We start from the raw sequence: 57,671 nt of genomic DNA, 5'->3' as shown, positions 1-57,671 counted from the left end.
AATTTACTCATATACAGGCTTCTGGACTACTTACAGGAACAATTGCAGGTTACGTACCTGCCTGATACCGCTATTGTTAACTGCACAGAAGCCAACGGAAAGGTAAACGTTGTTACCAGTGGCAACGTTACCTACACAGCCGAGAAAGCAATTATTTGTAGTGGCTATGTATTTAATTTGCTTTTCCCTGAAATTTATGCCCAAAGTGGTATGATTGTAAGCAAGTTGCAAATGCTGCAAACAGTACCATTGACCAATGTTGCTATAAAAGGCAATATCCTGACAGGGCTTTCGATTCGTCGGTACGAATCTTTTGAGGAATGCCCATCTTTTCAGCACATTACTACCCCTGAACATTACCGAGAACTAAAAAAATGGGGCATTCATATTTTGTTTAAACAAGCCATTGATGGTTCTGTTATTATTGGAGACTCGCACGAGTACGCACCAGTAGGCAAAACCGATGAGCTAGGGTTCGATACCAGAACACATATTAATGACTTAATGCTGAAAGAAGCCGAGCGTATTATGCATTTTCCGGTAAGGAAAATTGCCCGCGCATGGGCAGGCTTTTATGCGCAACACCCTAACGACATTTTTGAGTACGATGTCAGCCCGAATATTCATATCCGAACAGGTATAGGCGGTAAAGGGATGACTACCAGCGCAGGTTATGCCGAAAAAAATATCCAGAAGCTCTATCTATAATAACCCCAACAACGGGGTGCGGCTTAAAGCCAAACCCCGTTACTATTGCTACTAAAACTTGTATCTGGTGCCAATAGTGGGGTATGCCTGAATGGTGTTCTTCTCAGTTAATAAATGATAATAAAGGCTAAGCCTTGAGCCAATAGCAAAACCTTTCCTGACAGAGAACCAAATCTGAGGGTCGCCGAAGAATGCAAACTTTTTTCCGTGCTTATCTTGGGTATACTCAACTCCCTGATTACGGTTTTCTGTCCATGCAACAATACTTCCTTCTACAAAAATTTTATAGTTCAACAATCCTCTACCAAAATAAAACGTAAGTTGGGGGTCATGGCTTGCTTTCTGAAAAGCACTGTACCGATACAAAACACTTAGGTTTAACCACGCGCCTTTCCATTGAAACGGGTATGCCACACCTGCTCCGAACGAATTAATGAGGTAATAGCCAAACGAGGCATTTGCTACCCCTAACCCACCACTATAATTCAATGAAAGATAAACTTTCGGCTTCCAGAAACGTAACGATTGCGAGAGTTGTAAAAAAACCTGACTATTATTGTTTTTTTCGCCGTCCAGAAAAGTCTGTATTTTCAGAAGAAATGAGCCTGTGGCGTTGGTGTCAATCTGTTTAAAATACTGGAAGCTAATCATCGGGAAATTACGGGCATTTAATTGGGGGTCAACCGTATGCCGGAAATCATAATGCAGTTGTAAATCCTGACTCCATGCCAATACCCTGCAACATACAGATAATACAAAAATCAGGCTTGCTTTCATGTAATAGTTCATTTGAATCTTTAATTTTGTTTTTTGATGATTCAAATCTCACCGGAAAAAAAAGTAAGTGGCGTAATTCAATCAGAAACCTCGCGTAAACGTTAATTACGCATATCAGGTGTTATTTTATGAGTTCAACAGAAGAAAGAGCATTTTTCAGATTATTTCATGAAGCCTACGAAAAGTGTTTCTGGCACAGTTTGGAAAAAGCCATGTCTGAGACCGAAAGTAAGCGTTTGTCAAACGAAATTCAGGAACGAACAGGGCTGGTTGTAGGCTGGAAAAGTATTAAAAACTACTCGTTGTATGTGCTGGCACCTACTACTACCAAACCAGAAAACCCTAGCACAGCCACACTGGATACCCTTGCAAGGTATATAGCCAATGCTCCGAAAACTGACGAATCGGCCAGAAAGAAAAATGATAGCCATTACCCCTACTGGCATAACTACCGCGACAATTACACCAAAGCAACCAAAGTGCGGCGGCAACCACGTAAACTCAATATGCTCAGGTTCAAGTTCTGGGATTTACTCGTAGTATTGCTTCTGGTGCTTAGCCTGTCTTTTTATTTTATCCGACATAAATCTGTTTCAAACGATTTTTCTGACGATTTTAATAACACTCAACAGGATTCGCTGACGAAAAAAGGTTGGTTTCTCAAAACCCCTGACCAGACTTACTGGAGTAGAAGAAGCGAAAAAGCAGGGCATCTGACCCTGTTTACATTGGCAGGAGACAATTACCCCGACACTAGCCAGCAAATAGGTATCAAGAATTTATTGCTAAGAGAAATAAAAGACCCTTGTTTTTCGACCGAGATACATCTGAGCGACTTTATTCCAGAAAAAAACTGGCAACAGGTAGGGCTGCTGCTAATGGAAGACACCACTTTTTCGAGCAAGAGCATCCGGCTATCGCTTTCCTTTAACAACTTTTTTGGCGGTTATAAAAAACCCAGCGAAATTCTGATACAAGCTATTAGTGCTACAAATGGCAATTATACCAAACCTGAAGAAATAGCCCATAAAGTTATTTTCAGTAATGAACCATCGCAGGAGAGCATAGTCAGGCAAAATCTTCAGAAATCGGCTTTACGGATTGAGAAAATTAACCATACATACCGGTTTCTATATGCCACAGGCAGTAATGACCTATTTGCTTTCAAGGAAATAATCAGCCGTGATTTGCACATTGAACCTAAATACATTGGCATATTTGCCTTAAAAGGCTTTGTAACAGATACCCCTGCCCTAGCTGCTCATATTGATTTTTTCAGTTTAAAAGCGCAAGTATGCGAATAAAAATTAAACTGAAAGCAGGCATAATTTTATTCTGATGTTGATGGCAGTCATTTAAATTACCCTCCTTACTTTTGTACTATAATTATTTCCATTCATTAATAATCCATTATAATATGTCAGCGTGGTATCAAGGGAAAATTCGTTATCAAATAGTAGACGAAAAAGACAAAACCGTTAAAGTTACAGAAGTGTATTTGGTAGATGCGGTATCTTACACCGATGCCGAGGCCAGAATTTATTCGGCAGTGGCATCAAATACACCCGATTTTCATTTATTCGGGCTTTCACGCATGAAAGTACATGAGGTTTTCTTTGTAGAAGACGGCTCAGAAACATGGTTTAAAGTAAAAGTAAACTTCATGAGCTTTGATGAGAAATCACAAAAAGAAAAACGCACCCCATTTAATATGCTCATTAATGCCGCTAACCCGCTTGAGGCTTATAACCTTATCAGCGAAAGGCTTGGCACAGTAGAAGATTATCAGATTACTGATATTAATATCACGAATATTCTGGAGGTAATTCCGTATGATGAGGTAGCCGAAAAGCTAAAAAATGGCAACTTTAAGCCCTTAGCAGAGCTAACTGAAAATTAATTCCAACCTATAAAGCCCTTTTATCTAATAAAAATAAAAGGGCTTTATTATATGCTCCTACACCATTTCTGACTCAGGTGTTAGTTTCCACCATATTCGTCCGTTCAGGTGTTTATTGGTAAAATAAAATAACTGTATGATAAGCAAAACAAAACACACGCCCGAAATAATATAGCTGAAAGTCATAAGTACCTCCAGGAAAGAAATCTGTTTGAGAAAAAACTCACGATAAACCAGCAAAACAACACTACCCAAATACCCCACGGCATCGCAGATATATACCAAAAAGCCCACATTACCCCGCGCTTTAAATAAAGCAATGAGGCGTTCAAATACAACGGTTTGTATCAGTAAATAGGGCAGAAAAAGCCCAATTCCTAAACTCAACATCCAGAATTTTGCCGTAATCAGGTGCTGCTGAAAAGCCCATGTGCTACCTCCGCAGGCAACAACAGCTATGAGCATCATTCCGGTGAAAGTCAGGTATGAATAAAAATTATTACGGATAAATGCTATCAAGGCTATCAGGCTTACTACTACCAAACCTATGGTGGTTTCTATTTCTGAAAAAATAATTTTATTAAACTTGGGGTCAATTTCGCGCCAGACTTCTACGGCAAAGTTATCGCGGAAGTCGCGCATGGTAGCCATAAGCAGATACATACCGATAAAACAGACCAAGCCTATGCCAAATTCACGCACTATCTGGTCTTTATCTGCCTTCGACATCGCAACGCGCTTGTTTCTTAGTTTTAAATCTTCTTCATTAGGCGGGGGTATTTGCGCCAGCATCCAGACAAAAAACAGAAAGAAAGGCAGAAAAATAAGCCCAATTACAAAAGGCAAATGAAATTCGCTGATATGGAAGTTTTCTTGTAAAGATAAATAAATGGTTTTCAGTACTCCTGAAGTCATTACCAGATTCAGGCTTAAGCCTAAAGCCAGAAACTCTGTAAGTTTGCGCCCCTCCAGAAAACTGAATATGACACCCCATACCATACCTAAAGGCAAGCCATTCAGAAACAGGAAAACAAAATTGTACGGAAAAGGTACAAATCCGAAAGCTAGCAGGGCAATTTCAGCAAAGCCTATCAGCCCGATAATTAACCAGATACGGCTTGTAGCTTTTAGCTCGGCTATAACCTTAATTCCGATAACCTTTGAAAGCATATACCCAAAAACCTGTGCAATAATCAGGATACTTTTATAGCCCATGCCCCATAGCTCGTAGTTTTCGTACAAACCTGTGGTAAAAGGCTTACGAAAAGCATACATACAGAAATAAGTACCAAAAGCTGCAACAATACACCAGATAATTAAAAGTAACTCTGATTTTTCGAGGATTTTCTTCACGGGGTCCATTTTTTAAATGAATCCCTAATTTCGGCAGGCAATATAAACTCAATGTTATGGCAATATTAAATATAAAGTCAGGGTACGTGTAGAATAAATTCTACAACAGCTATACGTAGCATTCCACATAAAACAATTGCATTACGTATATCTACCCATGTACCATGCAGAAGAATAACTGGTAAGGTTTTTTAAAAGATAAGGTAAGTATCTGTAAAGTCAAATACCTGTTAATAAATAAAGCCATGAATACCGAATCATCTAAGTTACCTATTTATCTTAAACTTTCACAAATCACGATGGGCCTGCTGGCCTTCTTTTACATATTGTACATTGGGCAAAATATTCTTATTCCGTTTATATTAGCCACTATTGTTGCCATACTGCTTAACCCTATTGTTAATTTTCTGTGTAGCAAAAAATTTAACAGGATACTGGCCATTTTACTGGCGATTCTGGCCGGATTCATTGTAATTGGCGGAGTATTATTCTTTATTGGCTCGCAACTGGTTATGTTCAGCGATTCGGCCCCACTCTTCAAACAGAAATTTGATGGCTTTGCACAAGAAGCCATTAACTGGATTTCACAGACTTTTAACATGAGTAAGCCTAAAATTCAGGAACTGATTGATAAACTTAAAAGTGAAGGCATGAAGAATGGAACTGCCATTATTACCAAAACGATTGGTGCCATGGGCAATGTATTTACTTTGTTTGTACTTATGCCCGTTTATATTTTTCTTATTCTTTTTTACAAACCTTTACTTCTTGAGTTTATCGCCATGCTTTTTCATGATGTGAAGACATCATTAGTAGAAGAAATATTGTTTGAAACCAAAGGGTTAATTCAAAGCTATCTGATAGGTTTACTTATTGAAGCGGTTATTGTAGCTACCATGATTTCGGTAGGTTTATTGGTTATGGGTATTCAGTATGCCGTACTGATGGGAATTATTGCCGCGCTCCTGAATTTAATCCCTTATATTGGTAACCTCATAGCCATGGTTTTCCCTATTACAATGGCCCTCACCACCAAAGAGCCAAGCTACGCGCTTTGGGTAATAGTGTTATTTTCGGTAGTGCAGTTTATTGACAATAACCTGATTGTACCTAACATTGTGGCTAGTAAAGTAAAAATAAATGCCCTTATTTCTATCATAGTTGTACTTATCGGTGGAGCTCTATGGGGTATTGCAGGTATGTTTCTTTCGATTCCGCTTACGGCTATTCTGAAAGTAATTTTCGACAGAATTGATGGGCTGAAACCATTTGGATTCCTGATTGGTGACAACCAGCCCAGCGTAGGTAAAGTAGCCTTCAATTTTAAAGGGTTAGAAAAGAAAACACGGAAAAAAGACAAATAAAATACCTATAAACAAAAGGACGTTCCAGCTAAAATTCTGAGTTACAGTATCCAAGAAAACCAATAGACTATTTTCTTGGATACTGTAATTTGTTTTTAATACCCTTGCCTATCAAACTTAAATGCTGGATGAACCTACCCTCAATAAAAAACTTATTCTTACCTAATGCTAATGATGTTTTTCTGATGCTTTTTGAACAGGTGCCGTTTTGTCTATCAAAAAAATAGAGCTTACGCTATAAGCAACTTTCTTTCTATTATTTTATTTATAAACAGAGGCGGGTTTTCAGCGTTTAAGATACAGTGCGGGGCTAATGTTTTAGTTATAAACCTATTATAAAGAAAAAGTCAGAAGCAAAGCTCCTGACTTTTCTGATTTAACACCAATATGAATCTGCTGATTCAATTCTCAACCAAAGGGCTGATAATCTTTGTAGCTGTTACACTAAATATCTTTTATTGTATCGATTTAGGAGCTACCCACTCATTCAGTTGTTTGTCATAAACCAGATTTGCATCGGGCCATTCAACATAATCTTTCATGGGCAGGTATTTATTAAGGTTACCGTTTTTAATAAGTTGAGTTAACAAGAATTTCCCTCTTTCTTTTACCAGTTTTTCGTCCAGATGAGGGGTGTTAACTACCTCTTCAAAATCAACTGGCATTAAATTCTTGCCTAGTTTGTATCGACCTATTACGCCTCTTTTATAAGGCATATTTCCTACGGGGCGTATCACAAAAAAGTAATGGGTACTGTCAGGGGCAATGTAATAATTTTCTATACTAAATTTTGGCAGGGCAGCAACATAGAAACTTCTGTACTGTGGCTGGAATCGTGTTTTATTATCCGACTGAGGGGCCTTATTATAAATATAGGTTACAATGTTGGTCAGTAAAGTATCTTGTTGGGCTTTATCAAAATAGTTATTCACATCGTATTTGTCTGTCTGGCATGATAACATCGACACACAAATCAACATTAAACAAATCTTCTGCATTTTCTATTGGTGTTGAGGTAAAAGTAAAAGAACAAGGAGGAGGAATGCCTACTCCCTGTTCTTTATCGGGTAATATTATTTAATATAAACTATTGAGCTTGGGTTAAATTCAGCCCATGTAGCTGTCCAGTCTGAATCTTTAAATGCACCTACGTAGTCGGTTGCAGTAAAGAATGCAGGCAAAGTAACTGCCGAAGCACCTTTGCTTAGGGCGTCAGTAGCAGAAGTAGTCAGCGTAAATGTCGGACGGCCCGCGCCAAATACTGTGTTGCTGATGCCAGAGGTTGTCCAAGATGCCAAAGCCTTGTTACCTGGTTGCGCAGCAAACCAAGCCGAAGGTTTTTGTGAACCAATAGACAGGTCACCAGCAGGTGAGCTAGTGTTGATGTCACGTACAGGGAAACCTTGTGGCTGTGTAGCAGCACCTTGTCCCCAGCCGTTAGTACCCCAACCAGTTACACCAGCTATAACTACATTGTTTAATACAAGCTGACCAGCATTAGCGTTAGCAGCCGTAGTAGAACCATCGATATAAACACCGTTCGGATAACCCGTTACAAAAGTGTTGTAAACTTTAATTTTGTTATTACGACGTAAGTGCATACCGTTCTGGAACAATGTGCTAATGAAAGTTTCTTGTGTTTGTTTAGCACCAATTAAAGAAACGTTTGCAAGTGTTGGCGAAGTGAAAGGCTCAGAAGCTGTTCCTTGTCCGTCGTTATCAACCTCAAAACCATTTGAACCTGATTGGTCAGCAATGGTTGACCCACGAAGACCTACCGCAAACTGAATATAACCTCTGAAACCGTTATCCATATCGAAATCATCGTCAAGACCTCTGTATGCTACAAGGTATTTTGCATTTACGGCTCCACCAAACCACTCGTAAGAGTCGTCGCCACCGTAAGATGCCTGTAAGTACTCAAGAGTTGTACCGCTACCAACTGACCCGAAAGTGAATGAGTTAATTTCCTGATTTGGGTTAATAGGTACACCAGCGTACTCAACACGTACGTATTTCAAGCTACCAGAGTTATCGGTATCATCGCTGCCACCGTGCCATGCTTTATAGCTACCTTCTAATTGAGCCGAACCACCAGGCAAGTTATTTTTTGCTTTACCGCAAATTACTAAACCACCCCAGTCACCAGCTTCACGCTCGCCCACACCGCGCTCAGATGTAAACACGATTGGCTCAGAAGCAGTACCATTAGCAATAATTTTGCTACCACGTTGAATAATCAAGGTTCCTTTAGTAGCACGCTCACCAATAATTACAGTACCTGCTTCAATTGTTAGTGTACCCGTAGCTACATTTGCAGCGGCAGTTTCGGTGGTGTCACCACCTACACGCACAAAGCCAGACAGTTTGTAGATTTTATTTTTTGTCCAAGTAATGTTACCTGTCAATAAACCTTTTACAACTACGATTTCTTTAGGCGGAACAGCCGTTACTTTTACTGTAACTGTTACAGGTGCCGAAGCCTGATTTTTGCTGTCGGTAGCAATAACAGTAAAGTTTACTACTGTGTTAGCTGCAAGGTTTTCGATAGTATATTCTTTTGAGTAGCTATCTGCTGTTTCGTTACCAGTATAAGTTTTTGTATCGAACGGAGAACCGTTTTTCAGGATAGTCAATGTTTTCAAACCTGCTGGCGCACTTACCGAAGCTGTTACATTTACTTTAGCTCCTGGTACACCTGATGTTTCTGCACCCGGTGATACAGTTGGTGCCGGAAAAACCTCTTCATCTTCTTTACATGAGTTCAGCACAAATACGCTCGCTACCGCTATCGTACATGCTGCAAACAATCGAGAGAATTTTGAAAATTGCATAATTTTTGGAGTTTTAGAGTTTTAAATCAATGATTTGTTTAATTGATTATATTTTTATTATCGATTGATACAAACTGAATTACTATTTGCGGCTTAGGGTGTAGCTTACACCTATCGAGAATAATCTGCCGGGTTTGTACTGTTGCATAATTTCATCTTTCTTACGGTCGAACTTGCCATCCTGATTACCATCTTGCAGAATTAAAGCCGCCTGATTGAAAATGTCATTAATACCACCTTTGATTACAAACTGGCTGCCTATACCCTTCGAGAAGGTAAGGTCAAGTACATTTCTTGGCATCTCGTAAAGGTCAGGATACCCTTGAAAACCTACGGCAAAGATTCTTTTGCCAATAACATTGTAGAGAATGTTTACCTGAAAATCTCTTTCTTGGTCGTTGTAGTTAATACCCGTGTTTACAATGTAAGGCGATTGACCTTGTAAAGGGCGGTTGTCTGACTGCCCAACCGAGCCATCTCTTAATTTTACTTTACTTACTAATAGTGTGGTATTAAATAATACACTTACTCTTTCCAGAAACTTTGATGAAGTAATACTTGCCAACCCTTTTTTCACCTCTAACTCAATACCTGTGCTTCTGGCACTTTTGGCATTATTATAGATGAAAGTCTTGGCACCCAACGAACCACTACCGGGTTCTACTTCAATCTCAATAGGATTTCTGAAATCTTTATGGAAAGCTGCTATGCTGATAACTTCGGCCGGAGTTGGGTAAAACTCCCAACGGGCATCAAAGTTGTTTACTGTCGAGATTTTAAGACCTGTATAACCTTCATATACTACATTGAAGTCGAAATCATAAAACGAGAATGGCGCAAGCTCTCTGAACTCAGGGCGGTTTACGGTTTGTCCGTAAGCGGCTCTTACTAACATTTTTTCAGAGAAATTGTACGATAAATTAGCCGAAGGTAATACGCTTAATACCGGATTCTTTACTGATACTTTAGCACCACCTATAAAAGCACTCTGCAGACTTTGTGTGTTATCTTCAACCCGAACACCACCAATGATATTTAATTTTTTTGTAAGCGGAATATTAGCATTTGCGTAGTAAGCCAATAATTTATTACCTGCTGTATAAGAGTCGTTAGGGTTAGTTTGCTCGTCGATTCTGATACCATTTGTGTTATTAACATTATTAAAGATAACGTTAATCGGAGCGGTGAAGAGTTCGCCGTTGAAATTCGAGCCACGTACATAACCCAAGTTTCTACCATCAAAGCTACGGTCTTTTTTCTCATAGAATAAACCGGCTTTCAACTCCATTTCTGTTTCGTTCTCTTTTGAAAGCGTAATCTTCTGGCTAACATTTACGGCTCCTGTATAACCATTTTCCTGCATTTTCGAGAACCATCTTCCAAGGAAGAACGCCTGTGCGGTTCCGATAGGAATATAAACTGATTTCGTGCCACTGTTAGGGTCAACGTCTGAACGGTAACGGCGGTAGTCTGGCTGGTCACGGTAAGAATTATTATAACCAATTACCCAATCAATAGTTGTTTTGCCTTTAGCCAAAGTATGCTTACCAGTAAGCTGGCCTGTGTAAATACCGCGGTATATCTGATTGAACGAGTGGTTGTCAGGAATATAGTTTGCTTCAATGGCCAAACCTGTACGTTGTGTATAGGTTGCATTGCTTAACTGGTTGAACAGGTTCTTGAACTCAATTGAGTTATTGTCATTAAAACGGAACGCCCAGTTATGAATTAAACCTACACGGATATTACGGCTGTATTGCTGGTCGTTAAAATTATAAATCGGCGATTGAGTGTTGTTAATATTGGCATTAAAGTCGTTACGGCCCACCATAAAGTTGGTGCGGGTATCGGAGTAGTTAACAGCTGTAACATTACCCACTTTTACATTACCAATCGAGAATTTGTAGTTACCTGTTATACCAATGCGTTGGTCAGGCGTAGCAACCGACTGGTTGGCAATCCATTCGTTTTTAAGTGAACGCCCTGCTGTTTCGAGTAATGCCGGGTTGTTTGCTACTTGGCTTATGTTATTAGGAAAATATTTAGGTAAGTCGTAGTAACCATTGTTAAAGCCTGTCCAGTAGTTTTTACCTTGAGGAGCCTGATAAAAATCTCCGAAAGTAGTATTGCTACGGTAAGAAGTACTGTAATCAATTACCAGAGAGTTTTTGTCAGGTATATTTTTTGTAAAGATTTTTACTAACCCACCTGCAAATTCGCCTGGCAATTCAGCCGAAGGGCTTTTAAAAATCAACATTCTATCGATTTGCGAACTCGGAATAATATCAAATGAAAATGACTTTACGTCTGTTTCCATACTAGGCGTAAACGCATTGTGCAACATTACGTTGTTATAACGTTGGTTCAGGCCTCTGATGTTAATGAACCTGTCGCCTACGATTGTAATACCCGGCACACGTTTTACTACCTGAGCGGCGTCGCGGTCGAGGGTTTTAGCAATTTGTTGAGCCGAAATACCATTAACAACCATTTGCGCCGCTTTTATTTCTGAAATCACAGAAACCTCTGTGTTTGTTAAGCGGCTTGCGGTTACTTTTACCTCTTGTAGTATTGTTTTTTCTTCTTCAAGAGCGGTGTTAATTTCAGTAATATTGTTGGCTACAACGGCTACATCCGAAATTACTTTGTCCTGATACGATACATAAGTGATAAGCACTTTTACTTTACCTGCCGGAACTTTCCCAATCGAAAAGAAACCGTTAATATCAGTAACTGCACCTAATGCAGTGCCATCTATCTTGATTGTTGCTCCAATTAAATCTTCGTTGGTTTTTGCGTCTTTTACTGTTCCACGAATTGTACCCGTCTGGGCAAAAGTGATAATAGTAGCAAATAGTAAAAAGAGAGTAGTAGAAATTTTTTGCTTGTTCATATTGGTTTAGCGTGTATTTTTTTCACGCTGCAAAACTAGTATCCCAATATTAAGCTAATGTTAAGTCAATATTATGTGTTAATTATGTTTGGTTAATAATGATAAAACCTGTTTTTCCTGAAAAAAAATCAGTTTATGTTGCCTGAAGCGTTTTTATTAGTGCTATGTAACATTAATTACATTCAGAATGAAAAGTATAGTTTATATTTGTTTTCTGATATACTTTAAATATGAAGATGAAAAAATATTTTTTTACCAGCCTGATAGCCCTCGTATTAATGGCTTCGGCTTGTTCGGAAGGCCAGAGCCAGTCGGCTAATCTTAATGCCAATGCTTTTTCTGACAAAATCAAACAAACACCCGATGCAAACGTGGTTGATGTAAGAACCCCAGAGGAATATGCCAAAGGCCATTTGGCAGATGCCAGAAACATTGATTGGAGAAATGCCAATTTTAGCAACCAGATAACCCTTCTTGATAAATCAAAGCCTGTTTTTGTGTATTGCCTAAGCGGCGGACGAAGTGCTTCGGCTGCTGCTAAAATGCGTGAAATGGGCTTCAAACAAGTATACGAACTTGATGGCGGCATTATGAAATGGCGCGCAGCTAGCTTGCCTGAAGTTTCGGCTACCAATAGTGGTTCGGCTGGTATGAGCAAACAACAGTTTGAACAACTGATAACGTCTGACAAACTGGTATTGGTTGATTTCTATGCCGAGTGGTGTGCTCCTTGCAAAAAAATGGAGCCTTACCTGAAAGAAATTGCTACCGATATGAAAGATAAAGTAAAAGTAGTGCGTATCAATGCCGATGATAACCCTGAATTATGTCAGGTGCTTGGTGTTAGGTCCTTGCCCATTTTACATATATATAAAGACAAAAAACTTTCGTGGTCGTACGAAGGGTTTATCGAAAAAGAAGAGGTTGTAAAACAACTCAAATAAATGAAAAGCAAGGCTTAAGCCTTGCTTTTCATTTCAACAATAAAATTGTTTCTTAATGTCTTGGCGGTCAGGTCTTCTCCGTCAGGACTCCAACCCGGAGGCATAAATATATACAGGAGCTTATTTTTAAACCCTGAGGCACTTTTAATGTCATGCCATAGTTCTCCGAACTCCCCAAAGTATACATCTATTATTTTATTAGCATTTACCTCTCTTGTAATACCATATTCTACCGGAACAGCCTCTTCTTCTTCCTGATAGGTATGAAAAAGTTTATCCCAGATATTAATGATAGAACAGAAGTTTGTATCCATGTATAAAAAGTTACGGCCATGATGCACCCGATGATGCGAAGGCGTAAGAATTATTTTTTCGAGGAAACCCAATCTAGCATTTTTCAGAGAGTTTTCACTGATATGCGCAAATGCTCCCCAGATACTATCAATAATCATGATAGTAAAAAGCATAATGGGAGGTACACCTAATAAAGTACAAAAAGTAGCTGTAAAGAATTCGGTATAGATATTTTCTACATAAGAGGTATTAAGCGTAATTGAAGCATTAAGACTTTCGGGCGCATGATGCACCGAATGAAAACACCATAACAACCTGACCTTATGTGACAAATAGTGGCGTATAAATGTGTTTAATTCATATACCAGATACCCGTAAATGAACCAGTACCATTTTAATGATACATGAAAAAGAGCATACTTGCTGAAAACATTTATGCAGATCAGAATAACAGAAACCCCTACCACCCGTGACAATACCCTGTTGATAAGGATAATCATGAATGGAACGCGATAAGTTTCTTCATTAAAACGGCGTAAAACAAGTAACCAGATTACCTCTAAGAGTATTAATAAAGGTGCTAAAGGAGCAAGAAAACTAAGGAATCCTTCAAGAGTTAACAAAATTCTGTAATTACCCGAATGAATAATATCTAACAATCCACCAATTCTAAAGAAATCAATGATTTCTTTTAGAGCTTTACTTAAAAAATCAATCAAACTCATCATTATTTCGTAGTGCTTAGGAGGTATTTTTCTATCTGCACTATATCCTTAGAAAAAGATACTAAAATTATCTCTTTATAAGGATGTTTATAAGAAAAATACAAAAAACATGGTACGAAGGTATGAGTTTTTGGAGGCTCATAGAAACGCTATTGAATTAAAATGTGATTAAAGTTATTCTACGGAAAGAAATATTTTGTATTTAATCTTTTATTTCGAGTTTTTCCTTGAGTATCTTACCTGATACCTCTAATTCTATCCAGTAAAGACCTTTCTGGAGCTTATTTGTGGGCAAAAGTTTTATTTGCGTACCCAAACTTTCGTAATAGCTATCAATAAGCGTTACCAGCACATTTTCGGATTTATCTTTTAATTTTAATTTTACATAGCCGGGCTTATTAAGCCTGAATATGATTTTTTTAAGCCTGTTTGTTTCGGTACTGTCTGTTTTGAAGTCTGTTACGCCTTTGTCGTCGGTAGCCGCTGTGGCTTTTTCGTTAGCCATAAAAGCCTGCTGAACACAATTGGCAATACTTGCTTTAAATACACCATTTGTACTCACTTCAAAACCCGGTAATAATACAATACTATTACCTGCCGTAAACGAAATGTCGGTTGTTGAAGGCACGCTACTTTGGGCAGCAATACCTTTTATGGCTTTGAATTCTCCGTTTGAGAGCGGCGAACGGCTCAGTGTAATAGTATCACTGGCGCAATTAATATTTTCGCCTCTGCAATTACAACTATTATCGAACTTGTCATCTCTGGTAAGAGGGTCGCCATCGTCGCAGGCGGTTCCTTCCACATCACATAACGACCCATTAAAGGTTATTTTACTGAAACCCGAGCAGGTGGCATCGCCCCAGTTATTGGCTGCCGATATAAGTACATACCGCGCTTTAACATCATTAAAATTAGGGCCAGAAAAACCCGAATAATCGGCACTTCCGGGGGCTTCGGGCCACGTATAAGACCCACCCAAAGGCTGCCAGTTTACACCATCAGTAGAGTAGTCGACGTACACGCTCTTGAAACCCTTGTTGGTTTCGCCTGTTACATTGTAATTCCAGATTCTTGTATCCTGAAACTTGTAGGTATTCGAGAAATCGTAGAGAATCCAGTTTTTATAGCTCGCTCGGGCAGTATTCGGATTTGGTTTGGTAGTTGCCCCGCAAGAAATCCATGACGACTCCGAAGTAGTGGTGAGGTTATCGGTAGGGCTACACGAATCATAAACTTTATAACTTACAGCTTCATCGTTACAGTCAGGGCCAGAACAGGGTGTTCCGACACAATCGCAGGACGCATTGATTTTGTCGTTATTAGTATAGGGGTTATCATCGTTACAGGGTGTTCCCTGCGCAATACAAGCTACTTCACATTTATAATCGTACAGATAAAATGCCGGTACCCTTTTCCAGACTTTTTGCTCATAAAATGGCGTTTTCCAGTATAAATTAAAGTGGTCGCGCCAGTTGTTTTCCTTATGCCTGAACTCGAAATAATAATACTTACCTTTTTCTAGATAGATAGGTGGTATATTCTGCAAAACAGATACATCATGTTCTACTTCGCCTACCCCTGTTACTACAATGGCCTGATGGTACTGTTTAAACTCTATGGAATCGTTTTTACTGAGGAAGAAGAAGGTCTGGTTATCGCCGGTAATATTAAATTCATAAGTACCCGACACCGGAACAGTCAGGTATCCCTGCACGAGTGTTCCGTAACTATCATTCGCATAAAGCGGAACTGTCGGAATAGGGCCGTAAGCTCCTTTCAGTTTTTCGCGTCTATCGGGCGAAAGTGGGAATTTCGGGGCATTAATCAGGTCGTTTTCAATATATGTACCCGGAATATTATCATAATAATAGGCTTCGATGAGTCCACGCTCGCCTACACAGGTATTAGCCGTAGGGGCAACTCCCACGCAGTTACAAAAGCCATCCTGCTGGTCGTTGGTTGTAGCGGCATTGCCATCGTTACAAGGCGTACCTCTTGGGGGGCATACCTGCCCGCAAGTATATTCATAAATATAGTTGAAGTCAACGAGGGCCCAGACTGCCGAAGGGTTTGATGCCTTTTTCCACCAGAGGCTCATGTGGTCGCCGCCGGTTCCTTCAAAATTATACATTTCAAAATAATAGTACTGGCCACCTATTAACTGTATTTCTTGCGATGTTTGCCCTGCTTCCTTCTGACGTTCTTCAATACCAGTATAAGTGGTAACTTCGGCTCTTTTAACTTTATTGGTAGCGGTTTGGTCGGTACTTAGAAAGAACAAGGCTTTGTCGTCACCAGTGATATTAAAAATGTAGGTATCCGTCTGAGGTACTTTAATGAAACCTCTTATCATGCCGGCATAATAATCTGTATAATTTATCGGAGACTGTAAAGTACCTAATATTTGAGAGCCATCGGGTCTGTTTGGAAAGTTTTCCAGAACCGACAGGCTTTTAAGGTCGAGCAAACCACTTTGAACCGGATTTAGCCAGTAACTCCACTTTACCTGTCCGGCTGGCCCAATACAGTTCTGAGCTTTTGCCGGATTAATTAACACAGGATAAATAAAAGTAAATAATATGATTATTCTGAAAATATTTTTCATCTGATGCTTTTGCTTAGTAAGTCAAACAAGATTGCGGTCTGTCTATGTTTGAGATGCTCGTACCATTAAAATTCATTAGTCCTAGCGGGTAATTATTAGCCGAATAGCTATAAAAGTTACCCAGATTAGGCAACACATAACATAAATCGGCTGGGCTTACGCCATACCACAGGGCCAGTTCGGCATACATTTCGTCGGTTGATACCGACGGAATGAAGTTTCCACGGAATGAGATATTTTGTGTATTGTTAGTAAGCACCATACGTGGAAACGTTCCGTAGATTTTTCCACCATTAACGCTACCGCCCATTACCATCATATTACCACCCCAAGCGTGGTCAGACCCCAAACCATTGGAGGTAATTGTACGGGCAAAGTCCGAGATAGTAAATGTAGTTACTTTGTCGGCAATACCCAGTTCGACAGTTGCATCGTAAAAGGCTTTTAGCGCATTACTTACCACAGGTAGCCTCAGGTTAAGGCCAGCAGCAAGGCCATCGTGCATATCCCAGCCGCCATAAGTCACAAAAAATATTTGTCTTTTGGCTCCCAGATTATTCCTTACGCTCATTACTTTGGCAACAGCGGCAAGGTCATTGCCGAGGCTTGAAGTCGGAAACTGGGTTGCCATAGAAGGAATTCTTTTGGCGGCTTCCTTGAAAATAGCATACGAGTCAATAGCACCTTTGGCTGTATTTGAATAAGTTTGTTGAAGCAGATTGGCATACGTTTGTGAAACCATACTATCGATAGATGCCGTACGGAGTTCATTAATAATACCTGCATTGTTCCACCATGTTGGTACGCCTTCAAGCCCAATATTATTCGCACTTACATTATTACTAATCGAATATTCTGATACGTTTTCGCCCGTCTGGAAAGTATTCTTCCCCCCTAGCGATATATTCATTGAGATTTGTGGATTTGCGTTCATCGCATTCAGTAAATCGCCTAATCGTCCTGCCACACCCAGCGCATTTCTGCTTTGAGGAACTGAAGTTTGCCATTGCATAATCTGGTCGGAATGCGAATAAATGCCTAACGGAATTTTTTTCAACCCGCTTTCATATTCGCTTACATTGGCTAATGGCTCAACGAGCGTACCGATGTTTGAGATAAAAGCCAATTTACCGTTATTAAATAAGTCTCTTACGCCTGTCATGGTAGGATGCACCCCAAAGGCATTATAACTACAAGGCTTATTTCTGAAACCAGTACATTGAGGGTTATTTAGAGCCAGAATAGTAGCGGGGTCAGGAATAGCAAGGTCGGAGCGGGTTGCAGCATATTCATTATAGCCAACATCTCCGCCGCCTGTTCCGGTCGGAATCAGCATATTGTACGAGTCAACACCTCCAGCCAACAATACACACACCAATGCTTTGTAGTCGTCTGCTTCGGTTTCTTTACTTCCATATTTTTTATGGCTCATTGCTCCGTTTACAGCCCCCAGACTTGTGAGCGTACTGAGCAATGTTGTAGTTCCCATAGCGGCACAGCCTGATTGCTTCAAAAAATCACGTCTATTCATTACTTTCAATTATTTATCAGGTAATCAGGTGAGGACATTATTAAATAAATAGCGATACGGGTTCTTCTAAAAGCACTATCAACATTAGGCACTCCGTTTGTTTCAATATAAGCTATATTTAAAAGCACATTTTTGATACTATCCAGTGTTTTCTGCGACAAACGCCCGTGAGCTAAAATAAGGTTATATTTATCTAGTAGTTTAGAAAGGCGGTCGTTCCTTGTCAGCGAGTAGTCACTTTCAAGATTGAATCTTGGGTCTTGGGCTGCTTTGTACACTTCACCAGAGAAAACGCTATAAAAATCGACAGGGTCATCATTAATAAGCCAGCTGTTTAGCGCATTTATGTAGCCTGTTACGGTCTGGGCATTTAAGGTCTGAAACTCAGGCCCAAATTTACCTGTACCTTTCAAAGCTCCATCAGGCGTATAGTCAGGTGAAAAGAAGTTGAATACACTTGGCGAAAAAAGCGGAAGCTGCCCCATTTTATCGTAAGCTCTGCGCATAACGTTCCTGAAAACGCCTCCACTGGCCGTAAGGTTTAGGCCCCTAACCAGATTCATGTATCGCAGAAATGGCTCTTTCAACATACCCTTAAACTGCCCGTTATTACAACAGTCTCTGGCTTCGGGGTCAACCAGAATAGCCCTTATGACGGCCTTTAAATCGCCTCTTACGCCACTGCCATTATTATTAAAAACAGTAGCAACTCTCTGAATATAAGCCGGACTTGGATTTGATGTGATTAAACGCTGAATGAGCCTCCTTGAAATGAATGGGCCAACATTGGGGTGGTTAAATATAATATCAAGGGCATCTTTAATATCGAGTTCGCCATCCTGAACCGAGCGGGTAGGAATGGTACTTCCCAGAAAAGTTTTAGGCCCTACCTCATGGCCATTTACAATTCTTGGGTTGGTTATCCACCATCTTTTATAGGCATCGCTCGAATCGATGGCATAAAACTTAAGTTTCTTGGTATAACTCCAGTAGTTCTTATAAGAATCACCGAGATATTTGCTATCGCCCCACGATAAGCCTGTAAATACTTTGGCCAGATTAGCGATGTCGGTATTATTGTAAGTAGGAATGAGTTTCCCGTTTGAGTCTTTTTTTTCTGTACCATCCAGATTAAGCTGGTATAAGCCTATCGAGAACAACTGCATGATTTCTCTGGCATAGTTCTCATCAGGATATATCTGTTTTCCGTTAGCTACATCGGTGGCATGGTTATTCATGTAGGTAAGATACACTGCCATTGACGGATGGTACGTAATTTTCTCAATCAAGGTTCGGTAATTGGTAAAAGCGTTGTCCATCAATACATCATAATAACTGGCAAGCGCATAGGGGTTACCCTCAAAAGGAGAAATACGCGAAGTAACAAAGACTTCGCTTAGCCCTAAAGCTACACGCCATCGGAGCAGGTCGTTGCTGGTCATACTACCCTGAAACCAAGCGATGTCGAAAAACCAATCACTGATGAATGTGTTTTCGAGTGTTTTGGAGCCATCGGTACGTCTGAGCGAATCTACCACATACTGATGCAGACCCTGTACATAGCTTTCTAATCTGAAATTGTTAGGCTTAGCCAGTTGTTCATCGACCCACTGCTCGATACCCATATTACTGACCCTTTCGATTTCATCATAGGTAGCACCTACCGTAGCCTGAGAAAGCAAGCGAGACGCCGCGTTTTTATTAGGTAAATAACCCGAACTCATTAAGGTTTTAATGCCTGTCTGGTCAGTGGCATTTGAAGAAGACGATACCGAAACATTCTTTACATTGCCTTTGCCAAAAGTTACTTTTGCCTGAGCATGGGCAGCAATGCCCGTAAAAAGGGTAAGTGTAATAATTATTATTCCCCGACAAACTTTAACAAGCCTTTGAATAAAAAGGAAAGATACTCCCATTTTGAAAAAAATAGATAAAACCTTATATATGAAATTTATGATAATACAACAAATTTTACGCTTCTGCGGCAAAGCTACAAGCAGCCACCAATAATGCCTTAAAGCACTGGTGCTTGTTTGTTATTTTGCTGCACAGCTTATAAAATATCTCGGTTGGGTTTTAAAAATTAGTAGTTCTATCTCCTTTTAAAAAAACTTAAAAGTAATCTGTTTTATGGCTAAAAAACAGACCGTTAGATGATTATAAATGTAGGACTAGGTAGTATTATGTTTTACTAACACAAATATATACACATTATTGTATACCCCTGTTAAAAAATAAAAAAATTTTCAGGCTTTAAGTTATTTTTAATACATGTGTGTGGGGGTGTTTTGGTATTAGTTTTCTGGCTCCGATACTTCATCTTCGGCAGAGCCTTGTATTTGTTGCCAAAGGGTGTCCAAATCTTTATTTTTTTCTCCGGTTTTCCCTTTACTTTGTTGTTTTATGTAACTGATTCTATCTTTTGTCATAGGATGAGAACTTAAATACCCGGGCATTTGGTCGGCTTTATATTTTTTTTCTTCATCCTGAAGGCGTTCCATCAGATGCACCATTCCTTGCGGATTCAGGTGGTTATGGTTCATAATTTCAAGCCCTTCCAAATCAGCTTCTTTCTCCATATCACGCGAGAAACTCAACTGATAAATATTATTGGCCTGACTAACCATAATGTTTCCGATGGTAGTCATATCTCCCACTATGATTGAGATTAGCATTGACCCCGCCAGACTACGTGCCAGCCCTTTTAATGAGTGCCGTTCCTTAACATGGGTTACTTCGTGTGAGAGTAAAGCTGCGAGTTCTTCAGGTGATTTTATTTTTTCAAGAATGCCGCTATATACCACTATGTTTCCACCAGGGAGTGCAAAGGCATTTACCTGATTGTCTCGCACGACTGTAAACTTTAAAGGATATGCTGTTTCAAAGTCAATTTTACTTGCAAACTTATTCAATAATCTGGTTTTGCGGCTATCAATGTCTGCGTTACCAACAAAAGCTTTATAAAATTGCTTGCCCAACTCTATTTCGGTATCCATCGGAATTTTGCCTGCTACATAAGCGGCAAGGCTTGGCAAGGCAATAAAATATATACCGGCTACTGTTGACAGAAAAATAGCTACACTAATAAAGACCCCTTTGAACCCAGAACTTGCCATTTCGTTGGCAAATGCCCAAAAGCCTGCGGCGCGTTTGGGCAGATACTTTTCTAATACTTTTGACAAGTCAGAATCTATCGGAAACTCAAGGTATTGATGGGGGAAATCGCCGTATTTCAGCATCGTTTTACCTTTTCCGGTAAATGAGCTATAATCAATTGCTGTAATAGCCCATACCACCTGCATACTATTATAATAAATAGTAAGCGAGTTGCCGAAAACATCTACCTGAGCCTCATAAGGGAGGCTTGTTTTTCCGTCGTAATAAGTAGCCGAGTATTTCATAAATAGAGTATTATCAAGCCAAGTCGATGTCTAGCCAATCGCCAATATCCTCTCCGGTTGCATCACGGTAGTCACTTTCTGTTTGTACCAGTAAATTGGGGTCAAAGGTTCCTTCAATGGCTAATCTTGGCATAATGAAATTCAGGGTTCTGATTTCTACAAATGGTGTAGCAATACCCAATGTAAAAATAGTTATTAAAACATTGGTTACACTCAGTATAAACAAATCGACAATAGTGAGGTCAAGGGTTACTTCGTGCCATTGGCCATTTTGCCATATTTTAGTGTTATCTACATAAAACTGAAATACTTCTCTCTGACGCATCACAGTCACCAATACAAACAAGAAAATTAACAGGAAGTATCTGCTAGTAAAATAAACTATTTTCGCATAATCAGGCAGAAAAATCCACTCTTCAGCTTCACCTGTGCCTATTACTGCTCCGATTGCCAGAGAACCTAAAAACAAAAAAGCAAAATATTTAAGTTTAATAAGAAACAAGTCGGTACCTCGCCCTGTAAAGGCAAATTCGACGTTACCGAAACGGAGATTTTCCGTTACATATCTTCGTAAGTCAACTTGTAACCATGAAAAATATATACCGAGCGTAAAAATTGAGAATAATACGCCTAAAAAGAATCTTCCGATTAGTTCGCTGAGTTGCCCATGATACCCAAAGAATATGCCTCTCCAGGAAGTTCTGGAAAAACGGTATTTTACGGTACCATGCAAAGCCAGCGGATAGATAATTACAAGTAATCCATAGAATAAAAATATGCCAAGCGTAAATCTTAAACCTAGCGGCATAAAAACGAAAATCAGCCCGCCTAATAACAAAAAACCAATTAGCTTGATATATCCTATAAATATCTCTTTACCTGTTCCATGAAAAGTAAAGCGACTATTGGCAAACTCGGTTTGCTCATATAGGTAACGTAGCTTGGCAGCTTTTGCCCACGGATAATAGAAGTTAAACGTTAATAAGCGCAGAATAAAGTTAACTAACTGAATCACAAAAAACTTTGTTCCTTCACCGTGGAAAGATAACTTCCAGTATTCTCTGGGTTGTTCGGCGGCCGTTACCGCTGGCTTGGTAGGTTCACTGGGTGGCGCTACGGTTTCCGTAGAGATGCTTTCGGTAGTTTGGCTGGGTTTACTGAGATTAATTACGTTTTCAGGAGTTTCAGCAGCAGTACTTTCGTTAGGCACAGGTGTAGACTCTCCAGTGGTTGATTCCAGCGGAGTCTCTTCTGGTAAATTGGTTGTCATTTTTAGTCGGTTTTATTATTTTTAAGGTAAGTGTTAGATTCTCTGCTTAAATATATAATATATTTTTATATCTATAACAATCCCTCTTTCAATAAGTCGTGCAAATGTACAAACCCTAATAGTTTGGAGTCTTCTACCACTACCAGTTGAGTAATGTTTTTTTCCTGCATCAGAGCCAGGGCTGTTGCGGCGTAGTCGTCAGGGCTTATTGTTTTAGGCGAGCTTGTCATGATGTGCTGAGCCTTCAGGGTAGCAAAATCAGGTTGTTTGTTTAACATCCGGCGTAAGTCACCATCGGTTATAATACCCAAAAGCGTATCGGTTTCGTCAGTTACGGCAGTAGCTCCGAGCCGTTTCGAGGTCATTTCCAGAATAACCTCATTCAAACTTGCCTGTGCGCCCACTCTAGGCAATTCGTTGTTGGGGTATAGGTCGCTTACTTTCAGGTACATTTTTTTACCGAGGCTTCCTCCGGGGTGGTATTTAGCAAAGTCTCTACTGGTAAAACCCCGCATTTCAAGCAAGCATATAGCCAGCGCATCGCCCAGAGCCAATGCGGCAGTAGTTGAGGTAGTAGGAGCCAGATTAAGCGGGCAGGCTTCTCTATCAACGTGTGCATTCAAAATAAAATCGGCGTGTGTAGCCAGATACGACCGCTCGTTGCTAACCATCGCTATCATTACGTTGCCGTGCATTTTAAGCAAAGGCACCAGCACTTTAATTTCGGGGGTATCGCCACTTTTGGAAATACACAAAACGATGTCTTCCTTCTGAATCATGCCCAAATCGCCATGAATAGCGTCTGCGGCGTGCATAAATAAGGCAGGTGTACCCGTAGAGTTCATGGTGGCTACAATTTTTTGCCCTATAATTGCACTTTTGCCTATTCCGGTTATGACCAATCGGCCCTTACAAGCCAGAATTGCTTCTGCACATAATTCAAATTGTTCATTAATATAATTTTTCAAAGAAAGTATTGCTTCCGCCTCATCTTGCAGAACTTTTTTCGCTACGCTTTGTAAATTTTTTTCTAACTTCGTCTTCACTTTTCTTTATCAGATATTTTAGAGGCAAAAGTAATGCTTGTTAAGCACGCTGCCAAAGATTAGTACCAATTGGGGCATAAAAACCCTGCTTATATCCAGAAACTTAGTCACAACAAAACAATTTATTAAACCACTATATGTATCTATTTAAAAAAAACCGAAGCAAAAATTTGCAAAAAGCAAGTAAAAAAATAGTATCTTAGCAACAGGCTTAAGCCGTTAATCGAACTTTTGTAGTATCTATCGCTAAGGCGAGACATCGCTACGGCAAGTATAAGTATCAGGATTTTCTAACTGTTGTTTACAAGATTACCACAGAGACCTATTGTTTTACTTATTATTTATAGCCGCGGCAAAATATCTCTACAGCGAAAAAATATTTGATAAACTGTTTCATGTTGAAACAGCTAACATAAAATTGCCAGATACTTATATTCCAGTTAATATATAATTAGTAAATTTTCCGTACAGCAATTTTGCGTTTATGGTAGAACCAATTATTAAACAATCATTAAAGGAAAAACTCAAAGAAATTTTTGGTTTTGATGCTTTTCGTGGTGAGCAGGAAGGGATAATCAATAACATAGTGTCTGGTCAGAACACTTTTGTGATTATGCCCACAGGAGCCGGGAAATCGCTTTGTTATCAGCTACCAGCTATGGTACTTGAAGGCACTGCTATTGTGATTTCGCCGCTTATTGCCTTAATGAAAAACCAAGTTGACCAGATGACTGCCTTCGGCATTAATGCCCAGTTTCTGAACTCGACCCTCAATAAGGCCGAAATGACCAAAGTAAAAAACGATGTATTGAACGGGGAGTGTCGCCTGCTTTATATTGCGCCGGAATCGCTTACCAAAGAAGATAACCTTACTTTTTTGCAGAAAGCGAAACTTTCTTTTGTTGCCGTTGATGAAGCTCACTGTATTTCAGAATGGGGGCATGATTTCCGGCCTGAATACCGCCGAATCAGAGGTATTATTGATGACATCAACCCGAATTTACCTGTTATTGCGCTTACAGCTACTGCCACCCCAAAGGTGCAGCAAGACATAAAGAAAAACCTTAACATGGACGAGGCGATGGTGTTTAAATCATCGTTCAACAGAAAGAATCTTTATTACGAAATTCGTCCGAAAATTGATTCTAAAAAACAACTCATTCGCTATATTCTTAATAATAAAGGCAAATCTGGTATTGTATACTGCCTGAGCCGTAAAAAAGTAGAAGAAATTGCTAATTTGTTGAGCGTTAACGGTATTAAAGCATTGCATTACCATGCAGGGCTTGACGCCGACACACGTATGAAGAATCAGGATGCCTTCCTGAACGAAGAAGCCGATGTAATTGTAGCAACCATTGCTTTCGGAATGGGTATTGATAAACCCGATGTTCGCTTTGTGATTCACTACGACGCGCCAAAATCGTTAGAAGGGTATTATCAGGAAACAGGAAGAGCCGGCCGCGATGGGCTGGAAGGAAACTGCCTGATGTTTTATAGCTTCGATGATATTCTGAAACTAGAGAAGTTCAACAAAGATAAAACCGTTACCGAGCGCGACAACGCCAAAGCTCTGCTGATGGAAATGGTGGCTTATTCAAATCTGGGTATTTGCCGCCGCCGCCAGTTACTGAGCTATTTTGGCGAGTACATGGAAAAGGACTGCGGTTTTTGTGATAACTGTCTTAAACCAACCAAGAAGTTTAAAATAGAAGATGAAGCCGTACTGGCTCTGAAGGCTATTCAACAGATAGGTGAAAGGTTTGATATTCAGCATATTGCCGACGTATTAACAGCCAATACTTCAAACCCTTATATCCGTAGCTATGAACACGACAAACTTGAAGTGTATGGCAAAGGAAAAGGAATGTTTGTAGATGCCGACGAAGAGGATGACGACGACGAAGAAGAGGAAGAATTAGATATCATTAGCGATGATGAAGGAGATGAGGATGACGACGCACCAGTAGCAACCAAAAGCCCTTTGCAGTCGCCTAAAAAAGTCGAAAAACCAGCTAAGAAGTCGGATGCCAAGAAAACACCAAACGATTACTGGGTATCGATTCTACGCCAGATGATGGTGTTGGGTTATCTGGAAAAAGATATTGAAAATGCTTACGGTGTAGTTAAACTTACCGAAAAAGGAAAGAATTTCATACCTGATTCTTACCCGATTACTATTTCGGAAGACCATAACTACGAAAATACCGAAAGTAGCGACGACGACGACGTACAAATGAACAGCGGGCCATCGGGCGGTGGTGGAGCGTTCGACTCTGCGTTGTTTGAATTGCTCAAGGCGCTTCGCAAGAAAATAGCCAAAGATAAAAATGTACCACCTTATGTGGTTTTTCAGGACCCTTCTCTGGAAGAAATGGCTACTACTTACCCAACTACCTCGCAGGATTTGGCTCAAATCAATGGCGTAGGGTTAGGGAAAGTACAAAAATTCGGGAAGCCTTTTCTGGAATTGATTTCAAAATATGTAGAAGAAAACGAAATCGAAACCACTCAGGATTTAGTAGTTAAGTCGGCTGTTAATAAATCGAAAATAAAGATTTTTATTATTCAGCAGATTGACCGCAAAATTGATCTGGATGAAATTGCTGAATCGAAAGATTTAACAATGACCGAACTCATGGAAGAAATTGAGCATATATGCTATTCAGGTACGCGTCTTAACCTTGATTATTATATTAATCAGGTAATTGATGAGGAACATCAGGATATTATTTATGAGTATTTCATGAGTGCCGAGACCGACAATATTCGTGCGGCTCAGAAAAATTTTGATGGCGAAGACATCACCGAAGAAGAATTACGTTTAATGCGTATTAAATTCTTGTCGGAAATGGCCAATTAATTTATTACCTTTGACGCAAACATTTGCAACATCAGCCAGCGAGGCCATGTATAATACAACAAAATCATAGAAAAGTGTGAACAGCACAGTAATGTGCTTCACACTTTTTTATTTTATTACCATTCTGAAAATTGGTTTATAAGCCGTAATTTTGGGAGTAAAATGCTGTAAAGAAGGCGAAAATGTGGTACAAATAGTTTTATTATCGTTTAGTTTAAATAATTATTATTAAATACAATTTATCAATCAAATCATACAAGTTACCATGAATATTTTCGTTGGAAGTCTCCCCTTCAGATTGGAAGAAAGTGAATTAAAGCAATATTTTGAAGAATACGGTGAAGTAAGTTCTGTAAAAATTATTACTGATAAAGTCACTGGGAGAAGCAAAGGCTTCGCCTTTGTAGAAATGCCTGACAATGCAGCGGCTCAAAAAGCTATCAGCAAATTAAATGGCTCAGATATCGGCGGCCGTACTGCCGTAGTTAACCAAGCCGAAGAAAGAAGAGAAAGACCATCAGGTGGTGGTGGCGGTTTCAACCGTGGCGGTGGAGATTACAACCGCGGTGGCGGCGGACGCCGGTACTAATAAAGTACTAAATAACCTTCCTCAGACACATTTCCTGATACATTCGGGGAATCGAGCTTCCATTACTCATGGTGTGCCTGGGTTTCTTTTTCATTAAATTTTGAATAGAACGTTTCTGATATAGAAGTGAAAACAATAAAAAAGCCTCTCAGGTTATGAGAGGCTTTTTTCTATACACTTACTTGTGTCCGGCGGAAAGTTTTGTTGAGTATCCCTCTGTAAATACTTCCGAACTTTTCATAACACCACTTTTTCAGTTCGCGTATTTCTCGGAAGGACAATAGTTTTAACGATTTTTTTAATTCTTTTTCAAACAAACTACTTTCAAAACTTACTTTTTCCAGGATTAATTTTACATAGTCTAACATTTTCATAAACATCATTAGTTGGCTAGAATGGGTTATAAAATGACTAGTAGATTGTAAATTTACCAAATATTTTTTTAATAAAAACAAGAAAAAATTTAATTTTTTATTAAAAAAATATTAATAAATATAAAGTTGCTTATCAGCCCCCTTTACTAATTTAACGCCTCTAATACTTCTGATATTTCTTTTGTATTATTAAAAAAAGATGAAATCTTCAGCAGTACCGCTTCCATGGTGGCATCGGGGCAAGAAGCCCCACAAGTAAGTAAAATTGTTGTTTTTTCCTGCTCAGGAATAAACGCTGACGTTACCTCTTGCCTGCTATGGAGGTCATAATGCTGAATAAGGTTTTTATCCAGAATTTTATCCTGTGACTTTATAAAATACGTTGGCAATTGCTCTTCACAAAGTTCTACCAGATGCGAAGTATTAGAACTATTATACCCCCCTACTACTACGGCAAAATCGGCTTTGTGTTTTAGTAGTGCATAAGTAGCTTCTTGATTATCATTTGTAGCATAGCACAGGGTATCACGGGTATTAGCAAAATGTTTCTCTGTCTGCTGAGGTTGTAGCTGGTAGTAATCAACAATGATTTGTTTCAGGTAATCGGCTATGGCCTGAGTATCCGAAGCCAGCATGGTTGTCTGATTTACTACGCCAATGCGTACAAGGTCTTTGTCAGGGTCAAAGTCTTTTGAGTAGCGTCCGGCAAAATCCTGATAAAATTGTGCTTTGGGCAAACTTCTGGTTATGTATCGGGCCAGCAGTTTGGCTTCTTCCATGTCGTTTACTACTACTGTTGGGGCGTTTTCTTTACTGTGCGAAAAAGTAGCCCTTGTTTCTTCGTGCGTTGGTTTACCGTGTACTATAATACTGTATCCGCGTTCTCCTATTTGTTGCGCCCTGTTCCATACTTTTTCTACAAACGGGCAGGTAGTATCATATTTATAGGGGTCAATCTGTAATGCTTCAAGTTGTTGCTGAATCTCCAGTGTAGTGCCAAAAGCCGGTACAATTACGGCATCGTTGGGGGTTAGTTCGTTCCAGTCAATTAGCTGATTCCCTTTGGTATCCATCAGAAACTTTACTCCCTGCGATTGTAAATCGGCATTTACGTCAGGGTTATGAATCATTTCGCTTAACAGAAATATACGTTTATCAGGGTTTTCGCTGATGGTTCTGTAAGCAATTTCAACCGCATTTTCTACTCCGTAACAAAAACCAAAATGACGCGCAATCAGAAAAGTAACAGGCCCCAAATCAAGCACCGTCGGCGAAAAATCTTTTTTCAGGCGGTCTTTTGTGCGGCGTAGCTCTTTGATTCTCCCGATAATGTTGCTTTTATAAATTTCTGGAATAACAAACGATTTCATGAGGAATATTAAGTGTTAAAACTGATGATTTTCTACAAATATGCTGCAAGGTGCACCATGTTTGTATCGATTAAGGAGTATCTGCCACATTAAATTTTACAAATTTACAATATGTATAAAATAAAATACAGAATTATCTGTATTTTCGCACTTACTAGCCTCTACCCAAGTAAAATAACATATTTTGATGCGTTTGAGTTTTATCTTTTTTCTGGGAGTAATATTTTTTAAGTCTTCGGGCCAAAGTACTTTTACTCCGATGAATGGCGATTATCTACATTATATAGAGCGCTATGAAATTAAAAGTGGTAAATTGTCAGATAAGTTTTATAGTAATGTAAAACCCATTGGCCGCAAAGATTTGGTAGAATTAAGTCTTAATCTGGAAAAAGACTCTTTATCTCGCCTTTCGTCTGTTGACCTTTTTAACCTGATGTATTTGCAGAATGATAGCTGGGAATGGCTGGCTGATAATTCTCCTAACGGCCTGAGTGAAGCAAAGGCCATTCAGAATAATACCCGAAAACCTTTTCTTAAATATTTTCTCCAAAAGAAATCAGATTTTTATTATCACCACAACGAAGATTTTGATATACATATCAGCCCGATTCTACATTTTGCCTATGGCAACGATAATCTGACCAACAACGCCCCCTATACCAATACCAGAGGGATTGAAATCAGAGGAATGTTAAATAAAAAGCTGGGCTTTTATTCAATGTTTACTGAAAACCAGATTGCTTACCCTGCCTATGTACGAGATTATGCCCGCCTTTACGACGGTTTCCCGTATGAAGGCTTTACCAAAGTAATGAATTCAGACTCTACCCGACTAGTGGCTGATTTTTTCTCGGCAAGAGGTTACATTACCTTTAACGTTTTGAAGAATCTGACTTTTCAGTTCGGGCATGACAAAAACTTTATAGGTTCGGGTATTCGTTCCATGATTTTGTCCGACTTCTCGGCACCGTATCTGCATCTGAAAGCCATTACGCAAGTTGGCAGGTTTCAATACATCAATATTTTTGCACAAGCCATCAATAAACAGGTTCCGGTGGCAGCCGATGGTACTGAGCAAAGGCCCCCAAAATACTTTACGTTTCATCACCTGAGTGCAAACATTACTAAAAATCTGAATATTGGTTTGTTTGAAACCATTGTTTTTGGTCAGCGCAAAATCGGGTTTGATATTAACTACCTGAACCCCGTTATTTTTTACCGTTATGTAGAAGGAAATCTGGGAAGTGTTGATAACTCAATTGTAGGGATGGATTTTAAATACAATTTCCTACGGAGCTTTTCGCTTTACGGGCAATTGGTACTTGATGAGTTTAACCTGAAACATTTTAAGCAAAAAGGCTGGTGGGCTACCAAATACTCTACCCAGATTGGCGCGCGCTATATAGATGCCTTAGGTATCAGAAATCTTGACTTACAGGCCGAATATAATTTGGCACGACCTTACACATATAGCCATAACTCAACTTATAGTAATTATGTAAATTATAATATGCCTCTGGCGCATCCGTTGGGGTCAAATTTTAAGGAGTTTTTGTTTATTGCCCGTTATCAGCCACTCAACCGCCTGACATTTACCTATAACCTAATGCTGGCCAAACATGGCGAAGATGCCGGAGCCATTAACTGGGGCGGGAACATCCAACGTAATTATAACCTAATGCGCCCGGGCGAATACAATAACTTTATTGGGCAAGGTAATACGGCTAATATACAGTTAATGGATATAGGCGCGTCTTATATGCTGGGGCATAATTTGTTTATTGATGCCAGTTTTACGAACAGAAAGCTACAATATGTAAACACCTCACAAACAATTAATAATCGGGTGTTATCGCTAGGTGTGCGTTGGAACATAGGCAAAAGACAACTACTTTTTTAGTATTTTCATCTACTTTTAATGTTATTTTCGTGGCATAACCAGCTTTTTTCATAATTTTGCAATATAGTTGCATTTAATAATCATGATACCCAAGTTGTATCATTTAGCTTATGAAAAAAAGTCTGTTTATATTTTTTAGTCTACTCTGTTTCTCTGCCGCTGCACAAACAAAAGAAGAAATACCCACTACAAGTTCGCATTGTGACTGCTTTATTCAGGGGGTAGTGCGCGACAACACCACTAAGGAGCCTATCGTTGGGGCGGTAGTAGTAATTAAAGAGCAAAATAAAGGGGCAACCACCGATATTAACGGCCGCTACCGCATTGCTAATCTTTGTCAGGGAACTTACACCCTCATTGGGCGTATTGTTGGTTATCAGGAAAAAAGCTATACCATCAAACTCGAACACGGAGCCGAACAGGATATAAAACTAACCGAGAACGAACTGCATCTGGCTAATGTGGATATTAAGGCCGAAAAGATTGACAACCTTACACAAACCAAAAATGTGCTTTCGGATGCGGCTCTTGACCAGACAAGAGGGCAGTCATTAGGCGATGCCTTGAAACAGATTTCGGGCGTAACTACCTTGCAAACAGGTAGTTCAATTGCCAAGCCTGTTATTCATGGCATGCACTCAAATCGGGTTTTGATTATGAATAACGGGGTAAGGCAGGAAGGCCAGCAATGGGGCAGCGAACACGCACCGGAAATTGACCCCTTTGTTGCCAAAAAAATAACTGTTCTGAAAGGGGCTGCCGGCGTAAGATATGGCTCTGATGCTATTGCCGGTGTAATTATGCTAGAACCAGAACCCCTGCCCGACTCTAGCAGCATAGGTGGCGAAGTAAATACAGTTTACTTTACTAATGGCAATCAGGTAGTAAGTTCGGGCATAATTCAGGGCGGAATCGGCTTTAAAAAAGCAACTATTCCTCAATCAGTCGGGTATCGGGCGCAAGGCACTTTTAAACGAGGTGGCGATATAACTACCCCCGATTATCGATTAGCCAATACAGGGGTATCTGAGATAAATTTTTCGTTATCGGCCAATTACAAACGGCGCAATTGGCAAACAGAAGTTTTCTTTAGCCAGTTTAACACCAAAATAGGCGTATTTTCGGGGTCACATATTGGCAATGTAACCGACCTCATTGAAGCATTGCAACGAGGTAAACCCTTGAGTGTTTACACGCCCGAACAATTTACTTATACTATTGGCAGGCCGTATCAGGATGTTCAGCATAATTTACTGAAGCTAAAAAGTTCTAACCAGTTCCGTACCGGAAAATTATCCCTCACGCTAGGGCGGCAGTATGACTTCAGAAAGGAAGTAGACATTTTAAGAGGGGATAAAAATCTGGTTCAGATTTTTCAGCTAACTACCTACACAGGCGAGCTGCTTTTTGAACATAAAGCCCTTTATAAACTTTTAACAGGTTCGATCGGGATTAACGGGAATTTCCAGCAGAATCTTACCACAGGCACCTTGCGTGAACCTCGTTCGTCAACAGTGCTTATTCCTAATTTCCTGAACTGGACGGGGGGTATCTTTCTGATTGAACGACTCGTAAGAAGCCATTGGGAGATAGAAGGAGGCATGAGGTATGATTTCAGAAATCTGGATGTATACCGGATTCCGCGTGGGCAACAGGCTGTTATAGAAAACAATAAGCAGAACGAGAATTTTACTGGTACACTGGGTGTTAATTTCCGCCCTAATGCCCAATGGAATTTTCTGTTTAATGCAACTTCTGCATGGCGTGCACCCACAGTTAATGAATTATACAGCGATGGTGTACACCACGGAGCCGCCAGCTATGAAAAAGGCGACGAAAACCTGAATCCTGAGGTTGCTACTAATTTTTCGTTTACAACCAACTACGTTTCAAAACTGGTACAACTAGAACTACATTTGTATCATAATTATATCCGAAACTTTATCTTTTTGTCGCCTACGGGGCGCCCTACCCTTACGGTGCGAGGGGCTTTTCCTGAGTTCTGGTATACACAAACCAATGCCCGTTTCAGCGGGGCCGACTTAAGCGGTATTTTTCAGCTACAAAAACATATTTCACTTAACTCGAAGGTTTCATACTTGCAGGCACAAGATATTACCCATGCACAGCCGCTTATTATGATAGCTCCTAACCGCTGGGAAAATACCTTGCATTTTGACTGGAAAAAAAGTGGTGTTTCATTAACAAACCTCTATGTAGCTAAACAAAACAGGGTGCCAACCAAAGTGATTTTTAAGGATATTCCGGCTAATGAAATTATTTTTAATCAGTACGGAGGCGATTTTGCTCCCCCACCTCCGGCTTATATGCTTTGGTCGGCGGCGTTTACACAACAATTGCGCGTAAATCGGCAACCTCTTAGTTTATCGCTAACGGTTACTAATTTGCTTAATACTACTTACCGCGATTACCTGAATAGGTTCAGGTATTTTGCCGATGAAATGGGCCGAAATTTTGTAATAAGGGCTAAATACGTGTTTTAATTAAGGACTTTTTAACGTCAAATTAATTTTTGCAATATTGTTGCGTAATTAAACACAGACTTTTATATTTGCACCATTGTTGCAAATATAAACTCATTGTTTAAATTTTAAATCCCATGCAAAGAAATCGTATTTTACTTTTGGGCAGCCTTACATTAGGAATGTTGTTTTCGATGACAGCCTGTAAAAAAGAATCAGTAGACGTTGAAGAAGAAAATGAAATTATTACTACCGTAAAGCTAAACTTTACGGCAGGTGGTACTACTCAGAGCTTTGTTTTTAATGACCCTGACGGCGACGGCGGTAATGCACCTCTTAAATTTGATAACATAAGTTTAAAAGCTAATACCACTTATACACTTACAGTAGAGTTGATGGATGAGTCGAAGAATCCTGCGCAAGATATTACAAAAGAAGTACAGACCGAAAGCGACGAACACTTGTTTGTGTTTACTCCTTCGCCTTCAAACCTGCTTACATATACCTATGGCGATAAAGATGCGCGGAATCTCCCAATTGGCTTAACCGGAACCGTAAAAACCGGAGCTGCGGGCAGCGGTAAATTAAAAGTACAGTTGCGCCACCAACCGCCAATTAATGGGAAAGATGTAAAAGACGGCACCCCTACTCCGGGTAGTGATGACGTAAACCTTGATTTTAATCTGTCAGTACAGTAAATACAATTTAGTTTAGGAATAACAAAACCACAGGCTTATTGCTTGTGGTTTTTTATTGTGACGACTCGCGCAGGTTTACCTCAGTAGGTATTTTAATGGTTTTTACCGCAGCGTTCATCCGCTTGTTTTCGATGGTATCGAGCAATATTTCTACGGCTGTTTTACCTATTTCAAAAGCGGGCTGCACCACGGTGCTTAAAGGAGGGTCGAGCAAATGAGCAACTCCAAGATTTGTAAAGCCAATAAAGGCTACTTGCTTAGGTATGGCTATGCCTTTAGCTTTTACAGCTGCAAAACTATCAAGCGCAAGGCGGTCGCTGGCAGTAAAAATGGCATCAGGCTTTTGGGTGTCAAGTACTTCAAAAATTACCTGCCGAGCTTCTTCGGGTTCAAACCCGCAGTATCTCACAAGGTTTTGGTCATAGGGCAAATGGTATTTTTCCAGCGCAGCTTTATATCCTGCAAGCCTTTCATGTGTGGTTGATAATAACGATGGGCTTGTAATATGCGCAATACGTTTTCTGCCTGAAACAATCAGGTGTTCTGTTGCCTGGAAGGCCCCCTGAAAATTATCGGCTACTACTTTGTTTACCTCTATCTGCGCCGATACCCTGTCAAATACAACAAGTGGTACACCTTTTGCCTGAATCGCCAGTAAATGGCTTACGTCGGTCGTTTGCCCCGACAATGAAATCAACAAGCCATCAACCTTGCGGTCTATGAGGTGTTGCACGTTTTCTACCTCACGGCCATACAACTCGTGGCTCTGGAAAATCACAACATGATACCCCCTGTTATAAGCAACAGCTTCAATACCATTGATGGCCTGAGAGAAAAAATTATTGGCTATCTCGGGCACTACTACCCCTATGGCTCGGCTTCTGTTTTCTTTCAGGCTCAGGGCAATAGGATTAGGGCGGTAATTCATCTTCTCAGCATATTCCAACACCAGTTTTTTAGTTTCCTGATTAATTTCATAGCTTCCCCTTAAAGCTCTCGAAACCGTAGAGGTAGAAAGATTCAGGGCCTTAGCAATGTCTTTGATGGTTATCGCTTCCAAGATTAATAAAAAAGTACAATTTCATAAAATAACTGCCAGTACTCAGAAGTACCTCGGCAGCTACGAATAACAACCAAAGATATTAAAATTATTGTAACCAGTATAAGAGATGATATTTTTTGGTAACGTTCCCGATAACGATTGCATAAATAAAGTCAATTATTTATTTGTTTCTGGCTGTATTACATTTGCATCTTAGCGTGTACATTTGAGGGCTTACTCTGAAAGAGTACAGCGGTTCATCTTAGAATTTTCCTATTCAACTGAATAAAATGTTTAGTCTCTCGGGTAAAATAGCACTTGTTACAGGCTGTAACAAAGGTATAGGTAAAGCAATAGCCATTGGGCTTGCCGAGGCCGGAGCCGATATTATTGGGGTATCGGCCACAATTGAGTTAACCAATAGTGCGGTTGAAATAGCCGTTAAAAACTTACAGCGCAATTTCAAGGCATATCAGGCCGACTTCAGCAATCGCCAGAGCCTGTATGGATTTATTGAACAGGTGAAGGCCGACTACCCACGCATTGATATTCTGGTAAATAATGCCGGAACCATTATGCGCAAACCTGCCGCCGAACACCCCGACGAATACTGGGACACTGTGATGGCAATTAACCTTGATTCACAGTTTATTCTGGCACGGGAAATTGGCAAGGTTATGCTGGCACAACAATCGGGTAAGATAATCTTTACGGCTTCGTTGCTCACCTTTCAGGGCGGAATTAACGTGCCCGGATATGCCGCCAGTAAAGCCGCTATCGGTAGCCTCATAAAAGCACTTGCCAACGAATGGGCATCGAAGGGTATTAATGTAAATGGCATTGCCCCCGGCTACATTGCTACCGATAATACCGAAGCCCTAAGAAATGACCCCGACAGAAGCGCATCGATTCTTGGCCGAATTCCTGCCGGACGCTGGGGCGAACCCGAAGACTTTAAAGGTCCTGCTATATTTTTGGCTTCGGATGCGGCCAGTTATGTGCATGGCACTATTTTAACCGTAGATGGCGGCTGGATGGGCCGTTGATAAATAATCTGGATTTAGTTCATTAAATATAAATGCCCTATGGGCTTAAAAGTTATGCAAGTAAGATACGAAAATAGTCCGAAGGAAACGGCTGGTATGGATACCACCGAACTAAGAAATAATTTTCTGGTTGAAACTCTTTTTACACCCGACCAGTTGCACCTTGTTTATTCACACTATGACCGTATGGTGCTGGGTGGAATTATGCCTAAAAATGAGGCAATTGTTTTGGATACTTATGACGAATTAAAAGCCGATTTTTTTCTGGAAAGACGAGAATTAGGCATTATAAACGTGGCAGGTGATGGAAAGATACACGTTGACGGGCAAACCTTTGCTGTAAACAAGCTCGATTGCCTCTATGTAGGCAGAGGAGCCAAAAAAGTGAGTTTTGAAAGCACAAACGCCGATACCCCCGCCAAGTATTTTATTCTTTCGGCACCTGCTCATGCTAGTTACCCTACCCGACTCATGACCAAAGAAGAGGCTTCGCCGGCTAGTATGGGTGCTATTGAAACGGCCAATCAACGGGTTATTTACAAATATATTCATGCCGATGGCATCAAAAGCTGCCAACTGGTAATGGGCCTAACGGTATTACAAACCGGAAGTGTCTGGAACACCATGCCTTCGCACACACATGACCGCCGCATGGAGGTGTACTGCTATTTTGATGTTCAGGAAAACCACGGAGTATTACACCTGATGGGGCAGCCACAACAAACACGTCATTTATGGATAAGTAATCATCAGGCTATTATTTCTCCGCCGTGGTCGGTTCATTCAGGTTGTGGAACAGCCAATTACTCTTTTATTTGGGGGATGGCCGGCGAAAACCAGTCGTTTGCTGATATGGACTTTATTGCCATTCCAGAATTACGTTAATCGGCTTGTTTTACTGGCTTTTTTCTGGTGGATTAGCATCCATCTGGTGCTTTTTATTGTGTTATCTCAACCTTTATTATATTATGAAACTATCCTCAAAACTTACCGTTATGTTCCTGTTAGGAACAATAATATCGTTCGGACAAAAAAAGATTGATGTTGCCAAAGAGTTTGCCTTTGCCGCCCAACAGTATGAGGGTATGCTGAAAAGCCACCCCGACATTACTAAAACACCACAGTCGACCAACCCCGATGGTTCACCTCGAGATATGCCTACCAGTTGGTGGTGTAGTGGTTTTTTCGGTGGGTCGCTATGGTATATTTTTGAACAAACCAAAGACCCCAAATGGAAAGAAGCCGCCGATAAATGGACAATGGCCATAGAAAAAGAAAAATACAACACTGGCACACATGATTTGGGCTTTATGCTTTACTGCCCATTTGGTAATGGATACAGGCTTACGAAAAACGAAAAATACAAAGAAATTATGCTGACGGGTGCGAAATCGCTTGCCACACGCTTCGACCCTAAAGTGGGAGTAATAAAATCATGGAACAACTGGCAGGGATATAAATATCCGGTAATTGTAGATAACATGATGAATCTTGAGTTTTTGTTCTGGGCTGCGCGTGAATCGGGCAATAAGGAGTTTTATAATATTTCGGTTACACACGCCGACAACACCCTTAAAAACCATTTCCGCCCTGATGGTAGCAGCTATCACGTAATAGCTTACGGCGAAAACGGAGAGGTATTAAAAAAAGGTACTCATCAGGGTTATGCGGCCGAATCGGCATGGGCCAGAGGCCAAGCGTGGGCATTATATGGCTATACCGATATGTACAGAGAAACCAAAGACCGGAAGTATCTGGCACAAGCCGAAAAAATAGCCGACTTCTACCTGAACCACCCGAATTTGCCTCAGGATAAAATTCCGTACTGGGATTTTAACGCTCCGAATATTCCGAATGAAGAACGTGACGCTTCTGCCGGAGCAATTACGGCCTCGGCATTGCTTGAATTAAGCACCTATGTTAATAAAGCCAAAAGCAAGGTGTATTTCAATGCTGCCGAAACCATGCTACAAAGTCTGGCAGGGCCAGCCTATAAAGCTAATCTTGGCGAAAACAACCACTTTATTCTGAAACATTCGGTAGGTGCAAAACCGTTGAAATCAGAAATCGATGTACCTCTTGTTTATGCCGATTACTATTTTCTGGAAGCCTTGTTGCGTTACCAGAAACTAAAAAAATAAATCCTCGGCAAGCCCTTTATCTAACCACCTGATAAAGGGCTTTTTTGTTTTTTTGCCTACATAAACTTCGCCCTTCTGAGACATTATTTAGTCTCCCAATCCATAATCTTCGTTTACACGTATTTATTGAACGGAATGCCCTATTCTAAACACGCAATTGCCTGAAAGCCAAGCAATAAAAAAACATTATTAATCATAAAAAATAAATTATTGAGCGGTACCAAAAAAAGTTTTTGCTTCGCTTTGGCAAAATAATTGCTACATTTTATTATGAGTTAACCAATTGTTTGTCCGGCTATATAAAACCGGAGTGTTTTCCTAATAATTTTCTAAAGCATCAATTATACTTTGGCCAATAGCAAGCCAGAGTTATGTTAAATCATAAGGCGTTCTTAACCCGAATAATTCTATAAAAGTGAAAAGGTATAATTATCGCTTTCAAAATTTCTTACAAATCTTAACTAATAATGAGCAAAAAATTGAAACTTCTGATTATTGATGACGAAGCAAGTATCAGAAAAGTTTTAGAGCATTTTCTTAATAAAGAATTTGATGTAACAGCCAAAAACGATGGCATGGAAGGCATGAGCTGGCTGGAAGCTGGTAACGATACTGACTTTATCATTGCCGACCTGAATATGCCTAATCTGAATGGCAAGGAATTTATAAAGGTTATCAGGGCTAGTAATCTGTATGCCGATTTGCCTATTATTATTTTATCAGGCACCGACGAAAGCAAAGAACGAATTGAGTGCCTGAATCTGGGTGCCGACGATTTTATGCTTAAACCTTTTAACCCTATGGAGGTACACGCCAAAATCAAGGCTATTCTCAGACGTGTAAAACCTAAATCTGTGGTTGATGCCAACTAAACTTAGTCTATTATTTAATCTATGGATACTACTATACAAACTACCAAAGAACAAACAGAAGAAAAACTTCCGATTAAAGTTATTCTGGTAGAACAAGATAATAAAGCTGTTGTAGATTTTCTGAAAAGATTCGGGGAGAAAATTCATGTAAAAGTGATGGATAGCCCTGAAAACTGCCTCGAATATCTGAAAAGTACCTATCCACCCGATGCCATCATTATCAGCAAAAATAGTGGCGGCTTAAAGTTTCTGGAAACAATCAGGCAGCAAGCATGGACACGCACCTTGCCTGTGGTTATTACCAGCGATAACATTACGCAGGGTTTAATCAAAGAAATTCATGACAAAGGCGGTGACGACGTTTATCCGAAAGATTTTAGTTCAGGTGATTTAATTACTCGTCTGAATTATTTCATTAAACGCCGCCATTACAAGGCCATGCAACAAACCAAAGCGAGTATCATGGATGTAAAGATACCTTTCTGGAAACGCTTTATTGATGTAACCACCACCGGCCTTGCGCTGTTGTTGCTCTCGCCGCTTTTACTGATAGTAGCAATTTTAATTAAACTTGACTCAAAAGGCCCTGTTATTTATTTGTCGAAACGTGTAGGTGCAGGCTATAAGATTTTTAGTATTTATAAATTCAGAACCATGCGAACCGATGCCGACCAGATGATTAAAAACATGGGTTCGCTGAATATGTATACCAAAGCCTCCGACACGCCAAAGCAAGCAATGGGTCTTTGTGATACCTGCACAAGCATAGGCACTTGCCAACAACAGTTGTATCTGGATGGTGAGATTGTCTGCGAAAAAATGTATTTGTCGGAGAAAAAAGACAAAGTAGCCTTTATGAAGTTCCAGAACGACCCACGCATTACCAAATTGGGTAAGTTTCTGCGTAATACCAGTATCGATGAGTTACCTCAGTTGTTTAATATCTTTCTGGGAGATATGTCGCTGGTTGGCAACCGCCCATTACCGCTTTATGAGGCTGAAAAACTCACTACCGACGAATATATCGAGCGTTTTGCCGGCCCCGGAGGTTTAACCGGACTATGGCAGGTAACCAAACGCGGCAAAGGCAAGAAAGATATGACCGAAGAAGAGAGAATCCAACTAGATATTGAATATGCCCGAAACTTCTCGTTCAAATATGATATGAAAATTTTCTTCATGACATTTCCGGCTTTGTTTCAGTCTGAAAATGTGTAATTACCGAAAATATTTTAACCTGTTTTTTATAAAATTAACTGTATACAATGATTCGTTTTTCGTTGCCTGCATGGGTAAAACAAATATTGGGTAAATCGTTACGTCTGAGTGATTATTCGACTACTGAAATTGAAGAATTAAAGCAAAAGCTATCCAGATTTTCGGTCGATGACCCTGTGGTGAGTGTGGTCATTCCTGCATGGAACGAAGAAGAAGGCATTTTGCATACATTAATTTCGCTGGCCAATAGCAATACGCAATATCCTGCCGAATTAATTGTGGTTGATAATAACTCAACCGACGGAACCAGTGCCTTACTGAAAAAGCTAGGTATTAAAACATTGCTCGAAACCAAGCAGGGTGTTGGGCACGCCCGAACCGCAGGGCTACACTATGCCAAAGGTAAATATATACTGACCGCCGACAGCGACACGCTGTATCCGCCCGGTTGGATTACGGCCATGACCAAAACCATGATTGACGGCGAAAATGAGCCTGTTTATTGTGTACATGGTAGCTATTCGTTTCTGCCCGGGCCATCAACACCCCGCTGGCAGTATGGTTTATATGAGGTTCTAAGCAGTTACGTCATAAAAAAGAAAGAACGCACACAGCCTTTTCTGAATGTACTGGGCTATAATAGCGGCTTTATCCGCCAGAAAGGCATTGATGTAAACGGCTATGACATTGCCGTTCAGCGCACATTCAGGGGAGTAGCCGGAGACTCCGAAGGCCATGCAGCCGAAGATGGCATGATGGCCCTACGTTTACAGGAAGCAGGCGGAAAAATTAAAGCAGTAGATGGCGAAGATGGCAGGGTCTGGACAAGCGACCGCCGGATTCAGATAGATGGTGGTTTAAGAAAAGCCTTGATATTCCGTGTAAAAAAGCATCTTTTCAAAAAATAATTCATGCCATGTCAATAGTTCAAACCATCAAATCGAACGAACGCTTAAAAAAGTTTGTGCATTGGTGCCTTATTCCGAAACATCAGGCCCGGCCACGGCTTTGGGTGCAATGGTTTGTAAACCCGTTTTTTCATAAAAAAGGCAAAGGCAGCACGGTTTGTCACAGAACCCGCATGGATGTATTACCGTTTCAGCCCTTTAGCCTCGGTAATTATAGTACTATCGAAGATTTCGCTACGGTTAATAATGGTGTGGGGCCTGTGCATATAGGCAACAACTCACGTATTGGTATCGGCAATGTTATTATAGGGCCTGTAAACATTGGTAACAATGTAATTCTGGCGCAGAATATCGTATTGAGTGGGTTAAACCATGTTTATACCGACATTCAGACCCCTATCTATTTACAACCTGTTACTACTGCTACTATTACCATAGAAGACGACTGCTGGATAGGTGCCAATGCTGTTTTAACAGCAGGCGTAACCATAGGTAAGCACAGCGTAGTAGCCGGAGGGGCAGTAGTTACCAAAAACATACCGCCGTATAGCGTAGCCGTTGGGAATCCGGCGCGGGTAATAAAACAATATAATGCCGAAACCCAGCAATGGGAAAACGTCGGAAAATAACAGGTTTATACAGAAAACATCTTCCATTTAGTACCAATCAATATGCCAAATAATCTGCCTAAAGTTTCTATTATTACTATTAACTTTAACGGTGCTGCCGTAACCGCCGACTTGCTGAGGTCGCTGGAAAAAATTACGTATCCGTCAATAGAGGTAATTGTAGTTGATAATAGTACTAAAGAACCAGGCCTTGAGCTACCTGTCGATTTCCCGTGGATAAAATACATAAACACCGGAGAGAACAAGGGCTTTGCAGGTGGCAACAACCGAGGGCTTGAAGTAGCCACGGGCGATTATCTTTTCTTATTGAACAACGATACTGAAGTAGACCCCCATTTTCTGGAACCACTGGTTACCCGTATGCAAAACGATACCAGTATTGGGGTAATGTGCCCTAAAATTCTTTACTTCGACGAGCCTAATACTATTCAGTTTGCAGGTTTTTTACCCATTAATCCTGTTACAGGGCGAGGGTTTTCGATTGGTTATCTGGAAAAAGACAAAGGGCAGCACGACCAAGCCAGACCTACCTCACGAGCGCATGGAGCAGCCATGATGTTTTCGAGAGCAGCTTTTGAAAAAGTAGGATTTATGGCCGAGTTATTTTTTCTGTATTATGAAGAAATGGATTACTGCGAGCGTTTCAAGCGGGCAGGTTATAGTATCTGGTATGAACCCCAAAGCCGAATCTGGCATAAGGAGTCAATCAGTACAGGAAAAGGGTCTACCCTTAAAACTTATTATTACAGCCGGAATCGTTTGCTTTATTTGCGCCGTAATACATTCGGTTTTCAGAAAATAGCCATGTATTTTTATTATTTTCTGGTAGCCGTACCTAAAAATATGCTCAGCTATGCCCTTAAAGGCGACTGGCCACACCTGAAAGCATTCTGGCGAGGTTTCGTCTGGAATTTCAGCAATAGTTCAAAAGATATTCATGACAAGTAAAGCAGACCTCAATCAATTAAGCAAATGCGTATAGGAATAGAAGCTCAACGAATTTTTCGGAAAAAGAAACATGGCATGGACATCGTGATACTGGAGGTGCTGCGCCAGTTACAACATTTACACACGCCTCATGAGTACTTTGTATATGCACAGCCCGATGCCGACATGGAAGCCCTTCAAGGCAGCCAGCATGTTCATCTGGAAATACTTGGGCCGAAATCGTATCCAGTCTGGGAACAAAACCTTTTACCAAAAGCTACCCGACACAATCAGGTCGATTTACTGCATTGCACCAGTAATACTGCGCCAATTACTACCAAAGTACCGCTGGTAGTAACTATTCATGATATTATTTATCTGGAAAAATGGATGATAAGCGAAGGTACTTATTACCAACGCTTCGGGAATTTATACCGCCGCTGGAACGTACCCCGAATAGCCAATAAAGCCTCAATGATTATTACAGTAAGTGATTACGAACGTCATAGAATTATTGAAGGGCTGAAGGTTCCGGCAGATAGAGTCCGAACTATTTATAATGCCTGCGGCAGCCATTTTACCCCTGAAAGAAATGCCGATGAACTGGCTGCTTTCCGCAAGAAAATGAACCTACCCGAACGTTTTATTCTGTTTCTGGGTAATACAGACCCTAAGAAAAACCTGCCTAATGTAATGAAAGCCTTAGGGCTGCTCCATCAACGTGGCAAGCTCGACTTCACATTGGTAATGCCTGATTTTGGCAAAGAACATTTAATGGCATTGTTGAAGTCGCAGAATAATGAACACCTGATGACCCACATCATGCTTACGGGTTATATTCCTAATAAAGAGCTTCCTAATCTTTATCGGCTAGCCGAACTATTTTTATATCCTTCTTTGAGAGAGAGCTTCGGAATACCTATTCTTGAAGCCATGAGTTGTGGCACGCCAGTTATTACCAGTAATACGTCGGCCATGCCCGAAGTAGCAGGCGAAGGGGCTATTTTAATAGACCCAACCCAACCCGAACAAATTGCCGAAAAAATACTAACTGTGCTTAACGATAACACACTGAGAGCGCAAACCATCAAGTACGGTATTGAAAGGGCATCGATGTTTTCGTGGGAAAAAACCGCCAGAGAGGTAGTAGGCGTTTATGAGGAAATACTTAGGTAATAGTTAAAAATACTGCTTTGCTTCAAGCCGCTTTCGCGGCTTGCATATATCTCAACTATATTATCAGGAGTTGGCTCGTAGTTTATCAAGCGCATTCAGGATGTCGCTATCGATATTCTCGTTGAATTTGCGGGCAAATAACTTCCCTGAATGAGTCAGTACAGACAAATCCTGTATTGTAAAAGTCTTGGGGCTGGCTTTGCCTTCCGACCAGTCAATGTATCTGAGATTATCGTTCACCATCTCATCTTTATGTGGTGAATTATACAATAAAGTCTGAAAAATTATTTCATCAACGCCCCATGTCAGTTCAAAAAAACGTTGTACGTGCCTGTTTTTTTCGAGGTATTCAAGTATATACTTTACATGTGTGGGCGTAATAGTAAACCACTGCGAACGCCCCACCGGAATAAGTCCGTTGGGCATTTTTCTCTCAGGCAATAAAAAATTAAGTAGTTTTTCGGCCTGATGCCTACCAGCAAACTGATAATTTGATAAATGATAGCGCGTAATTCTTGGGATAGCCTCCTGCCATTCATCTGTTATCGACAAAGTATGCATAAACGCTTTGCCTCTGTTCAGCCCCAGAAAGTCATGTATCTCTTCAGTACTTTTAAGCGGGTAGTCTTGCCCACTCAGTAAATTAATAAAATCATATTTTTTGCCACTGCCCATTATTTCATAAAAGGCATTAACAGTAGCCTGCACAATGCTATATGCACCCCAAAACACTTTTTCGCGCTTTTTTATGAGGAAAATGTGCTTGTTGTCGACCAATGGCAGAAACGGCCCAATATCGGCTTTTAAATCAACATGAATATAAAAATCAGCATCAGGGTGCGCCAAGCTATCCATTAATCTTTTCAACTGAGCCGGATTCGCGTGCGTGAGTAGTAAATGTGCTATTTTCATTGTTGTGCAACCCTGTTTTTGTATAACACCTGATTAATCAATGATTTTATTTCGGCAAAGCCCACCGTAAAAAAACTCAGGAGTGTGAAATCGAGGTATTTTCGGAGCCAGTAATAACCAAAGAAAACCCCCGATAAAAACGTAAAGAAAGTAGCTATGGCAACGCCGTTGATATTACCAAACAGGTAAATTCCGGTAAAATCAAACACCACATTGGTAAACAACATAATTAATACCTTGTAGAAATTGATACGCGGCTGATGAATAATATCGAGCGTAACTCCCAGAAACCTGTCAATCGGGTAAAACATGGCAAACGACATAAAAATACGATAGACCGTAACAGCATGTGTGCCTGTATATTTACCTCCGCCGAGAATCCCAATGGCTATATCGGCCAGTAATACGGCCACTAACGATACCGGAATCAGGGCTAGTGTAAGCATACCTGCATATTTCTGCATAATATGTACTACTTCTTTTTTATTGTTTTTGTTGAATGCTTCTGACATGGAAGGCATACCAGTAGCCAGAAAACTTCTCAAAGGAATTTCGATGATTTCCATCAGGCGCATCGGAATATTATACATAGCCACAGCGGCAGGGCCGGCAGTACCTAAAACAAACATAATAATGAAGGTGTCGGAACTACGAAGCAGGTTTGTGCTGATAGTAGTACCTACGCTATACTTCCCGAAATGGAATAATTCTTTAATAGACTCGGAGGTGCGTCTGGCAAAGGTGCGGAGGCGTGTCCAGCCTCTGAATAAACAGAAAACACTCACACTGGCAGTACTGATAGCATTGATGATAAGCACTTTGTCGAGTGTAAGTTTTTCAAATATTATCATGGCCAGAATCATAATAATGAACAGGCCCTGATTAATAACCCTTAGCAAAAGCAGTCGGTCGAAACGTTGGTCGGCCTGTAAAATCCATGAAGCAATGCTTGAAGGCAAGGTACAGATAAAAGTTATGCCGAACCACTGAATGGTAGTAACTAGCCCTACACTGTCTGTAAACTTCAGTACAGGCACAGCTAGTATATTCAGGATTACCAAAATACCTGTAATAAGCAGGCTTAAATACCAAACTGAGCCTAAAACCGACTCGGCCTTAGCTTTTTCGGCCCCTGTATAGAATTTAATTAACGCAACCTGAAGAAACCCTGTTCGGAAGGTATCAAGCAACACAAAAACCGACTGAAAGAAAAACCAGTACCCGACATCGTCGGACGACATAAACCGAAACAAAATGGCCACGGTAACCATACCAAGCACGGCCATAGAGCCATTACCCACCAACGACAGGAAGTGTCTGTTTCTTAGTTTTGATATAACACTTGTTATATTCATGCTAATAGATTAATAAAGGTTTTGTCAGAATAAGATTAGTTTGGGGTATTCAATAGTTTTTCCTGTACGGCATATATCTTTTCGGCACATGCTTCCCATGTATGGCTTTTAGCACAACTGATTGCGGCCATTTGTGCGGCAGAATCTTGCGGTTGTAAGGCTTTCTCAATGGCTTTTATGTAGCCTTCAACACCAACGGCCAGTTCTACATGTGGCAGAAACATTTTCATGGCCGGAGTTTCAGTGGCTACTGTGGGCTTACCCATGGCCAGATACTCGTCTATCTTGCGGGGATAATTACCAACCGTTAGTTCGTTAATTAACTGCGGGTTCATGCACACATCAATATAATGCATATAGGCAGGCAACTCGGCAGGTTTCTTTGAACCCAGAAAGTACACATTGGGTAGTTGGTGCAACCTGCTTTGCTGAAACATAATTTCCTCTGGGCCAATTAGTACAATGTGCCAGTCTTTTCTGGCCTCGGCTAGTTGCTCAAGCAAACTGATGTCTAGGCGTTCACCGGTCAGGAATCCGACATAGCCTATTCTTGGGTGTGCAATAAGGGCTAAGTCGGCGGGTTCGGTTTTAGTGGCAAAGGCATCGTACATATCTGTTTCACAGCCCTGCCCGATGTCGAGACTTATTTTATGATGCTGGCGGGCGTAGTCGGCCAGATAAGCCGAGTTTGCGAAAATGGCATCGGCTTTTTCAATGGTTTCAGGCTCTACCCTACTGCCATGAAATTTAAAATAAGGATGCTCAATGAGGTTGTCTCTTATATAATAGAAACTCAACAGAGGTTTGAAGAAATCTTTAGTAAAAAGCCCCGTAAACATCTGGCTATCATTAAAAACAATACAGTTTTCGGGTTTCCAGTGTAATTTTCTGGCGGCTTTTTTCAGGCTATCAAAAAAACCCTTACCATTACGCCGATTCAGAAAGTTATACAGGCTTATGTTTTTAAGCCAGTTGATAGAATATGAGATAGTTTGTGGTGTATGCACCCACAGGTTTTCGGCCACTTTTACCGTATTCTGCCCTAATCCTAAAGCTAGTTTCAGGCGTTTTTTGCCATGAGGGGTTCTGATTTGCTTGATAATCGACTTCATGTCAATAGCCGGATTCACATACATAACAGGCTTGGCTTTGCTAAATTCAACAGCCAGATTGCGCGCGTTACTACCCAGATTAAGCTCCCATTCTTGTTGGGCAATCAGAATATATGCTTCAACTTCTTTTGACATAACGTTTATTTTTAGTTTTCAACCCTTGTCTGAAACCCCAGATTAAACTGATGATGGCAGGCAAAAAAATGATGTTCCAAGGCATAATTGATAATGTTTTCTGGTTTAAGATTCGCCGTGTGGCGTATGAATAAACTGTTTGCGCGCTTTACCAATATGAAGCATAGCCTTGAGCATTGAAAATAAAGCACCGGGTATCTGCAAAAAGGCCAGCACCAGTTTTTTATTATACCATTTGGCCGGAATACCCATTAAAAGGGCTAAAGCCAGCCCCAAAAACAATATGACTGTAACAAGTAAGGTTTCTTTGAAGAAAAACACGCTTAGCCCTAACCACAAGCACATGGCTGCTACTAACATAACCCGAGGCAGAATGAAGGTCTGAAAAACCTTGTCGAAGAACGCCACGTTGCCTTTAAAAAGCTGAACCCATCCTTCAAAGAAATATTTCTCAAAAAACTCAACCTGAGTAGCCAGCCAGCGGCTTCGTTGTTTGCTGAAAACATCGGTTTTGGCTACTTTTTCATCATAAACATATTTGCCGTCAAGAAACGCAATGGGTTTTCCCTGACGAATAATTCTGTACTCCATTTCTTTGTCTTCGCCAGATGTATCTCCGATATTCTGTAAAAGACTTATGAAGAAATCCCAATGAAAGGCCATTCCGCTACCTATCAGGGCTGACGGCAAGCCAACCGCCACATGCCCCCTACGGAAAATATGGTTGTTGATTTCTTCGGTACAGGCATCCAGTAAAGCAAAAGGCGTTTTAAAGTCTTTGGCTGTGCGATGCCCCTGCACTACCTGATACCCTTTTTCAAAAGCATTGTTCAGAGCTTGCAAGAAGCCAGCCGACATGTGGTTGTCAGCATCCAGAATAAGCACTATGTCAACGGGTTCATGTGCTGTTGCTTCAATGGCTTTTTGCAGGGCTTTGCCTTTTGTGCTTTTCTCGAAACTTACTTCTACTACTTTTATAGGTAAAGTTCTGAGCGTAGCCAGTGTAGCCTCTGTGAAAGAATCGGCAATGATTACGACTTCGTATTTATCTTGTGGGTAATCTTGCAGAATAGCATCTCGGGCTGTGGTAATGATAACAGCATCTTCTTTATAACCCGGTATAAAAATTCTTATTTTCCTGAATGTAGTAGCTGCCGGAAACACTTCTTTTCGGGCCAGTTTGCCAGCTATGGAGTAGAAAAGTAAATATATTACCTGAATACCGAGGTAAACAAGAACAACATACTGAAGGATAGTGAGTATAGGCTGTATCATAATAATAATGATGATTTATCAGTTTTCAAAATTCGTTCTCGGTTACAGGTGTCAGGGTTTTCGGAACGGGCGTATCCCATCGTGGGCTAAGCCAGATTAATGCCCAACTGATATATACTATAACCGACGACGGCATTGCATTTAACACTTCGTTTCCGTAACTACACAATAAAATACCCGTAGCACCACCGCATAAAGCTATAAGCTGGTTTTTGAGTAATGGGTCTTGGGTTTTCCAGATAATGCCCGCCGACTTGCCGGTAATATAAAGCATGATACCAAACCAGATGATGAATCCTATGATACCATACATACCCCAGACTTTCACATATAAGCTGTCGGGAGGAATCTGCGAAATGAATTTATCCTGATTATAGGTGGTTCCCCATGTTCCCATTGTACCAACCCCCGCGCCAAACGGTTTACTGGCCAGAAAATCGCGCAGGATTTTCTGGTTAATTAACCTCACCTGAAACGAGGCATCGTTAGGGTCAAGAGAAGTGCGCAAACGTACGATTTCGGCATTACCACTACCGATTGAGGTATATTTGAGCATTCCGAGAAAAGCCAGCCCCACTATTCCGCCGAGTATCAGAATACGTATCTGCTTGCTGAGAATCAGGAAAACAAGCCCCCCTCCTACAAAGCCAAACAAAGCGCCACGTGTGCCGGAAATTATCATTCCATAAAGAATAAATAAGCCGGCAATAATGTACCATAGCTTTTTTAGTTTGCTATGTGGCCCAACTGCCAGTATAATACACATAATAGCCAGTTGTGCTTGTGAAGCCCCGAACTGAGCCGCTTCGGAGTAGTAAGAGAATACCCTCAACTTACCGAACAATATGTGTGTTTTTTTTGCACCAGCTTCAAGCCATCTGTTTTCGGCTTCATCAGGCCCTAGTTTTAGTTGCTTTATTCCCCATAATGCCCCTAGCAACGACAAAACAATGATGATATTCAGGAATAAATTAATATCAGTTTTTTTGTTGAGTAACAAGAGTGCCAGCGGGATGGTTAGTACCCAGTATAAAGTCGATGAGCGCATTTCGTATACCCACCCTAAAATACTTGGGCGTTCGGGGTTGCCTATCTGCAAAATGGTAATTACAAACCATACTACGGCTACCCAGACCAAATCATTGTTCAGATGCCGGAATCGGTATCGCCCACTACGATGAAAAATTACTGCCAGAAAGGTCAGAATCAGCAGGCCGTCCATACCAAGCCCGAACTGTACCCCATCAATGTGTTTTCCAAGCGTTGGCATCAGAAAACAGTATACCAGATAAAAAATAATACCCCAGCGTGGCCTGAAAAACACCATTATCACGAAGCCAATCACAAAAGGTAATATTGTAATCATTACGCCAATGGAGAGCCCTTTGTTAGCTATCATCCAACCAAAAGCCATTGCAATAATAATACCCGGTATAAGCCAGATATTATTCAGCACATTTCGGTTAGTCGTATAAAAAACATTGTTCTCCATGAATATCCTGTACATTTCGGCTATTTTACAGGCTTAGTTAAGCCCCCGACGAATAGCTTTCCGATTACCGAATTCAAATTTTACTATTTTCTTGATAAATGACCTGAACGCGTTTCTTTTCTTTGGAACCTCGCCGATATATTCTTCGGCGAAATCTGTTTCTACACCATTCAGCACAAAAGATGGCTTGCTACCCGTAGTTCTTGTAAAGATTGAAACCATTTCTTTGTCTCGTTTATCCCAGATACGATTGGCTCTACATACCAGAACTGCCTGATTCAGCGGCGGGAAAGACCCGGGTTTAATAACCGTTTTATCAAGTGCCGGAAACTCTATCAATACAAAATCTTTGCCTCGTCTTTCAGCAAGTGTGCGTTCGCCGTCCCACTCCCATTGGTGTGCAGCCAGCGTCAGGGGCATGGTAATACCTAATTGCCTATATTCAACAGTAGGCAAGAGCAATTGCCTTTCGACGGTGTAATTCAGCCCAACGAGTTCTTTTTCCAATACATCTATAATAGTAGTTTTACCTTCGCCTTTCTGGGTACTTATAAAACCCAGATAAACAGGTTTTTCTTGCGGGTTTACCTTTGCCAATAATTGTTGTAACAAACGGAGGTCGGCCTTTTCAAGAAACTTCGGGTTATCATTTAATAGCGGATACAGCCCTAGTAAAGGTAAATCAACAATTTTAAGGGCCCGTGCAGGCTCAAGCAATGTTTTGTTAATAAGCGCATGACCCAAAATAACCGACAACACCACTACAAAACCAGCAATAAAACCCACGGCTACAAGTATCATGCGTTTAGACGCATTAGGTTTGAGGGGTAAAAACGGAGGGTCAACTACATTGAGTTTTGAGGTAAGTTCGGTGTTTTGCTGCGACAACTTAGCCAGATTGAGGTCGTGCAATAGTTGCAGGTACTCTTGCTCTGAAACACTTATTTGTCGTTCAATTTTTTTCAGAATAGCCCCAAGTGGCGCAAACTTCCGGTATTCTTCTGTAAACTCTTTTTTACGCTTGTCCATTACAGTTAGTTTGGCCTTACTTTGCTCAAATGCAAGTGTAGTTTTCAGCCATTCGTCCAGTACGTTTTTGGTTGGGATACCATTAGGTGTATTCGACTCGATATTTAACTGTGTGAGCGAGTTACGTATTTTGTTTTCGAGCGAATTGGCTACGGTCTTAAGGCTATCTAACTGTTTTTTACCGGTATTATCTTTATTCAGGATTTCGGTAGTAGCAATTTTGTTGTAGACATCCGAGAGCTTTTCTCTTTCATTAATAATATCGCTGCTATATAATGATTGATACACCCGCCCCTTGATACTTTCGTTTACTTTATCAAGCGATTTGCTCGAGGCCATTTCGTCCATCTCTAACGAGTGGTTCAAGGCATAGAGGTTTTCTTTTTCACCTGCTACGGCTTTGGTTTGCTCGTAGTAGTTAATGATGTCGTTATTTTTATTAAACTCCAGAAAAATCCGTTCTACTGAATCAAGTTTGGCAAAGGCTTTTTTGGTTTGTTCTTCAAAATACTCAACTACCGAGCCTGTTTGTCCTTCTTTCAGGGCTTTATATTTTTCTACGAAAGTCTGCTCCAGTAATTCTAACGTTCTTTTACAGATAAAAGGGTCGTTGGTTTCATAAGAAACTTTTATGAGGTCACTACTATTAATACGGGTCGACTGAATGTTGTTTAATGCACTTATAGAATAATAAGCAGCCTTTGAGTTAATAAGGTTATAAATGGGGTTATCGGCACTGCTATTCATGTAGGCCATAATAGCGGCGCGTGTTTGGGCAATGGTAGGTTTTACTACTGCTTTTCTTACGCTGTCAGGGATGAGTTTGCTGAGGTCGTCATAAGCTCCCCAAGTTAATACTTCTGGGTTATGCTTGGGTAACGACAAATGCTCGGCCAATAGGCCAATGGCAACATCGAGCTTGGTTTCTCTCGACTGAATTAACGAAAGCAGGTTATCGAAGGCATTACTGGTGGCGTAAAAATCAGCTTTAATAGCCCCGTTCAGGCTGTAACCAGAGGCAATGCCTGTATAAATAGTAGATTCTGATGCGTAGACTTTCTTTTCATGACGGGTAAAATAATAGATAGTAGCGGCTAAAATTATGGGAATTAATATTAACCACTTTAGATTTTTAATAATTAGATTTAGAAAATGCAGAAAACTCATTTTACTCTCTTTAATAATTCCACTATGCTAACTCCTGTAAAATTTTCCAATTGCATCAAATTCGTCTGAAACCTGTTTAAAGCGGTTTCATATTCCATTTTCGCTTTATTATTAATATCTAATACTCTCGAAATCTGTTCAACTGTAATTTGGCCTTGTACAAATTCTTTTTCGGCCAGACTATAGTTCATTTGCAAACCCTGTTTGTTATTATTGGTAATAGCCAACAACTTTTGTGACAGTTTTAGCTCCTGATAGAGCCTTATTACCTCTTCTTTTACGCCAAGTATGGCGTTATCTTTCTCACTGGCAATCATTTCTATCTGCATCTGTGCAGACTTTACCAGATGTTTTCTGTTCAGCAGTGTTGTAAGCGGCAACTGAAAACCCACCCCAACATTATAAAAGCCTGTCTGGGTGGTGGTTAATCGGTTAAAACTTGTAGCGGCAGTTGCATCGGCAACGGCAGCATAGTTAGTGCCATAATAATAACTCGAAATGAGCGACAACCCGTTATAGAGGGTATTCTTGTTTATTTTCAGATTGGCCTCTGCCAAATGAATATTTTTCTCGAAGCGTCTTACATTTCCCGAGTTTTTTACAGCCGACTCAATAAGCAATGGTAGTAGTTCGTCCGTAGCAAAGGCTTTTGTTAAAGCCGCATCAACAGAAGGGGTTTGGGCATAAACCTCAGCTTTGTTGCATAAAAACGTGAATACAGTAACAAAAAGAACGAAATATTTTTTCAAGCACGTCATTTTTTGTATGAAGGGTTATATGAAATCAGGAAAGCGCGATGGCTTACAAGCTAGTGTCTCAAATATCGTACCCAATTGTATTTTCCGCAGGAAATACTTATCAAAAATTATACCTTTTTCAAAAAGTATTTTTGGTTGAGCCTAAACAAGGCACAAAACCTGAACGAAAAGCCTGATAATGAGGAAGAAAAACCTTTATATATAACCTGATTACAGCGCAAAAAGCAGTACCCTTAAATAAAAAGAACAGCTATTAGTAATAATAACTGTTCTGATGAAAATATGTTTTATATGTACCGTTAATTACTGGGCTCGTTTGGCTTTTTCCCAGATACCAGAGGTAATTCCTTGCCGGTAACGGTTGTAACCTTTAATAGCACAGTAGTTCATGAATGAAAAATAAAATGGTACGAACAAGAGCTTTATTCTGATTTTCTGGTTCTCGAACCAATAGCCAACCAAGGCTAATACATAAAAAACAACCTGCGCCAGAAAAAGTATTTTATAAAGGCTGAGGGGTTCAGGGGTGTTTTCGAGAAACACAAGCGCGAGGTTCAGCATAAAGATAAGGGGCAGGCAAAAAGGAGCCACGGCCCAGCGCATAGCCCTGTGCGACACGTACTGGAACGACAACCAGCCATATTTAAAAATATTCCACAAAAATGCCAGACGCGCAATTGACTGAAACCCTCCGGTGGCAATTCTAACTTTTCGTTTCATTTCGTCCTGAATAGAAAACGAGGGGCGTTCGATAGCATAAGCCTGTGGTTCGTAAATTACCCGATAGCCGTTGGCAGCTACCCTTAAAGAAACCATGAAGTCGTCGAGGAGGGTATCTTTTTCGACCGACCCATAGAGGTTTGTTCTGACGGCAAATAGCTCGCCAGCCGCCCCTACTACTGAATACAATTTGGTATCTAGCTTTTTCAGGAAAGACTCATATTTCCAGTACAGGCCTTCGCCTGCTCCGGCGGCGGCTTCGTTGTCATCGGTCTGGATACGTTTTTCACCTGCTACGGCACCTACTTTCTCGTCTTTGAAGTGGCGCACAATATTTTTAATCACCAATTTATTAAGGGTGGTATTGGCATCGGTAAAGATAACAATAGGCGTTTTTATGGTTTGGATGGCCATGTTCATGGCTTCAATTTTTCCTTTGCGCTCATGCCCTCCTATGATTTTCAGGTTAGGATACTGCCCTTGTAGCGATTCGAGGTACTCGGTAGTGCCATCGTTTGAGCCTTCAGTTACAAACAATACATCTAGCTTACTGGCGGGGTAATCTAACGAGAATGAGTTTTTCACTTTGGCTTCGATGCAACTTATTTCGTTATATGCCGGAATCACGAGGGTTACCTGAGGCTGGAAGTCAGGGTCGTTCAGAGTCGGGAATGTAATGCCCAACGCTTTGCGCACTTTAACCAACAGCCAAGCTACAATACCATAGCCAACATAAGTATAAAAAACTAAGCCTATACAAATCCAGAAAAGAATTTCGATGAAGGTTTTCATTATCAGTAATTATATAAATAAATAGGAAAGCTACTTAAGCAGCGTTGCAGCAGAAAGATATAATTGGGATATATGTTTAATTAATAGCCTTACACGAGGCTTTCCATCCGCTTAAGGTCTTCTTCAATAACCAGTTTTGCATGATTAATGTCAACGGCAATCTGCTGGTATTGTTTCAGCAGTTCTTCCTGTGCAGGGGCCGACTTGGCAAAAGATTCAAAAGCCTGTATTTTCGGATGCAGGAACGTAAGCCCGACCATTGAAAACGAGGGTTTTATCTGGTGTGCCAGCCGCCCTACTTCAACGTAGTTTTTATCGAGTATTTTGTTGTATATCTCATTCCATACCGGAATGCTCTCTTCCAGAAAAGAGCTGAACATAATCTGCACAATTGATAAATCACCGCCATAAATTTCGTTGATATAATCGGCGTCCAGATGAGCATTAAACTCAAACATAGTTATTATTTTTTTGATGAATTTATAGCAAAAAAAGTACCAGTATATTCTTTTATAAAAAAAATATTTCCAGCTAAAAGAAGAAGGAACAGGTTAATGAGCAGGCTCACTTTATTATAAATTCACAGCATATTAAGGCGGTTCATCAACTCAGGTTTATTGGCCCGGCTGATAGGGATAACCTTTTTGGCAATAACGAGGTTATTCTCTTCTATATCAACGATTTTATCGAGATGTACAATAAAAGAGCGATGTACCCGTAGAAACTGGTCGCCCAGTTTTTCTTCCAGATACTTCATGGTAGTATGAATAATATAGGCGTTGTCGTTGGTAAAGATTTTTACATAGTCACCAACGTTTTCAATGAACAAGATGTCTGAATACGGCAAACGGATATAACGCCCCTCTGTTTTTACATAAATTTCTTGTCGTTGCGGCGAAATGCTGGTTTTACGTGCGTGGAGTTCAAGCACTTTATCAACAGCCATTTTAAAGCGTGGGAGCATTACCGGTTTTTTCAGATAGTCGGTTACCTGATACTGATAGGCATCAAAGGCATACTCGGTTTTGGTAGTAGTCATGATTACCTGCGGAATGGTTGTCAGGTTTTCCAGCAAATCAAAACCTGAGAGGCCGGGCATTTCGATGTCGAGCCAGATAATATCCACTTTTTCTGTTGATAAATAAACCAACGCATCTTCGGCATTTTCAAAAACTCCTGCCAGTTCAAGTGATTCATGTTGTTCGCAAAGCCGCTGTAATGATTTCCGAGCCATTACTTCATCTTCAACGATGATACATTTTAATTTCATGTGCGTAACTTGGCTAATTCATTTTTTATAGTTGGAAGGCTTTGGTGAAGATCATCGTAAATATCTTTCCAAATTTTCAATAGTTTCTCTGTTTCGGGCAATTGCCTTATTTTATCTTCAAAATCAAGCATTCTTTTTTCGAGGTCGGTTAGCCCCACCATGCCTAAAGTTGGTTTCAGTTTATGTACTGCTTTTGCCAGGGTTTCCCAGTCGGCTTTGTTAATGAGGTCGGTTAAAGTACCGAAGTCAGGCACTACGTCTGACAAAAAAGTCTGGAACATATCGGCTGCGTAGTCTTTGTCGTCGCCGTATAATTCTTCCAGACAGGCACGATTCAATTCTACTTTTTTTCCATTTCCTGTTTTGGTATCGGTGTTATCAGTATCTTTCTGATTGAGGTATTCCTGAATGGTATTTAGTAGCAGGTTCGGTGTAAATGGTTTTGAAATAAAGTTATTCATACCAACAGCCATTGCTTTGTTGCGTTGGTCAACCATAGCCGAAGCCGTCAAGGCTACAATAGGTGTATTTTTATTAGGATTTTCGGTGTTTCTGATTGTTATAGTAGCTTCGTAGCCATCCATGTTAGGCATCTGAATATCCATCAGAATTATATCAAAAGCCTGTTTCTGGGCATATTCAACAGCTTTTACGCCATCGGGTGCTATTACAAACGGAATGTTCCATTTCTGCAAGAGGTTACTGATATACTTCTGATTCATGGCGTTATCTTCAGCCACTAGTACCTGACTTACCTCAAGGGTTTCAGAAGTGTTTTCGTTTTTGGAAGCCGATGTTTTCTCAGATATTTTCTGGAAAGGCAACACAAATATGAATGTTGAACCTTCGCCTTCGCGGCTTTTTACCGAGATACTTCCGCCCTGTAATTCAATCAGTTGTTTGGTAATAGACAAACCAAGCCCTGTACCTTTATGTTTATTGCCTTGTAGTGTAACTTGTTCAAATTTCTGAAAAATCAACTCAAGTTTTTCTTCGGGTATACCAATGCCGGTGTCCGACACCTTAAATTCAATCCATGTAGTATCGTTTTCTTCTTTCTTGACTTTGGCAATAATATCTATCGACCCGCGATGGGTAAATTTTTCGGCATTGCCCACAATGTTTTGCAAAATCTGGCTTAATAACAGGTTATCGCCCAGATAGTTACCCGAAATCTGGCCATCAATCATTAAGTCAAGTTCAATGGGTCTGTCGCCAAGTTTAATTTTAAATACTTGTTGCACAGTACGCAAAAGGCCGGCCAAATCGAACACGTTTTTCTTTACTTCAACCCTGCCTTCTTCTATTTTAGCCATATCGAGTAAATCGGAAATCAAGCCATACAGAAAATCAGCCGAGCCTTTCAGAATATCGAGGTATTCTTTTTGTTGCTGGCTTGGGCGGGTATCAAACAAGAGGTGTGTCATGCCAATAATAGCATTGAGTGGCGTGCGCATTTCGTGGCTCATGTTAGCCAGAAACTGTTTTTCGGCGCTGCGTGCATCTTCGGCTATTTGTTTGGCCTTAGCTAATTCCTGTTCTAGTTGCTTACGCTTGGTAATGTCATAATGAATACCTATTGACCCCACTGTCTTGCCATCTTCATCAATAATAGGTGTACCGCTGATGATAGCCCACAGGTCGCTACCATCTTTTTTTATCATTTTCATTTCGTACGAACTACTCTTACCGTACGCCCGTTTTTCCTGCTCAGTATTCAGAACGCGCTCATAATCTTTTGAGATAAGTAGTTCTGGTGCAATTTTACCT

General features: G+C 40.5%; 45 protein-coding genes (2 of these 45 running past the window's edge). 19 read left to right on the top strand and 26 right to left on the bottom strand.

Features of this window, described 5'->3' with window-relative positions; genetic code table 11:
- Positions 1-708: the 3' portion of a TIGR03364 family FAD-dependent oxidoreductase gene (locus WAA15_RS10950; protein ID WP_337042784.1), read on the top strand. 438 nt of this gene lie to the left of the window's left edge; 708 of the gene's 1,146 nt are visible here — the last part of the coding sequence; its start codon lies off the left edge, out of view; the stop codon is at positions 706-708.
- Positions 709-759: 51 nt separating this feature from the next.
- On the opposite strand, the gene WAA15_RS10945 is transcribed toward WAA15_RS10950, so the two are convergent.
- Complete coding sequence (locus tag WAA15_RS10945; protein ID WP_337042783.1) at positions 760-1,497, bottom strand: DUF5020 family protein; 738 nt, start codon at positions 1,495-1,497, stop codon at positions 760-762.
- 116 nt (positions 1,498-1,613) lie between these two features.
- On the opposite strand from WAA15_RS10945, the gene WAA15_RS10940 reads away from it, so the two are divergent.
- Positions 1,614-2,789, top strand: a complete 1,176-nt coding sequence (locus WAA15_RS10940) for a hypothetical protein (RefSeq protein WP_337042782.1) — start codon at positions 1,614-1,616, stop codon at positions 2,787-2,789.
- A gap of 113 nt (positions 2,790-2,902) precedes the next feature.
- The gene (locus WAA15_RS10935) at positions 2,903-3,385 is read left to right on the top strand and encodes a DUF4494 domain-containing protein (protein WP_337042781.1); all 483 of its coding nucleotides are present in this window, start codon (positions 2,903-2,905) and stop codon (positions 3,383-3,385) included.
- A 57-nt stretch (positions 3,386-3,442) separates the two neighbouring features.
- On the opposite strand, the gene WAA15_RS10930 is transcribed toward WAA15_RS10935, so the two are convergent.
- Positions 3,443-4,738, bottom strand: a complete 1,296-nt coding sequence (locus tag WAA15_RS10930) for a DUF5690 family protein (protein ID WP_337042780.1) — start codon at positions 4,736-4,738, stop codon at positions 3,443-3,445.
- A 245-nt stretch (positions 4,739-4,983) separates the two neighbouring features.
- Here WAA15_RS10930 and WAA15_RS10925 point away from each other — a divergent pair, with 245 nt between their 5' ends.
- Entirely contained in the window at positions 4,984-6,102 is a 1,119-nt protein-coding gene (locus tag WAA15_RS10925) for an AI-2E family transporter (RefSeq protein WP_337042779.1), read from the top strand.
- A gap of 455 nt (positions 6,103-6,557) precedes the next feature.
- On the opposite strand, the gene WAA15_RS10920 is transcribed toward WAA15_RS10925, so the two are convergent.
- From WAA15_RS10920 to WAA15_RS10910, 3 genes are all read right to left on the bottom strand, one after another.
- Positions 6,558-7,100 (bottom strand): hypothetical protein, encoded by a 543-nt coding sequence (locus WAA15_RS10920; RefSeq protein WP_337042778.1) that lies wholly within the window; start codon positions 7,098-7,100, stop codon positions 6,558-6,560.
- Between the two features lie 75 nt (positions 7,101-7,175).
- On the bottom strand, positions 7,176-8,936 hold the full coding sequence (locus WAA15_RS10915) for an Ig-like domain repeat protein (protein ID WP_337042777.1): 1,761 nt from the start codon (positions 8,934-8,936) through the stop codon (positions 7,176-7,178).
- Positions 8,937-9,018: 82 nt separating this feature from the next.
- Positions 9,019-11,829 carry a TonB-dependent receptor gene (locus WAA15_RS10910; protein ID WP_337042776.1) on the bottom strand — a complete coding sequence of 937 codons (2,811 nt, stop codon included), beginning with the start codon at positions 11,827-11,829 and terminating at the stop codon, positions 9,019-9,021.
- A gap of 236 nt (positions 11,830-12,065) precedes the next feature.
- On the opposite strand from WAA15_RS10910, the gene WAA15_RS10905 reads away from it, so the two are divergent.
- Positions 12,066-12,773, top strand: a complete 708-nt coding sequence (locus tag WAA15_RS10905) for a thioredoxin domain-containing protein (RefSeq protein ID WP_337042775.1) — start codon at positions 12,066-12,068, stop codon at positions 12,771-12,773.
- A gap of 14 nt (positions 12,774-12,787) precedes the next feature.
- On the opposite strand, the gene WAA15_RS10900 is transcribed toward WAA15_RS10905, so the two are convergent.
- The 7 genes from WAA15_RS10900 to WAA15_RS10870 form a co-directional block, all read right to left on the bottom strand.
- On the bottom strand, positions 12,788-13,795 hold the full coding sequence (locus WAA15_RS10900) for a sterol desaturase family protein (RefSeq protein ID WP_337042774.1): 1,008 nt from the start codon (positions 13,793-13,795) through the stop codon (positions 12,788-12,790).
- Positions 13,796-13,994: 199 nt separating this feature from the next.
- Positions 13,995-16,400 carry a PA14 domain-containing protein gene (locus WAA15_RS10895; protein ID WP_337042773.1) on the bottom strand — a complete coding sequence of 802 codons (2,406 nt, stop codon included), beginning with the start codon at positions 16,398-16,400 and terminating at the stop codon, positions 13,995-13,997.
- A 13-nt stretch (positions 16,401-16,413) separates the two neighbouring features.
- Positions 16,414-17,931 (bottom strand): DUF1501 domain-containing protein, encoded by a 1,518-nt coding sequence (locus tag WAA15_RS10890; protein WP_337042772.1) that lies wholly within the window; start codon positions 17,929-17,931, stop codon positions 16,414-16,416.
- Between the two features lie 5 nt (positions 17,932-17,936).
- Positions 17,937-19,847, bottom strand: a complete 1,911-nt coding sequence (locus WAA15_RS10885; RefSeq protein ID WP_337042771.1) for a DUF1800 domain-containing protein — start codon at positions 19,845-19,847, stop codon at positions 17,937-17,939.
- A gap of 378 nt (positions 19,848-20,225) precedes the next feature.
- Positions 20,226-21,332, bottom strand: a complete 1,107-nt coding sequence (locus WAA15_RS10880; protein WP_337042770.1) for a M48 family metallopeptidase — start codon at positions 21,330-21,332, stop codon at positions 20,226-20,228.
- A 13-nt stretch (positions 21,333-21,345) separates the two neighbouring features.
- The gene (locus WAA15_RS10875; RefSeq protein WP_337042769.1) at positions 21,346-22,602 is read right to left on the bottom strand and encodes a YjgN family protein; all 1,257 of its coding nucleotides are present in this window, start codon (positions 22,600-22,602) and stop codon (positions 21,346-21,348) included.
- Between the two features lie 71 nt (positions 22,603-22,673).
- Positions 22,674-23,648 carry a KpsF/GutQ family sugar-phosphate isomerase gene (locus WAA15_RS10870; protein ID WP_337042768.1) on the bottom strand — a complete coding sequence of 325 codons (975 nt, stop codon included), beginning with the start codon at positions 23,646-23,648 and terminating at the stop codon, positions 22,674-22,676.
- Between the two features lie 484 nt (positions 23,649-24,132).
- Between WAA15_RS10870 and WAA15_RS10865 the strand changes: the two genes are divergently transcribed.
- Both WAA15_RS10865 and WAA15_RS10860 read left to right on the top strand, forming a co-directional pair.
- On the top strand, positions 24,133-26,511 hold the full coding sequence (locus WAA15_RS10865; protein ID WP_337042767.1) for a RecQ family ATP-dependent DNA helicase: 2,379 nt from the start codon (positions 24,133-24,135) through the stop codon (positions 26,509-26,511).
- A 265-nt stretch (positions 26,512-26,776) separates the two neighbouring features.
- Complete coding sequence (locus tag WAA15_RS10860; RefSeq protein WP_337042766.1) at positions 26,777-27,100, top strand: RNA recognition motif domain-containing protein; 324 nt, start codon at positions 26,777-26,779, stop codon at positions 27,098-27,100.
- Between the two features lie 170 nt (positions 27,101-27,270).
- On the opposite strand, the gene WAA15_RS10855 is transcribed toward WAA15_RS10860, so the two are convergent.
- Positions 27,271-27,474 (bottom strand): hypothetical protein, encoded by a 204-nt coding sequence (locus tag WAA15_RS10855; RefSeq protein ID WP_337042765.1) that lies wholly within the window; start codon positions 27,472-27,474, stop codon positions 27,271-27,273.
- A gap of 146 nt (positions 27,475-27,620) precedes the next feature.
- On the bottom strand, positions 27,621-28,844 hold the full coding sequence (locus tag WAA15_RS10850; protein ID WP_337042764.1) for a 4-hydroxy-3-methylbut-2-enyl diphosphate reductase: 1,224 nt from the start codon (positions 28,842-28,844) through the stop codon (positions 27,621-27,623).
- Positions 28,845-29,037: 193 nt separating this feature from the next.
- Between WAA15_RS10850 and WAA15_RS10845 the strand changes: the two genes are divergently transcribed.
- From WAA15_RS10845 to WAA15_RS10835, 3 genes are all read left to right on the top strand, one after another.
- Positions 29,038-30,744: a capsule assembly Wzi family protein gene (locus WAA15_RS10845; protein WP_337042763.1), complete on the top strand. Its 1,707-nt coding sequence runs from the start codon at positions 29,038-29,040 to the stop codon at positions 30,742-30,744.
- A gap of 110 nt (positions 30,745-30,854) precedes the next feature.
- Positions 30,855-33,248, top strand: a complete 2,394-nt coding sequence (locus tag WAA15_RS10840; protein ID WP_337042762.1) for a TonB-dependent receptor — start codon at positions 30,855-30,857, stop codon at positions 33,246-33,248.
- 116 nt (positions 33,249-33,364) lie between these two features.
- Positions 33,365-33,925, top strand: coding sequence for a hypothetical protein (locus tag WAA15_RS10835; RefSeq protein WP_337042761.1), 561 nt, complete (start codon positions 33,365-33,367; stop codon positions 33,923-33,925).
- A 52-nt stretch (positions 33,926-33,977) separates the two neighbouring features.
- On the opposite strand, the gene WAA15_RS10830 is transcribed toward WAA15_RS10835, so the two are convergent.
- Positions 33,978-34,985: a LacI family DNA-binding transcriptional regulator gene (locus WAA15_RS10830; RefSeq protein WP_337042760.1), complete on the bottom strand. Its 1,008-nt coding sequence runs from the start codon at positions 34,983-34,985 to the stop codon at positions 33,978-33,980.
- Positions 34,986-35,248: 263 nt separating this feature from the next.
- On the opposite strand from WAA15_RS10830, the gene WAA15_RS10825 reads away from it, so the two are divergent.
- From WAA15_RS10825 to WAA15_RS10785, 9 genes are all read left to right on the top strand, one after another.
- Positions 35,249-36,013, top strand: coding sequence for an SDR family oxidoreductase (locus WAA15_RS10825; RefSeq protein ID WP_337042888.1), 765 nt, complete (start codon positions 35,249-35,251; stop codon positions 36,011-36,013).
- A gap of 54 nt (positions 36,014-36,067) precedes the next feature.
- Entirely contained in the window at positions 36,068-36,898 is an 831-nt protein-coding gene (kduI, locus tag WAA15_RS10820; RefSeq protein WP_337042887.1) for a 5-dehydro-4-deoxy-D-glucuronate isomerase, read from the top strand.
- A gap of 83 nt (positions 36,899-36,981) precedes the next feature.
- Entirely contained in the window at positions 36,982-38,154 is a 1,173-nt protein-coding gene (locus WAA15_RS10815) for a glycoside hydrolase family 88 protein (protein WP_337042759.1), read from the top strand.
- A 467-nt stretch (positions 38,155-38,621) separates the two neighbouring features.
- Positions 38,622-39,026 (top strand): response regulator transcription factor, encoded by a 405-nt coding sequence (locus tag WAA15_RS10810; protein WP_337042758.1) that lies wholly within the window; start codon positions 38,622-38,624, stop codon positions 39,024-39,026.
- A 21-nt stretch (positions 39,027-39,047) separates the two neighbouring features.
- Positions 39,048-40,244 carry a sugar transferase gene (locus WAA15_RS10805; RefSeq protein ID WP_337042757.1) on the top strand — a complete coding sequence of 399 codons (1,197 nt, stop codon included), beginning with the start codon at positions 39,048-39,050 and terminating at the stop codon, positions 40,242-40,244.
- Positions 40,245-40,291: 47 nt separating this feature from the next.
- Positions 40,292-41,152, top strand: coding sequence for a glycosyltransferase family 2 protein (locus tag WAA15_RS10800; protein ID WP_337042756.1), 861 nt, complete (start codon positions 40,292-40,294; stop codon positions 41,150-41,152).
- 8 nt (positions 41,153-41,160) lie between these two features.
- Complete coding sequence (locus tag WAA15_RS10795) at positions 41,161-41,781, top strand: acyltransferase (protein ID WP_337042755.1); 621 nt, start codon at positions 41,161-41,163, stop codon at positions 41,779-41,781.
- A 42-nt stretch (positions 41,782-41,823) separates the two neighbouring features.
- On the top strand, positions 41,824-42,729 hold the full coding sequence (locus WAA15_RS10790; RefSeq protein WP_337042754.1) for a glycosyltransferase family 2 protein: 906 nt from the start codon (positions 41,824-41,826) through the stop codon (positions 42,727-42,729).
- A 24-nt stretch (positions 42,730-42,753) separates the two neighbouring features.
- Positions 42,754-43,884: a glycosyltransferase family 4 protein gene (locus WAA15_RS10785; protein WP_337042753.1), complete on the top strand. Its 1,131-nt coding sequence runs from the start codon at positions 42,754-42,756 to the stop codon at positions 43,882-43,884.
- A 63-nt stretch (positions 43,885-43,947) separates the two neighbouring features.
- Here the strand turns inward: WAA15_RS10785 and WAA15_RS10780 are convergent, their stop codons facing one another.
- The 11 genes from WAA15_RS10780 to WAA15_RS10730 all read right to left on the bottom strand — a co-directional run.
- Positions 43,948-44,796 (bottom strand): beta-1,6-N-acetylglucosaminyltransferase, encoded by an 849-nt coding sequence (locus WAA15_RS10780; protein ID WP_337042752.1) that lies wholly within the window; start codon positions 44,794-44,796, stop codon positions 43,948-43,950.
- The gene (locus tag WAA15_RS10775) at positions 44,793-46,151 is read right to left on the bottom strand and encodes an oligosaccharide flippase family protein (RefSeq protein WP_337042750.1); all 1,359 of its coding nucleotides are present in this window, start codon (positions 46,149-46,151) and stop codon (positions 44,793-44,795) included. Before WAA15_RS10775 ends, WAA15_RS10780 begins: the two co-directional genes overlap by 4 nt.
- A 35-nt stretch (positions 46,152-46,186) precedes the next feature.
- Positions 46,187-47,398 carry a glycosyltransferase gene (locus WAA15_RS10770; RefSeq protein ID WP_337042749.1) on the bottom strand — a complete coding sequence of 404 codons (1,212 nt, stop codon included), beginning with the start codon at positions 47,396-47,398 and terminating at the stop codon, positions 46,187-46,189.
- 105 nt (positions 47,399-47,503) lie between these two features.
- Positions 47,504-48,673, bottom strand: a complete 1,170-nt coding sequence (locus WAA15_RS10765; protein WP_337042748.1) for a glycosyltransferase — start codon at positions 48,671-48,673, stop codon at positions 47,504-47,506.
- Between the two features lie 25 nt (positions 48,674-48,698).
- Positions 48,699-50,165, bottom strand: a complete 1,467-nt coding sequence (locus tag WAA15_RS10760; RefSeq protein ID WP_337042747.1) for an O-antigen ligase family protein — start codon at positions 50,163-50,165, stop codon at positions 48,699-48,701.
- Positions 50,166-50,198: 33 nt separating this feature from the next.
- A complete protein-coding gene (locus WAA15_RS10755; RefSeq protein WP_337042746.1) occupies positions 50,199-52,361 on the bottom strand; it encodes a GumC family protein in 2,163 nt (720 codons plus the stop codon).
- A complete protein-coding gene (locus WAA15_RS10750) occupies positions 52,358-53,110 on the bottom strand; it encodes a TolC family protein (protein WP_337042745.1) in 753 nt (250 codons plus the stop codon). Before WAA15_RS10750 ends, WAA15_RS10755 begins: the two co-directional genes overlap by 4 nt.
- Before the next feature lie 312 nt (positions 53,111-53,422).
- On the bottom strand, positions 53,423-54,631 hold the full coding sequence (locus WAA15_RS10745; RefSeq protein ID WP_337042744.1) for a glycosyltransferase family 2 protein: 1,209 nt from the start codon (positions 54,629-54,631) through the stop codon (positions 53,423-53,425).
- Positions 54,632-54,720: 89 nt separating this feature from the next.
- The gene (locus tag WAA15_RS10740) at positions 54,721-55,089 is read right to left on the bottom strand and encodes an Hpt domain-containing protein (protein ID WP_337042743.1); all 369 of its coding nucleotides are present in this window, start codon (positions 55,087-55,089) and stop codon (positions 54,721-54,723) included.
- Between the two features lie 122 nt (positions 55,090-55,211).
- On the bottom strand, positions 55,212-55,901 hold the full coding sequence (locus tag WAA15_RS10735) for a LytR/AlgR family response regulator transcription factor (RefSeq protein WP_337042742.1): 690 nt from the start codon (positions 55,899-55,901) through the stop codon (positions 55,212-55,214).
- Positions 55,898-57,671 carry the 3' portion of a PAS domain S-box protein gene (locus WAA15_RS10730; protein WP_337042741.1) on the bottom strand. 1,073 nt of this gene lie beyond the right edge of the window, so 1,774 of the gene's 2,847 nt are visible here — the last part of the coding sequence; its start codon lies off the right edge, out of view; it ends in the stop codon at positions 55,898-55,900. Before WAA15_RS10730 ends, WAA15_RS10735 begins: the two co-directional genes overlap by 4 nt.

It is taken from the genome of Emticicia sp. 17c (genome assembly GCF_037153985.1).
In the GTDB taxonomy this organism is placed as follows: Bacteria; Bacteroidota; Bacteroidia; order Cytophagales; family Spirosomataceae; genus Emticicia.
Note: the sequence above shows the minus strand (reverse complement) of the source record. Positions and strands in the feature narration are given on the sequence as shown.

Bases quoted from the DNA above. Each gene is read 5' to 3' on its own strand.
- WAA15_RS10895 (WP_337042773.1), bottom strand. From the start codon at position 16,400: ATGAAAAATATTTTCAGAATAATCATATTATTTACTTTTATTTATCCT.
- WAA15_RS10760 (WP_337042747.1), bottom strand. From the start codon at position 50,165: ATGGAGAACAATGTTTTTTATACGACTAACCGAAATGTGCTGAATAAT.
- WAA15_RS10800 (WP_337042756.1), top strand. From the start codon at position 40,292: ATGATTCGTTTTTCGTTGCCTGCATGGGTAAAACAAATATTGGGTAAA.
- WAA15_RS10840 (WP_337042762.1), top strand. From the start codon at position 30,855: ATGAAAAAAAGTCTGTTTATATTTTTTAGTCTACTCTGTTTCTCTGCC.
- WAA15_RS10795 (WP_337042755.1), top strand. From the start codon at position 41,161: ATGTCAATAGTTCAAACCATCAAATCGAACGAACGCTTAAAAAAGTTT.
- WAA15_RS10855 (WP_337042765.1), bottom strand. From the start codon at position 27,474: ATGAAAATGTTAGACTATGTAAAATTAATCCTGGAAAAAGTAAGTTTT.
- WAA15_RS10910 (WP_337042776.1), bottom strand. From the start codon at position 11,829: ATGAACAAGCAAAAAATTTCTACTACTCTCTTTTTACTATTTGCTACT.
- WAA15_RS10790 (WP_337042754.1), top strand. From the start codon at position 41,824: ATGCCAAATAATCTGCCTAAAGTTTCTATTATTACTATTAACTTTAAC.
- WAA15_RS10805 (WP_337042757.1), top strand. From the start codon at position 39,048: ATGGATACTACTATACAAACTACCAAAGAACAAACAGAAGAAAAACTT.
- WAA15_RS10920 (WP_337042778.1), bottom strand. From the start codon at position 7,100: ATGCAGAAGATTTGTTTAATGTTGATTTGTGTGTCGATGTTATCATGC.
- WAA15_RS10850 (WP_337042764.1), bottom strand. From the start codon at position 28,844: ATGAAATCGTTTGTTATTCCAGAAATTTATAAAAGCAACATTATCGGG.
- WAA15_RS10940 (WP_337042782.1), top strand. From the start codon at position 1,614: ATGAGTTCAACAGAAGAAAGAGCATTTTTCAGATTATTTCATGAAGCC.
- WAA15_RS10775 (WP_337042750.1), bottom strand. From the start codon at position 46,151: ATGAATATAACAAGTGTTATATCAAAACTAAGAAACAGACACTTCCTG.
- WAA15_RS10875 (WP_337042769.1), bottom strand. From the start codon at position 22,602: ATGACAACCAATTTACCAGAAGAGACTCCGCTGGAATCAACCACTGGA.
- WAA15_RS10860 (WP_337042766.1), top strand. From the start codon at position 26,777: ATGAATATTTTCGTTGGAAGTCTCCCCTTCAGATTGGAAGAAAGTGAA.
- WAA15_RS10865 (WP_337042767.1), top strand. From the start codon at position 24,133: ATGGTAGAACCAATTATTAAACAATCATTAAAGGAAAAACTCAAAGAA.
- WAA15_RS10810 (WP_337042758.1), top strand. From the start codon at position 38,622: ATGAGCAAAAAATTGAAACTTCTGATTATTGATGACGAAGCAAGTATC.
- WAA15_RS10735 (WP_337042742.1), bottom strand. From the start codon at position 55,901: ATGAAATTAAAATGTATCATCGTTGAAGATGAAGTAATGGCTCGGAAA.
- WAA15_RS10945 (WP_337042783.1), bottom strand. From the start codon at position 1,497: ATGAACTATTACATGAAAGCAAGCCTGATTTTTGTATTATCTGTATGT.
- WAA15_RS10935 (WP_337042781.1), top strand. From the start codon at position 2,903: ATGTCAGCGTGGTATCAAGGGAAAATTCGTTATCAAATAGTAGACGAA.
- WAA15_RS10755 (WP_337042746.1), bottom strand. From the start codon at position 52,361: ATGAGTTTTCTGCATTTTCTAAATCTAATTATTAAAAATCTAAAGTGG.
- WAA15_RS10925 (WP_337042779.1), top strand. From the start codon at position 4,984: ATGAATACCGAATCATCTAAGTTACCTATTTATCTTAAACTTTCACAA.
- WAA15_RS10740 (WP_337042743.1), bottom strand. From the start codon at position 55,089: ATGTTTGAGTTTAATGCTCATCTGGACGCCGATTATATCAACGAAATT.
- WAA15_RS10765 (WP_337042748.1), bottom strand. From the start codon at position 48,673: ATGATACAGCCTATACTCACTATCCTTCAGTATGTTGTTCTTGTTTAC.
- WAA15_RS10900 (WP_337042774.1), bottom strand. From the start codon at position 13,795: ATGATGAGTTTGATTGATTTTTTAAGTAAAGCTCTAAAAGAAATCATT.
- WAA15_RS10745 (WP_337042744.1), bottom strand. From the start codon at position 54,631: ATGAAAACCTTCATCGAAATTCTTTTCTGGATTTGTATAGGCTTAGTT.
- WAA15_RS10905 (WP_337042775.1), top strand. From the start codon at position 12,066: ATGAAAAAATATTTTTTTACCAGCCTGATAGCCCTCGTATTAATGGCT.
- WAA15_RS10880 (WP_337042770.1), bottom strand. From the start codon at position 21,332: ATGAAATACTCGGCTACTTATTACGACGGAAAAACAAGCCTCCCTTAT.
- WAA15_RS10785 (WP_337042753.1), top strand. From the start codon at position 42,754: ATGCGTATAGGAATAGAAGCTCAACGAATTTTTCGGAAAAAGAAACAT.
- WAA15_RS10780 (WP_337042752.1), bottom strand. From the start codon at position 44,796: ATGAAAATAGCACATTTACTACTCACGCACGCGAATCCGGCTCAGTTG.
- WAA15_RS10770 (WP_337042749.1), bottom strand. From the start codon at position 47,398: ATGTCAAAAGAAGTTGAAGCATATATTCTGATTGCCCAACAAGAATGG.
- kduI (WP_337042887.1), top strand. From the start codon at position 36,068: ATGCAAGTAAGATACGAAAATAGTCCGAAGGAAACGGCTGGTATGGAT.
- WAA15_RS10915 (WP_337042777.1), bottom strand. From the start codon at position 8,936: ATGCAATTTTCAAAATTCTCTCGATTGTTTGCAGCATGTACGATAGCG.
- WAA15_RS10885 (WP_337042771.1), bottom strand. From the start codon at position 19,847: ATGGGAGTATCTTTCCTTTTTATTCAAAGGCTTGTTAAAGTTTGTCGG.
- WAA15_RS10835 (WP_337042761.1), top strand. From the start codon at position 33,365: ATGCAAAGAAATCGTATTTTACTTTTGGGCAGCCTTACATTAGGAATG.
- WAA15_RS10890 (WP_337042772.1), bottom strand. From the start codon at position 17,931: ATGAATAGACGTGATTTTTTGAAGCAATCAGGCTGTGCCGCTATGGGA.
- WAA15_RS10815 (WP_337042759.1), top strand. From the start codon at position 36,982: ATGAAACTATCCTCAAAACTTACCGTTATGTTCCTGTTAGGAACAATA.